The 57,440-nt window shown below is 59.8% G+C and carries 56 protein-coding genes (2 of these 56 running past the window's edge); 27 read left to right on the top strand and 29 right to left on the bottom strand.

The features are described 5' to 3' along the window. The 8 genes from NANH_RS0114610 to NANH_RS26260 all read left to right on the top strand — a co-directional run. Positions 1–440 carry the 3' portion of a MotE family protein gene (locus NANH_RS0114610; protein WP_027262718.1) on the top strand. The gene continues 166 nt to the left of window position 1, outside the view, so 440 of the gene's 606 nt are visible here — the last part of the coding sequence; its start codon lies off the left edge, out of view; its stop codon occupies positions 438–440. Between the two features lie 76 nt (positions 441–516). Continuing rightward, positions 517–1,386, top strand: a complete 870-nt coding sequence (gene motA / locus NANH_RS0114605) for a flagellar motor stator protein MotA (protein ID WP_027262717.1) — start codon at positions 517–519, stop codon at positions 1,384–1,386. After that, positions 1,383–3,638, top strand: a complete 2,256-nt coding sequence (locus NANH_RS0114600; protein WP_027262716.1) for a hypothetical protein — start codon at positions 1,383–1,385, stop codon at positions 3,636–3,638. The genes motA and NANH_RS0114600 overlap by 4 nt, the downstream gene beginning before the upstream one ends. A 203-nt stretch (positions 3,639–3,841) precedes the next feature. Then, entirely contained in the window at positions 3,842–4,561 is a 720-nt protein-coding gene (locus NANH_RS0114595; RefSeq protein WP_245601458.1) for a transglycosylase SLT domain-containing protein, read from the top strand. 9 nt (positions 4,562–4,570) lie between these two features. Then, the gene (gene flhA / locus NANH_RS0114590) at positions 4,571–6,652 is read left to right on the top strand and encodes a flagellar biosynthesis protein FlhA (RefSeq protein WP_027262714.1); all 2,082 of its coding nucleotides are present in this window, start codon (positions 4,571–4,573) and stop codon (positions 6,650–6,652) included. Then, a complete protein-coding gene (locus NANH_RS0114585; protein WP_027262713.1) occupies positions 6,649–7,422 on the top strand; it encodes a flagellar biosynthetic protein FliR in 774 nt (257 codons plus the stop codon). The genes flhA and NANH_RS0114585 overlap by 4 nt, the downstream gene beginning before the upstream one ends. Next, positions 7,419–8,507 (top strand): EscU/YscU/HrcU family type III secretion system export apparatus switch protein, encoded by a 1,089-nt coding sequence (locus NANH_RS0114580; protein WP_027262712.1) that lies wholly within the window; start codon positions 7,419–7,421, stop codon positions 8,505–8,507. The genes NANH_RS0114585 and NANH_RS0114580 overlap by 4 nt, the downstream gene beginning before the upstream one ends. Further along, positions 8,507–8,917 carry a hypothetical protein gene (locus NANH_RS26260; RefSeq protein ID WP_051372427.1) on the top strand — a complete coding sequence of 137 codons (411 nt, stop codon included), beginning with the start codon at positions 8,507–8,509 and terminating at the stop codon, positions 8,915–8,917. The genes NANH_RS0114580 and NANH_RS26260 overlap by 1 nt, the downstream gene beginning before the upstream one ends. Before the next feature lie 572 nt (positions 8,918–9,489). Here the strand turns inward: NANH_RS26260 and NANH_RS0114570 are convergent. The 9 genes from NANH_RS0114570 to NANH_RS0114530 are packed head-to-tail and all read right to left on the bottom strand — an operon-like array spanning position 9,490 to position 14,024. Beyond that, entirely contained in the window at positions 9,490–9,972 is a 483-nt protein-coding gene (locus tag NANH_RS0114570) for a flagellar basal body-associated FliL family protein (protein ID WP_027262711.1), read from the bottom strand. A 9-nt stretch (positions 9,973–9,981) separates the two neighbouring features. Then, on the bottom strand, positions 9,982–10,722 hold the full coding sequence (flgH, locus tag NANH_RS0114565; protein ID WP_051372633.1) for a flagellar basal body L-ring protein FlgH: 741 nt from the start codon (positions 10,720–10,722) through the stop codon (positions 9,982–9,984). After that, positions 10,722–11,141: a flagellar basal body P-ring formation chaperone FlgA gene (flgA, locus tag NANH_RS0114560; protein WP_027262709.1), complete on the bottom strand. Its 420-nt coding sequence runs from the start codon at positions 11,139–11,141 to the stop codon at positions 10,722–10,724. The genes flgH and flgA overlap by 1 nt, the downstream gene beginning before the upstream one ends. Then, entirely contained in the window at positions 11,141–11,926 is a 786-nt protein-coding gene (gene flgG / locus NANH_RS0114555; RefSeq protein WP_027262708.1) for a flagellar basal-body rod protein FlgG, read from the bottom strand. The genes flgA and flgG overlap by 1 nt, the downstream gene beginning before the upstream one ends. A gap of 20 nt (positions 11,927–11,946) precedes the next feature. Next, positions 11,947–12,660: a flagellar hook-basal body complex protein gene (locus NANH_RS0114550; RefSeq protein ID WP_027262707.1), complete on the bottom strand. Its 714-nt coding sequence runs from the start codon at positions 12,658–12,660 to the stop codon at positions 11,947–11,949. After that, positions 12,660–12,932 carry a flagellar biosynthetic protein FliQ gene (locus tag NANH_RS0114545; RefSeq protein ID WP_027262706.1) on the bottom strand — a complete coding sequence of 91 codons (273 nt, stop codon included), beginning with the start codon at positions 12,930–12,932 and terminating at the stop codon, positions 12,660–12,662. The genes NANH_RS0114550 and NANH_RS0114545 overlap by 1 nt, the downstream gene beginning before the upstream one ends. Before the next feature lie 2 nt (positions 12,933–12,934). Further along, complete coding sequence (gene fliE / locus NANH_RS0114540) at positions 12,935–13,225, bottom strand: flagellar hook-basal body complex protein FliE (RefSeq protein ID WP_027262705.1); 291 nt, start codon at positions 13,223–13,225, stop codon at positions 12,935–12,937. A 12-nt stretch (positions 13,226–13,237) separates the two neighbouring features. Beyond that, the gene (flgC, locus tag NANH_RS0114535) at positions 13,238–13,627 is read right to left on the bottom strand and encodes a flagellar basal body rod protein FlgC (RefSeq protein WP_027262704.1); all 390 of its coding nucleotides are present in this window, start codon (positions 13,625–13,627) and stop codon (positions 13,238–13,240) included. Positions 13,628–13,637: 10 nt separating this feature from the next. Further along, complete coding sequence (locus tag NANH_RS0114530) at positions 13,638–14,024, bottom strand: FlgB family protein (RefSeq protein WP_027262703.1); 387 nt, start codon at positions 14,022–14,024, stop codon at positions 13,638–13,640. 88 nt (positions 14,025–14,112) lie between these two features. On the opposite strand from NANH_RS0114530, the gene NANH_RS0114525 reads away from it, so the two are divergent. Next, positions 14,113–15,456 (top strand): FliI/YscN family ATPase, encoded by a 1,344-nt coding sequence (locus tag NANH_RS0114525; protein WP_036049873.1) that lies wholly within the window; start codon positions 14,113–14,115, stop codon positions 15,454–15,456. A 7-nt stretch (positions 15,457–15,463) separates the two neighbouring features. Here NANH_RS0114525 and NANH_RS0114520 read toward each other — a convergent pair whose 3' ends face one another. Further along, entirely contained in the window at positions 15,464–17,194 is a 1,731-nt protein-coding gene (locus NANH_RS0114520) for an acyl-CoA dehydrogenase (RefSeq protein ID WP_027262701.1), read from the bottom strand. 155 nt (positions 17,195–17,349) lie between these two features. Between NANH_RS0114520 and NANH_RS0114515 the strand changes: the two genes are divergently transcribed. The 7 genes from NANH_RS0114515 (at position 17,350) to NANH_RS0114485 (ending at position 22,116) form a co-directional block, all read left to right on the top strand. Beyond that, positions 17,350–17,964 carry a ribonuclease D gene (locus NANH_RS0114515; protein ID WP_027262700.1) on the top strand — a complete coding sequence of 205 codons (615 nt, stop codon included), beginning with the start codon at positions 17,350–17,352 and terminating at the stop codon, positions 17,962–17,964. Then, positions 17,961–18,923 (top strand): KpsF/GutQ family sugar-phosphate isomerase, encoded by a 963-nt coding sequence (locus tag NANH_RS0114510; RefSeq protein WP_027262699.1) that lies wholly within the window; start codon positions 17,961–17,963, stop codon positions 18,921–18,923. Before NANH_RS0114515 ends, NANH_RS0114510 begins: the two co-directional genes overlap by 4 nt. A 14-nt stretch (positions 18,924–18,937) precedes the next feature. Further along, positions 18,938–19,537 (top strand): LptA/OstA family protein, encoded by a 600-nt coding sequence (locus NANH_RS0114505; protein ID WP_027262698.1) that lies wholly within the window; start codon positions 18,938–18,940, stop codon positions 19,535–19,537. 3 nt (positions 19,538–19,540) lie between these two features. Beyond that, entirely contained in the window at positions 19,541–20,035 is a 495-nt protein-coding gene (locus NANH_RS0114500; protein WP_074920612.1) for an LptA/OstA family protein, read from the top strand. Then, positions 20,032–20,790, top strand: a complete 759-nt coding sequence (gene lptB / locus NANH_RS0114495; RefSeq protein ID WP_027262696.1) for an LPS export ABC transporter ATP-binding protein — start codon at positions 20,032–20,034, stop codon at positions 20,788–20,790. The genes NANH_RS0114500 and lptB overlap by 4 nt, the downstream gene beginning before the upstream one ends. A 244-nt stretch (positions 20,791–21,034) precedes the next feature. Beyond that, a complete protein-coding gene (hpf, locus tag NANH_RS0114490) occupies positions 21,035–21,598 on the top strand; it encodes a ribosome hibernation-promoting factor, HPF/YfiA family (protein ID WP_027262695.1) in 564 nt (187 codons plus the stop codon). A 53-nt stretch (positions 21,599–21,651) separates the two neighbouring features. Further along, positions 21,652–22,116, top strand: coding sequence for a PTS sugar transporter subunit IIA (locus tag NANH_RS0114485; RefSeq protein WP_027262694.1), 465 nt, complete (start codon positions 21,652–21,654; stop codon positions 22,114–22,116). A gap of 116 nt (positions 22,117–22,232) precedes the next feature. Here NANH_RS0114485 and NANH_RS0114480 read toward each other — a convergent pair whose 3' ends face one another. The 8 genes from NANH_RS0114480 to cysQ form a co-directional block, all read right to left on the bottom strand. After that, a complete protein-coding gene (locus NANH_RS0114480) occupies positions 22,233–23,666 on the bottom strand; it encodes a sulfotransferase family 2 domain-containing protein (protein WP_027262693.1) in 1,434 nt (477 codons plus the stop codon). Between the two features lie 6 nt (positions 23,667–23,672). After that, positions 23,673–25,370 (bottom strand): DUF5927 domain-containing protein, encoded by a 1,698-nt coding sequence (locus NANH_RS0114475; RefSeq protein WP_027262692.1) that lies wholly within the window; start codon positions 25,368–25,370, stop codon positions 23,673–23,675. After that, entirely contained in the window at positions 25,367–26,353 is a 987-nt protein-coding gene (locus tag NANH_RS0114470) for a glycosyltransferase family 2 protein (RefSeq protein ID WP_027262691.1), read from the bottom strand. The genes NANH_RS0114475 and NANH_RS0114470 overlap by 4 nt, the downstream gene beginning before the upstream one ends. Positions 26,354–26,559: 206 nt before the next feature. Further along, positions 26,560–27,597, bottom strand: a complete 1,038-nt coding sequence (locus NANH_RS0114465) for a glycosyltransferase family 2 protein (RefSeq protein ID WP_036050813.1) — start codon at positions 27,595–27,597, stop codon at positions 26,560–26,562. Between the two features lie 7 nt (positions 27,598–27,604). Further along, positions 27,605–28,588 carry a UDP-glucose 4-epimerase GalE gene (gene galE, locus NANH_RS0114460; RefSeq protein ID WP_027262689.1) on the bottom strand — a complete coding sequence of 328 codons (984 nt, stop codon included), beginning with the start codon at positions 28,586–28,588 and terminating at the stop codon, positions 27,605–27,607. Positions 28,589–28,607: 19 nt separating this feature from the next. Further along, the gene (galU, locus tag NANH_RS0114455) at positions 28,608–29,501 is read right to left on the bottom strand and encodes a UTP--glucose-1-phosphate uridylyltransferase GalU (RefSeq protein WP_027262688.1); all 894 of its coding nucleotides are present in this window, start codon (positions 29,499–29,501) and stop codon (positions 28,608–28,610) included. A gap of 322 nt (positions 29,502–29,823) precedes the next feature. Further along, a complete protein-coding gene (locus NANH_RS0114450) occupies positions 29,824–30,624 on the bottom strand; it encodes a 3-deoxy-manno-octulosonate cytidylyltransferase (protein ID WP_027262687.1) in 801 nt (266 codons plus the stop codon). Next, positions 30,624–31,421 carry a 3'(2'),5'-bisphosphate nucleotidase CysQ gene (gene cysQ, locus NANH_RS0114445; protein WP_027262686.1) on the bottom strand — a complete coding sequence of 266 codons (798 nt, stop codon included), beginning with the start codon at positions 31,419–31,421 and terminating at the stop codon, positions 30,624–30,626. The genes NANH_RS0114450 and cysQ overlap by 1 nt, the downstream gene beginning before the upstream one ends. Positions 31,422–31,541: 120 nt before the next feature. Here cysQ and NANH_RS0114440 point away from each other — a divergent pair, with 120 nt between their 5' ends. Continuing rightward, positions 31,542–32,363 carry an ABC transporter permease gene (locus tag NANH_RS0114440; RefSeq protein ID WP_027262685.1) on the top strand — a complete coding sequence of 274 codons (822 nt, stop codon included), beginning with the start codon at positions 31,542–31,544 and terminating at the stop codon, positions 32,361–32,363. Between the two features lie 39 nt (positions 32,364–32,402). Here NANH_RS0114440 and NANH_RS0114435 read toward each other — a convergent pair whose 3' ends face one another. Then, positions 32,403–33,005, bottom strand: a complete 603-nt coding sequence (locus NANH_RS0114435) for an alpha-ketoglutarate-dependent dioxygenase AlkB family protein (RefSeq protein ID WP_027262684.1) — start codon at positions 33,003–33,005, stop codon at positions 32,403–32,405. 215 nt (positions 33,006–33,220) lie between these two features. Here NANH_RS0114435 and dnaK point away from each other — a divergent pair, with 215 nt between their 5' ends. The 3 genes from dnaK to radC all read left to right on the top strand — a co-directional run bounded on the left by dnaK (position 33,221) and on the right by radC (position 37,370). Then, the gene (gene dnaK / locus NANH_RS0114430; protein ID WP_027262683.1) at positions 33,221–35,134 is read left to right on the top strand and encodes a molecular chaperone DnaK; all 1,914 of its coding nucleotides are present in this window, start codon (positions 33,221–33,223) and stop codon (positions 35,132–35,134) included. A gap of 76 nt (positions 35,135–35,210) precedes the next feature. Further along, positions 35,211–36,362, top strand: coding sequence for a molecular chaperone DnaJ (dnaJ, locus tag NANH_RS0114425; protein WP_027262682.1), 1,152 nt, complete (start codon positions 35,211–35,213; stop codon positions 36,360–36,362). A 243-nt stretch (positions 36,363–36,605) separates the two neighbouring features. After that, complete coding sequence (gene radC / locus NANH_RS0114420) at positions 36,606–37,370, top strand: RadC family protein (RefSeq protein ID WP_027262681.1); 765 nt, start codon at positions 36,606–36,608, stop codon at positions 37,368–37,370. Here the strand turns inward: radC and NANH_RS0114415 are convergent. Further along, positions 37,367–38,920 (bottom strand): phosphate ABC transporter substrate-binding/OmpA family protein, encoded by a 1,554-nt coding sequence (locus tag NANH_RS0114415; RefSeq protein ID WP_027262680.1) that lies wholly within the window; start codon positions 38,918–38,920, stop codon positions 37,367–37,369. The genes radC and NANH_RS0114415 overlap by 4 nt on opposite strands. A 124-nt stretch (positions 38,921–39,044) precedes the next feature. Continuing rightward, positions 39,045–41,750, bottom strand: coding sequence for a preprotein translocase subunit SecA (secA, locus tag NANH_RS0114410; RefSeq protein WP_027262679.1), 2,706 nt, complete (start codon positions 41,748–41,750; stop codon positions 39,045–39,047). 172 nt (positions 41,751–41,922) lie between these two features. Between secA and NANH_RS0114405 the strand changes: the two genes are divergently transcribed. From NANH_RS0114405 to NANH_RS0114395, 3 genes are read left to right on the top strand one after another with little or no spacing between them, the layout of a single operon-like run. Then, positions 41,923–42,774, top strand: a complete 852-nt coding sequence (locus NANH_RS0114405) for a peptidylprolyl isomerase (RefSeq protein ID WP_027262678.1) — start codon at positions 41,923–41,925, stop codon at positions 42,772–42,774. 3 nt (positions 42,775–42,777) lie between these two features. Next, positions 42,778–44,004: a bifunctional glutamate N-acetyltransferase/amino-acid acetyltransferase ArgJ gene (gene argJ / locus NANH_RS0114400; RefSeq protein WP_027262677.1), complete on the top strand. Its 1,227-nt coding sequence runs from the start codon at positions 42,778–42,780 to the stop codon at positions 44,002–44,004. Between the two features lie 22 nt (positions 44,005–44,026). Beyond that, complete coding sequence (locus NANH_RS0114395) at positions 44,027–44,425, top strand: (deoxy)nucleoside triphosphate pyrophosphohydrolase (RefSeq protein WP_027262676.1); 399 nt, start codon at positions 44,027–44,029, stop codon at positions 44,423–44,425. A gap of 72 nt (positions 44,426–44,497) precedes the next feature. On the opposite strand, the gene infB is transcribed toward NANH_RS0114395, so the two are convergent. From infB to pip, 6 genes are all read right to left on the bottom strand, one after another. Next, the gene (infB, locus tag NANH_RS0114390) at positions 44,498–46,981 is read right to left on the bottom strand and encodes a translation initiation factor IF-2 (protein WP_027262675.1); all 2,484 of its coding nucleotides are present in this window, start codon (positions 46,979–46,981) and stop codon (positions 44,498–44,500) included. 8 nt (positions 46,982–46,989) lie between these two features. After that, positions 46,990–47,610: an RNA-binding protein gene (locus tag NANH_RS0114385; protein ID WP_027262674.1), complete on the bottom strand. Its 621-nt coding sequence runs from the start codon at positions 47,608–47,610 to the stop codon at positions 46,990–46,992. 22 nt (positions 47,611–47,632) lie between these two features. Then, on the bottom strand, positions 47,633–49,264 hold the full coding sequence (gene nusA, locus NANH_RS0114380; RefSeq protein ID WP_027262673.1) for a transcription termination factor NusA: 1,632 nt from the start codon (positions 49,262–49,264) through the stop codon (positions 47,633–47,635). After that, positions 49,264–49,851, bottom strand: a complete 588-nt coding sequence (rimP, locus tag NANH_RS0114375; RefSeq protein WP_036050810.1) for a ribosome maturation factor RimP — start codon at positions 49,849–49,851, stop codon at positions 49,264–49,266. Before rimP ends, nusA begins: the two co-directional genes overlap by 1 nt. Positions 49,852–50,005: 154 nt before the next feature. Then, positions 50,006–50,857, bottom strand: a complete 852-nt coding sequence (locus NANH_RS0114370; protein WP_027262671.1) for an ABC transporter substrate-binding protein — start codon at positions 50,855–50,857, stop codon at positions 50,006–50,008. 1 nt (position 50,858) lies between these two features. Continuing rightward, positions 50,859–51,836 (bottom strand): prolyl aminopeptidase, encoded by a 978-nt coding sequence (gene pip / locus NANH_RS0114365; protein WP_027262670.1) that lies wholly within the window; start codon positions 51,834–51,836, stop codon positions 50,859–50,861. A 49-nt stretch (positions 51,837–51,885) separates the two neighbouring features. Between pip and ubiG the strand changes: the two genes are divergently transcribed. After that, entirely contained in the window at positions 51,886–52,632 is a 747-nt protein-coding gene (gene ubiG, locus NANH_RS0114360; RefSeq protein WP_027262669.1) for a bifunctional 2-polyprenyl-6-hydroxyphenol methylase/3-demethylubiquinol 3-O-methyltransferase UbiG, read from the top strand. Positions 52,633–52,682: 50 nt separating this feature from the next. Here ubiG and NANH_RS0114355 read toward each other — a convergent pair whose 3' ends face one another. Together NANH_RS0114355 and NANH_RS0114350 are read right to left on the bottom strand one after the other, a co-directional pair. Next, entirely contained in the window at positions 52,683–54,077 is a 1,395-nt protein-coding gene (locus tag NANH_RS0114355; RefSeq protein WP_027262668.1) for an aspartate aminotransferase family protein, read from the bottom strand. Positions 54,078–54,139: 62 nt separating this feature from the next. Continuing rightward, complete coding sequence (locus NANH_RS0114350) at positions 54,140–54,865, bottom strand: GntR family transcriptional regulator (protein ID WP_051372630.1); 726 nt, start codon at positions 54,863–54,865, stop codon at positions 54,140–54,142. 101 nt (positions 54,866–54,966) lie between these two features. Here NANH_RS0114350 and NANH_RS0114345 point away from each other — a divergent pair, with 101 nt between their 5' ends. From NANH_RS0114345 to NANH_RS0114335, 3 genes are all read left to right on the top strand, one after another. Continuing rightward, positions 54,967–56,052 carry a polyamine ABC transporter substrate-binding protein gene (locus NANH_RS0114345; RefSeq protein ID WP_027262666.1) on the top strand — a complete coding sequence of 362 codons (1,086 nt, stop codon included), beginning with the start codon at positions 54,967–54,969 and terminating at the stop codon, positions 56,050–56,052. A gap of 65 nt (positions 56,053–56,117) precedes the next feature. Continuing rightward, positions 56,118–57,245, top strand: coding sequence for an ABC transporter ATP-binding protein (locus NANH_RS0114340; RefSeq protein WP_027262665.1), 1,128 nt, complete (start codon positions 56,118–56,120; stop codon positions 57,243–57,245). Continuing rightward, a protein-coding gene (locus tag NANH_RS0114335) for an ABC transporter permease subunit (RefSeq protein WP_027262664.1) crosses the window boundary here: on the top strand, positions 57,245–57,440 show its start. Its footprint extends 686 nt past the window's final position; only the first 196 of its 882 coding nucleotides appear in the window; its start codon is at positions 57,245–57,247; the stop codon falls past the right edge of the window. The genes NANH_RS0114340 and NANH_RS0114335 overlap by 1 nt, the downstream gene beginning before the upstream one ends.

Raw genomic sequence — 57,440 nt, 5'->3', positions numbered from 1 at the left:
CACAGCCCGATGCCTCGATCGCGCCCGCTCCAGCCGAACTTCAGGCTCTGCTTACTGCTTTCCAGCAAAGAGAGGCCATCCTGAAGTCCCGCGAACAACAAATCGAGGACAGGATGAAAGCCCTTGAAATCGCTGAGCAAGCGATCAACGAGCGGCTCGCCGCTCTTCAGGGTGCAGAACAGCGATTGTCGGCCACGCTTTCGCTTGCCGACAGCGCGTCCGAAGACGACCTTTCGACACTGACCGACGTGTACGAGAAAATGAAACCCAAACAATCGGCGGCCCTGTTTGAGGAAATGGATCCACAGTTTGCGGCCGGCTTTTTGGCACGCATGCGACCCGATGCAGCGGCCGGAATCATGGCGGGCCTCAGCCCGATGGCCGCCTATTCGATCAGCGTCGTGCTGGCCGGACGAAATGCAACTGTCCCTACCGACTGAATCCGCCAACAGACTCAATGTTTGTTAAGGCGAACGCGCCAGACTGCCACAAACTCAAATTACACGGAGTCGGAGAATGATCGGTATAATCGGCATTGTCACAATATTCGGGATGGTGTTCGGGGGCTATTTGCTGGCCGGCGGCAAGATGGCCATTATCCTGAAAACCTTGCCGTTTGAAATGATCATGATTGGCGGCGCCGCAACTGGCGCGTTCCTGATCAGCAACGACATGGCGGCGATCAAACACACTGCCAAGGATATCGGAAAGGTTTTCAAGGGACCTAAATGGAAACCCGAAGACTATCGCGACCTTCTGTGTTTATTGTTTGCCCTGATACGAATCGCGCGCCAAAATCCCGTCGAGGCCGAGCAGCACATTGAAGACCCCGACACATCGTCACTGTTTTCCAAATATCCAAAAATTCAAAGCGACCAGGAAGCAGTCAATCTGATCTGCGATACCATGCGCTCAGCTGCAATGAACTATGACGATCCGCACCAGGTCGAAGAAGTTCTGGACAAGCGAATGGATGTCACGCTCCATCATGCCCTGCACTCCAGCCATGCATTGCAAACCGTGGCGGACGGACTTCCGGCGCTGGGTATCGTTGCAGCCGTTCTGGGCGTAATCAAGACGATGGGATCGATCGACCAACCCCCCGAAGTTCTCGGAAAACTCATTGGTGGCGCCTTGGTGGGGACTTTTCTCGGGGTTTTCCTCGCCTACGGTTTGGTGGGACCCTTTGCCGCCAAAGTCAAAGCAGTTGTTGAAGAGGACAGCCATTTCTATCTGCTGATACGCGAAGTATTGATCGCAAACCTTCACAATCACGCAGCGGCCATCTGCATTGAGGTCGGGCGCCAGAATACTCCGCTACATTATCGTCCCAAATTTTCTGAGCTTGAAGAGGCTCTGAAGGCTGTCAAACAGGACGCCGCATGAAGATTGCATTTTCCATTTTCATGCTTCTGGCCGTGCAAGCAACGATGGCGACCTCTCAATCAATCTCTGTGCGTTCAGGAGAACACGATACCTTTACCCGCCTGGTGATGCGTGTCCCGTCCTCTGTGAAATGGTCGATTGAGCAGATTGGTCGAGAAGCGTCGGTACGTCTTTCCATGCCAGACGCCAAATTCAACACACGTCAGGTTTTCCAGCGCATCCGCAGAACGCGGCTCGCCGACCTGAGCCAACCAGAAAATGAAGGCGGTGTTTTAAATCTTGAGCTGGCGTGCGATTGCAGTGTGGTTGGCTTTAACCACTCTAGCACAATGCTGGTTGTGGACATTAAAGACGAAACCAAGGCCAATGCAGAGCCAAAAGCACGGTCGTTTCAGCTGGGCGAGTATATATATCAATTCGGCACTTCGCCAAGTTTTCAGGGTTTCCAGGGCCTGAAACTGCCCGTCACCATTGGGAAACCCAACTTAGTAGACCCGTCAGCCAAAACAGACATGCAAGTAGCCAGGCCCGAAAAGCGCCGGACCATCAAACCCGGAGTGAACATTTCAGAGCAGCGACTTCTGGAACAGATCGGGCGCGCCGCCGATCAAGGCTTGCTTGCCCCACTACAACCCGTGCCCCCGGTGCCTGAAAGAAAGAAATCAGAAACTGATCCTACGCCGTTACAAACCCAACCCGTTCCGGATCGCCCATCCGTCAATATCGCTGCCGTAACGGTAATTGACCGAGACATGTCCCGCGTCTCGGATGCGTTGACACGAATGGAACAAAACCGAGAATGCCTGCCTTCAGGTCTGTTCGCACTCCAGGACTGGGGCGGGGACGAAGAGTTCTCGATCCGGATCGGCAAGCTGCGAACCGATCTTTACAAGGAATTTGATCGCCTCGACCCGGTAACTGCGGCAAATCTTGCAAAGACCTATCTGCACTATGGCTTTGGCGCCGAGGCGCGTGAGGCAGTTCTTCTGGCACCGGACAAAATAGAGAACGCCGAAGTGATGTTGGCTCTGGCCGATGTTCTGGACAACCACAAAAGACTGACGAACCTGCCTTTTTCCGGGCAACAGAATTGTGACAATGATGCCGCCATGTGGGCCGTCCTGTCGCGTCCAGATCTGGCCTGGGACGCTAATACAGAGGCAGTTGCGCAGACCTTTGCGCGTTTACCCCTGCACTTGAGGACTCATCTGGGCCCTCGGCTAAGTCGTATTTTTGCTGCTGTGGACGAATTGGAATTGGCCGCAACACTGCTGCGTAAAATCAATCTTGCCGAAGACGAGCCCGGACCTGATCAGGAATTTGCGACTGCGGCAATTCAAAAATCACGGGGCGAGGCAGAAATCGCTGCAGAAAAAATGACCGAGGTTCTCGAAACCGATTCAGAATTTTCTCCCCAAGCCCTGGTGGAACTTGTGGATACTCATTGGCGCAAACGCATGCCGATTCCTGCGGATCTGCCTCTTTTGGCTGCAGCCTATGCGGCCGAATACCGCAAAACTGACCTAGGACCGGATTTGCGGCGGTCCCATTCCATTGCGCTCGGCCTGTCGAACGCCTTTGACCCCGCATTTGAGGCCTACGCCGATTTGACGAGGCGCGACGGTCCAACAAGCGCAAGGCAGGCATTGCCACCATTGCTGTACCTTCTCGTCGAAAACGCTGACGATGTAACCTTTCTAAAACATGGGTTGTCTCTGGCCAGCGACCCCGCAACCGATATTCCCACCGACCTTGAGGATAAAATGGCACGTCGAATGCTGGACCTTGGTTTTGCCGAACCGGCCATGTCGCTGCTGTCCGCGTCAGGTGCCCAACCTGCACGCCCCGAGAGAAAATTGATGCGAGCTGAAGCCGCACTCGCGATGAGCCTGCCCCATCGAGCCCTCGTGGAACTGCTCAGCGTGGCGGGACCCGAGGCGGCGCGCCTCCGGGCCGAGGCGATGGCACGGAATGGCGATCATCAACTTGCCGGACAAGTTCTTATGGAGGCGGACATGGCTGGCGATGCAACGCGCGGATTCTGGTTGGGCGAAGACTGGGGCACCATCAGTGAAAACCAGGATTCGCTCTATGGAAAAATGGCCAACGTATCTCTGCAGCTAAGAGACGAATCCCCAGGGACTCTACCCGAGACTCCCTTGGCCGAGGCGCGTGCTCTCCTGGATGACAGTCAAATCACCCGAGCGCGGATTGATGAACTGCTCAATTACACTGGCAAAGAAATAGAATAGTGGATCGGGGGCCTACCGTTTGCCTGAACATCAGGGATCCAAAATTTCTCGATACCCGCCAGCCTGATAACCGAATCTCAACCGGCCACGCCTAACGTCGCTGAAACCTAGAAACAGGGTTTGGAACCGGCAGAATGCCTTACAGATCGAACACCTATCCTCGGGCCAACCGGCGCTCCAAGAGTGCCACGTTCAGCACCCTGTTGACGATTCTTTTCATTGCATCCCATTTTGCCTTCGGCGGCATTCCGGCGTCCGCCTCGATGGACGGGGGCACCATGTCGCACCTGTGCGATCGTGCAGCCCGGGCGGCGGCACAGGCCCGCGACGTTCCTTACGATGTTTTACGCGCGATTTCGCGGGCTGAAACCGGACGTGGGGGCAAGGGTGGATTGCGCCCGTGGCCCTGGACCGTGAACATGGAAGGTACCGGTAAGTGGTTCAATTCCGAAGATGAGGCGCGGGCCTATGTGTTCAAACACTTCAAACGCGGCGCACGAAGCTTTGATGTCGGTTGTTTCCAAGTCAACTACAAGTGGCACGGGACCGCTTTTCGATCGATAGACGAAATGTTCGATCCGATGTTGAATGCGGATTACGCCGCGCGCTTCCTGCGCGGCCTCTACGATGAATTCGGTGACTGGTCAGCGGCGGCGGGTGCATACCATTCACGCACCCCAACTTACGCCCGATCCTACTCCGCCCGATTTGACAAAATCCGCGGCTTGATGAGTGGCGACAGTGACATTGCTGTTTTGCCCTCCAAAGCGGCCGGCCAAGCAAATGATCGCCCGGGCGGCGGAATCCTTGCATTCCGTACACCTTCACCGTTGCTGAGGCAGGGTTCAAAGCGGCTGGGTTCGCTGGTTCCGGTTCAGCCGAGGGACAGCGGCACGTCAACAGCCTTTGTCCTGCTGAACTGAGGAAGCGAAATGCCGAGACTCACCATTCGAGAGATCTTCAGTCCAACCGTCCTGCTGGCGCTCGCACTCATGGCGGTCATTGTCATGATGATCTTACCGATGCCTTCGTGGGTGCTGGACATGGGGTTGGCTGCATCATTTGGCCTCGCGATCCTGATTTTCACAGTCACCCTGTTCATCGAGCGCCCACTGGATTTCTCCGCCTTTCCAACAATCCTTCTAGCGTCCTTGATGTTGCGCCTGTCACTGAACGTTTCCTCGACAAAACTAATCATCGGGCAGGGCCACACAGGCCCAAACGCGGCTGGCGATGTCATCGAGGGCTTCGCCCAATTCGTTATGGGCGGTAGTGTTTTTCTAGGCTTGGTAGTTTTTGGCGTTCTTCTGATCGTGAATTTCATGGTAATCACGAAGGGCGCTGCACGCATGGCGGAAGTCGGGGCCCGGTTCGCTTTGGACGGGATGCCCGGCAAACAGATGGCGATCGACAGCGACATGTCGGCAGGTGCCATAGATCACACTCAGGCCAAGGAACGCCGCGAGACGGAACAACAGGAAACCACGTTCTTTGGCTCGCTGGACGGAGCGTCAAAATTCGTAAAAGGTGACGCAGTCGCTGGATTGCTGATCACCCTTCTCAACCTCATCGTGGGGCTGGTGATGGGGGTTGTCGTCCACGAGATGCCTCTCAGTGCAGCCTTTGAAACCTATGCCATCCTCACCGTAGGCGACGGTCTGGTGACACAGATTCCCGCCGTCATCATCTCGATCGCGTCGGCCCTGCTGCTGGCGCGTGGCGGAACCCGCGGCGCAACCGATCTGGCCCTGTTGGATCAACTGGGCAAGTATCCGGCCGCCCTGGCCACGGTGGCGGTGCTGATGGCGATGTTCGGCCTGGTGCCCGGATTACCGCTGCTGCCTTTCATGCTGGGTGGCGCAGTGTTGGGATCCGCCGCATATATGATGAAGAAGCGCAGCGTTGCTACTGCCGATATCCCGGACGCGGAACAGACCAACATTCCCGTTCGCAAGGCGTTGGGAGACGTTCTGGATCTCGATGATGTGCACCTGGAATTTGCACCCGATCTGGTCAGCATGATCCTGGACCCCGGCACGGGCCTAGATGCCAGAATCGCCAACATGCGGACCCATGTGGCAACGGTGTTCGGATTGATCCTGCCCGATATCCGTCTGACGGACCAACCGGAATTGCAGACAGGAACCTATATTATCCGCGTTCAGGGAGTCGAGCAGGTCCGCGGTACGCTGCACCCGGACCTCGTGCTGGCACTGATGCCCGAAAACCAAGAGTCGCTGCCATCCGGAACCGATGTTACGGAACCGGTCTATGGCGCGCCTGCCCGTTGGATCACCCCCCGAGATCAGGAATCCGCTGCCCTTGTCGGTGCGACGATCGTCACACCTCCGGAAATCCTGGCGACGCATCTTCTGGAGATGATCAAGCAGAATTTCGCGCGCCTTCTGACGTTAAAATCGCTGCGCAGGCTGCTGTCGGAAATGACCCAGCTGTCGGACCCCGGCAGAGCCGAAGCCAACCGCAAACTTCTGGATGAGCTGATTCCCGACAAGGTGCCGATCGACACGCTGCACAGCGTTCTGCGTCTGCTTCTGGAAGAACGGGTCTCGATCCGCAACATGCCGCTGATACTTGAATCGATCGCCGAAGCCCGTTTGACGACGACACAACCCGAAAGCATATGCGAACATGTGCGCCAGCGCATGGGGTTCCAACTTATTTCAGAGTTGAAACGCCAGGACGGCAGCATCCCGCTGGTCCAGCTGGCACCGGAATGGGAAGACACATTCGCGACCTATCAGATCGAAACCAAACAAGGCGGCTTTGACATCGCTTTGCCGCCAGATCTGTTCAACCGGCTCGCGGATGGCGTCTCGGAAAGACTGAACCAAACGGCTCAACAAGGACTGTACCCCGCTGTCGTCACCTCGACCCGACGCCGCCGCTTTCTACGCACCATCCTGCGGGCGCGGGGCATTCCGAATCCAGTATTATCCTTCGAAGAAATCGGCCTCGAGGCGCGACCGGCGCTGGTAGGGATGGTCGCGGCATGATTGCCCTGCCACAGGATGTCCTGTCGCTGCTGTCGGCCGGTCTGTGGCATGGCATCACTGTATTCTTGCGCGTTTCCGCGCTGGTTTCGGTCATGCCCGCATTTGGTGAGCGGGCTGTTCCGATGCGGGTAAAGCTGGGCGTGGCCATTGCCTTCAGTCTTATCATCCTGCCTGCGGTTCCCACCCTCGCGCCTCCCACGTCTCCGCTGGCATTTTCGACATTTGCCATCACCGAAGTGATCGTCGGACTGGCCTTGGGGATTGGTATCCGGCTGTTTGTTCTGGCCCTTCAGACAGCCGGATCGATGGCTGCACAATCGACTTCTCTGTCCCAGATCCTTGGCGGAGCGGCGGTCGAACCGATTCCGGCGATGGGATATGTTCTGGTCGTGGGCGGTCTGGCGTTGGCAGTCATGGCCGGCTTGCATGTCCGCGCGGCCGAATTGATGATCTATTCCTATCAGGTATTTCCAGCCGGTGGCTTTCCGTCCGGGCGAGAGCTATCAAGCTGGGGCGTTGGACGCGTTGCCAGTGCCTTTTCTTTGGCCTTTCTGCTCGCGGCACCTTTTGTCGTAACATCCGTTCTCTACAACCTCACTCTGGGCGTCATCAATCGGGCAATGCCCCAACTGATGGTCGCCTTTGTCGGTGCGCCGGTCATAACCTTGGGCGGCATGGTTCTGTTGTTCCTCTGCGCGCCCTACATTCTAACGGTCTGGACCGACGCGATGATGTCCTTTCTGCAAGATCCCATGGCACCGCCAAGATGAGTGAGGGCGCACAGGACGAATCTGAAAAGTCCCATGAGGCGACACCTCAAAAGCTTCTGAAAGCCCGAGAAAAGGGTGAAGTTGCCAAATCCACAGACCTTTCAGTTGCGGCATCCTATGGCGGATTGCTGCTGGCGGCCCTGGCAGCCGGAGCCGAATCCGTGCGCCAGCTGGGAACGACCCTCACGGTGTTACTGGACCAACCCGAATCCCTGTCGGATCTAATCTTGACCGGTCCCGCCAGCGCGCCGGTCGGAGCGTTGTTGAATGCCGTGGCCAGATCGCTTGCTCCATGGTTCGTTATTCCAGCGCTGGCGGTGTTGCTCTCCATTCTGGCGCAGCGCGCCTTTGTCGTGGCCCCGTCAAAGATCCAGCCAAAGCTGTCGCGGATCTCTCTGATTTCCAACGCCAAGAACAAGTTCGGGCGCTCTGGCTTGTTCGAATTTGCCAAGAGCTTTGTCAAACTGCTGCTCTATTCGATCTGCCTGGGGCTGTTCCTGAAAATTCGCCTCCCCGATGTTGTTGCCCTGATCGGATCCAGCCCGATGCTGGTAGCGTCGCAACTGGCCCGGATGTGCATCGAGTTTCTCTTTCTTGTATTGCTGATCGCCACTGTGATTGGCGGAATTGACGCCGTTTGGCAGCACAAGGAACATCTGCGCAAAAACATGATGTCCCGCAAGGAGGTCACCGACGAGTCCAAGGAGGCCGAGGGCGATCCCCATTTCAAACAGAAGCGCCGCCAGCGGGGGCAAGAGATTGCGATGAACCAGATGATGGCCGAAGTTCCAAATGCCGATGTCATTGTTGTCAACCCGACACACTACGCAGTCGCGTTGAAATGGAGCCGCACGCCCGGCGCGGCGCCGATCTGCGTCGCCAAGGGCGTCGACGAAATCGCCGCCTCGATCCGAAATGCCGCCAACCTGGCCGGCGTCCCGATCCACCACGACCCCCCAACAGCACGAGCCCTGCACGCCACGGTCGAGCTGGGTCAGGAAATTCTGGAAGAACAATATCTCGCGGTGGCGGCCGCAATACGGTTTGCGGAACGCATGCGCAAACGCGCCAAAGGACAAGTCTGATGAAACTGGACAAGCTGGACCAAATGACCAAGGTCACCGAAGTCCTCTATCTGAACGAACTCGGAAAGGTGCAGGAAATCCTGGCCGAAGAGGCGCGGCTGCGCGGAGAACTGGCCCGATTGCAGGACCAGTCACAAGAAGCGCAACGTCAGTTATCCGATGATCTTCCGATGCGCTCGCTTGGTGCCGATCTGCTGTGGCAGGGCTGGTTGAACCGAACCCAGCGGCAACTCAACATCGAATTATCGCAGGTAATGGCAAAGAAGCTCGTAGCGATCGGAACAGTGCGTAAAGCCTTTGGCCGCCAAAACGCTGTGCAGTGCATGTATGATCGGTCTCAGGCAGGTTTGAAAACCCGGGAACGGGAACGGGCACTGGAGGCGTTGCTCACCGGTTCTCTTATGCCGTGAAACAAAATGGACCGCATCCGCGATCTGACCCCAGCACTGTGAAACGCCGGATTGGATGGAATTGCCCTAAGCTTGGACGCCGTTTGATTTCTACTGTATAATGGCCTGCGCTCTGCTGAGAGCGCCGATGGTGCCAGTACAATGGCGACCGGATCGGTGGTGACACGGGTCCGGCAGTTCTCCTGAGCAGGTTGCCATAGGCCGAAAGATTTATGACCGACCGGGAATCGATGCAAATTGGCCGGGAACGCATTTAAATTATTTCGTATCTTTCCCTGTCTTCCAAAGCAATAATCTCAAGAAAATCCAAGCCGTTTGGCGGATCTGCCGATGCCAGCGCCGGTTGCGGCCCAAAGCACGAAAAATGCCAAGTCAAACCTATGCGCAAGGTCAAACCGGTGGGTATGGGATAGCGGGGTCGCTGGCAATCATTTGATGGTAACTATGGTGTTTCACAATCCCAAAAGCCGTTTACCATGTGGAGTTCCCCCGGTTTCGTGGACGGTTACGGGCTTAGAGATTCCAGCCCCTCAGCGGCGATTTCACAAACGGCCGAGATGCCTGTGCGGACATCAATTGTCTTGACGGGCGATGTCCGTGATCAGCACATCGATAGCATATTCACCTAGATTCTTTTGGGCGACCTCCCTAAGAGAGCGACGCAAAACGTCAAGCGTGTCCGGCTTGATAAACGCTCCGTCAAACCCCCCAATATTGGAATGGTCAAACAGCACCCGCAGAAAGGAATCGCGCAGCTTTGGTTCGCGCTCACGGACCCGGTCATTCATTCCCGCCTCGACTTCAATGCTCAGGGAGACAACGACCAGCGACGCGACCCGTTCGTTTCGAATGATCGGAACGACGAACTGATTGTTCAGCTTGACGAACTCGCTGCTCGCGACATCCACAGGCTCGGCTCGATCCTCCGCGATCTTTTCCACCTGTGGCGCATCTTGGGTCTTGGAGTCGTCGGACGGCGCCATGAACATCCCGGCCCCGACACCCGCGCCGATACCCAAAAGCAGAAAGACGAGCGGAATGAGTTTTGACAACATCAAATATCCTCAGAACGGCAATACGGTGTCGAGTATTTGCTGCCCATAGCGTGGCTGCTGCACATCCGTGATCTGTCCACGCCCGCCATAGGAAACACGCGCCGATGCGATTTTGTCATAGGTGACCTCGTTCTGGCGCGAGATGTCCTCAGGACGCACGTAACCCGTAACCAACAATTCGCGCAGTTCGAAATTGACCCGCAACTCCTGCGAGCCCGAGATTGCGAGCACCCCGTTTGGCAGGACATCAACAATGGTGACCGCCACGCGCAGGGTAAGCTTTTCATTGCGCTTGACCGATCCTTTCCCAGAACTGGAACTTTTCGACCCCAGATCGACCGCATCCGCCATCGATGCTCCGGCAGGAAGCTTGTCGTCGATCCGTTGTGGCAATCCGAAGAATTCAGGCAGCTCCATGCTTTCCGAACCGCTGCGTGATCTGGCGGTGTCGTTGGATATTTCAGCCTCTTCATCGATTTCGATAACAACCGTCAGGATATCGCCCTTGGTCATCGCACGGCGATCGCCCAGCAGTGACTGGCGCGTACCGCTCCACAACGAGGATTGGTCGACAGTACGCTGCGGTTGGGTCTGCATCGGCAGACCCGGCATCAACATTGCCACATGTTCCGACGTCTCGGTGTTCGAGCTGAACGTCGGCGGTTTGCCCAAGTGGTCCAACCGACCACACGCCGAAAGGGCGAGCGTCCCGGCCAATGACAGGGTGATTGTGGAACGGATGTATTTCATCATCTTACCTCGATGGAGCCGTCACTTAGAATGCGGCCGCTGATTGTTGTACGCGAGGACATGTTCATGGCGCGAATGGTTTCGCCAACCGCACCGCGGCCAAGGGAACGACCTTCGGTCACAATGCGCAATCCGCCCTGGATAAACACCAGAGAAATCAAGTCATTGCGACTGACAATGGCGGGCGGGCCGACATCTCCGGGTCGAACCGGGCGGCCAGGATACAGCGCCACCCGGGCCTCAAATCCAATCAGATCGCGCGCGTCCGAAAGAGCCCCGGTGTCGTCGGACTCCTTCGTAGCCAGGTCCTCTGCCGCAATGATTTCCTTGGCACGTATGGTTCGGATCGGTACCAGGATATCAGCATACAACTCGGTCGTGGCGGCCAGGATCAAGGCAATGGTCAGCAAACGTTTCATCAGCGCACCTGCGTCGTGGCGCTCATCATTTGATCGACGGCCGAAATCACCTTGGCGTTCATTTCATAGCCACGCTGCGCTTCGATCAGTTCGGTGACCTCACGTACAGCATCAACCGAACTGGCCTCCAGATATCCCTGTCGCAAGGTTCCCAGCCCATCCTCACCCGGTGTGGCGACCAGAGCCGGACCAGACGCTTCGGTTTCCACGAACAGGTTGCTGCCGATCGCCTCCAGACCCTTTGCATTGGTGAAATCCGCCAGCGTGAACTCCCCCAGCAACTGACCTTCTGCGGTATCGTCGAAATAGGCCCAGACTTCACCCGCCGAATTGATTGAAATGCTGCGTGCATCTGTGGGGATGACAATTTCGGGTTCAACCGCATGGCCGTCCGAGGTCACAATCAACCCTTCGGCAGAGCGCTTTAGGCTACCGTCGCGAGTGTAGGCCGACTGGCCCGATGGCAACGTCAGTTCCAGATAGCCCTTGCCCTCGATGGCGACATCCAGATCGTTGCCGGTTTCGCCCAGTGCACCCTGCGCGAGATTGACCGTGACCGAACTCGGGCGAACACCCAGGCCCAGCTGAACACCGGTCGGCAATACCGTACCGTCCGAAGCGCTGACCGTGCCTGCGCGACTAACCTGCTGATAATGCAGATCCGAAAACTCGGCCCGCCGGGCGTTATACCCGGTCGTGTTCATGTTCGCCAGGTTGTTGGAAATCGTCTCGACGCGCATTTGCTGCGCACTCATCCCGGTGGCTGCTATCTTCAGGGCACGCATAGGATTCTCCTTTGCTCAGGTCACTTGATCAGGGTTTTGACTGCGTTGCGGATGCGCTGGTCTTCGGTTTCCAGAAAACTCTGGCCCATTTCATAGGCCCGCTGAATTTCGATCATGCGCGACACCTGCAGAATTGGATTCACGTTCGATCCCTCGACAAATCCCTGAAGGACCGTGGCGTTCTCGGCCGGATCGACGCCTGCGTCGGCACGGAACATCACCCCGTCCTCGCGCACCATGCCTAGCGGGTCTATGGGTTGGAAAAGACCGATCTGGCCCAACAACTGCCCGTCGGCGCTGAGAGTGCCATCTGCCGCGACACTGATACCCGCAACGCCAGGCGGTACAAAAACAGGCGCGCCGCCGGCATCCAGCACTCGCTGTCCGTTCATGGTGACCAGATCGCCATCCGCATTCGAGGAAAAACTCCCGGCGCGGGTCAGGCGCTCGCCTGCCTCCGTTTCGACCATAAAGAATCCGTCGCCTTCAATGGCGAAATCGAATGTGCCGTTGGTCTGGGTCAGCGCCCCTTGCGCCATCGACGTGTTACGCACCCGTGCCTGACTCATCGACAGCGAGGACTGGTCCGGGGCGGATTCGACAAACTCCGAAAAAATCAACCCTTCCTGCCGATAGCCGGTCGTGGCCGCATTGGCGATATTATTGGCAACGATACGCATTTCGCGCATCAAACCGGATTGGCGGGACAGGGTAACATAGCTGGCTGCGTCCATTACGAACCTCCAACAATCAAGGGGATGATATGGCCATCAAAGAACGACACCAGCGATTGGGTCATAAAGCCCATGGACAACCAGAACACGATGACGATGGCTGCCAATTTCGGCACAAATGTCAGTGTCATTTCCTGGATCGACGTCAAGGCCTGAAACAGGCCGATCACCAGGCCGGTCACCAGCGCCACAGTCAGGATCGGGATCGATATGCTCACCGCAACCCACAGACCCTGGCGCATAGTATCGAAAAAGACACCCTCGTTCAGCATAGTCAGACCGGCATCCGCAGGATTTCCTGATAGGCTTCGACGACCTTGTTTCGGACCGTGATCGCGGTTTCCACGGCCAGTTCGGTCTGTGCCAGCGCCTGCACCAGCGCATGGGGGTCGGCATCGCCGGTCATCGCCGCCATCGCGGTTTCCTCGCCGCGCTGCAACGTGGCGGCAAAATCCTGAAAGGCGGTCTTGATCTGCGCCCCAGCGCCCCCGGATTCGGGGTCTGGCTGGGTCGCGGGTTTGGCCGCACCATAGTTTTGAACGGCAGAGAGTGAGCGAACATCCATTCTGGATCTCCTTTATTTTCGCAACAAATCCATCAGGCCGGCAGACATCTGCCGGGACTGGTCGAACATTTTCAGATTGGCCTCATAGCTGCGCTGAGCTTCTCGGGCGTCAGCGATTTCGATCATCAGATCGACGTTGGAGCCGTCAAAATGACCCGTATCATCGGCCAGCGGATGGGATGGATCGTACACCCTGTCCAAATCCGTCTGATCCAGCTGAACCCGGCCCACGGTGACCGCATCGGTATCGGACAGTCCGCGCGTGGCTTCGAATGACACGGTCTTGCGCCGATACCCCGGTGTGTCCGCGTTCGAGATATTCTCCGACACATGGCGCAAACGCGTGGCCTGAGCCTTGAGGGCGCTGGCGGAAACCGAAAGGGCCTTTGAAAATTCGCTCATCTCCCTATCCCTAACCTCGGCCCAGGCTGGTACGCAGAATCGACAGCGAAGATTTATAGATCGCCAGCGCGCGGTCATGCTGGCGTTTGATTTCGACTCCTTTCAGCAACTCGAGCTCGACCGAGACGGAATTTCCGTTAGGGTCGGTCTGTTCCTCCGACGTAAAAGTCTGCCAAGCGCCGCCCGACACGGCCGCACCGCCAAGGTGCCCGGCGCGGCTGGCCCGCATTCCGGCAGAAGCGTCGCCTTGGAACACCTCGGCAAAGGGTTTGATATCGCGCGCCTTGTAATCCGGCGTGTCGGCGTTCGCGACGTTCTGCGCGACAATCGCCTGGCGTTGTCCGGCATGTGTTGCCATCGCGTGCGCAGTCTTAAAGACGTTCAATCCTTGGAACATCGGGGCTTCTCCCTCGATCAATTTCAACCAAGGCTTAACCCCGATTCCTTTAGAAAGGGTTGTCAGGGAACCAAAGGAGATCAGGGCCGTGAACGTCGATCTGAAAATTCTGGGCAGCGAAATTGCCGATGCCCGGTTGGTGCGGCCGATGGGACGTGTCGCAAGTGTGCGGGGCGGATCGGTGCAGATTTCCGGCCTCGCCGATGACGCCCATATCGGCGATCATCTCGTGCTCAAACGCAAATCCGGCACTCCGTTGGCGGGTGAGGTTCTGCAGATCGAACAAGGCACTATACATATGTTGCCGGATTCCGCCCCCGACGGGGTTGCGATCGGCGACCGGGCAATTCTACACCGAACTCGCCGATTTGCACCGGGCGATCACTGGATCGGGCGGGTGGTGGACCCGTTCGGTGCGGCGCTGGATGGTAAACCGTTGTTGCGCGGTCCCGACGCCAAGGATCTGATGGCATCGCCACCGCCGGCCGTCGAACGCCAGCCGCTCGGCGAAAGGGTAGGTACCGGGCTGTCGGTGCTGAACACCATGCTGCCCATCGTGCAGGGTCAGCGCATTGGGCTGTTTGCAGGCTCGGGTGTCGGAAAATCCAGCCTGTTGGCGCAGCTTGCCCGCAACATGATGGCCGATGTCGTGGTGATCGCATTGATCGGCGAGCGGGGTCGCGAGGTGAACGATTTTGTCGACCGGGTCCTTGGCCCGCAGGGCATGCAACGCGCGGTGGTTGTGGCCGCAACCTCGGATCAATCGGCGCTAACCCGGCGGCGATGTGCCTGGGCGGCGATGACCGTGGCCGAATTTTTCCGCGACCAGGGGCTAAACGTTCTGTTTCTCGCCGATTCGGTGACCCGCTTTGCCGAAGCGCATCGTGAAATCGCCGTGGCTGGCGGCGAGGCACCCGCCCTGCGCGGCTTTCCCCCCTCGGTCACGCCCCTGATCACCGCACTTTGCGAGCGCGCAGGCCCCGGATGCGCGGGGCACGGGCATATCACAGCCGTCTTCAGCGTTCTGGTGGCCGGGTCGGACATGGACGAACCCATCGCCGATATTCTGCGCGGAGTACTGGACGGACATATCGTGCTCAGCCGCGACATCGCGGAACGGGGACGATTCCCTGCCGTGGATGTCAGCAAATCGGTCTCGCGCAGCCTGCCCGACGCCGCCAGCGATGCCGAGAACGCGATGATCTCGGAGGTACGCAGGTTGCTGGGCGCCTATGAACAATCCGAGGTGATGATCAAGGCCGGCCTCTATACCGAAGGTGCCGACCCGGTTGTCGATCAGGCCATCCGCGCTTGGCCCGACCTCGACGCCTTTTTTGCCAGACCGGAACCGGACAGCATCCGCAACAGCTTTGACAATCTGGGCCTGATTCTGCGCCGATCTGCTGGAACGTCAGACCGACGCAGGCGTTAGGCGCGGCTTAAAACCAGTCGGCCTGCATGTCGAATGCGGTCTGATCGTTGCCCAGCAACGTCGCGGACCATCCCTCCGTGCGCGGCAACTCCCGGGCAAAGTAATACCGTGCCGCCTGATGTTTGCCGCGCAGAAAATCGCTGTCGCCATCCCGCGCGGTGCATTTTTGCGCCGCTTGCGTGATGCGCAGCCACATCCATCCCATGATCACATGGCCAAAACAATCCAGGTACAATGTCGCATTGGCCAGCCCGCGATCCGGCGCCGCCCCAACCTGTGCAGCCAAATGCCTGGTGACCTGCTCCAGCCGAGTCAGCGCCTGTTCCAGCGGAGCGTCAAATTCGCCACCTTCCGCAATATCCATTCGGATCCGATCCGCCAGCGCGCCAAACCCGGCGCCGCCGTCGATCAGCACTTTGCGGCCCAGCAGATCCATCCCTTGAATCCCATGTGTCCCCTCGTGGATCGGATTCAGCCGGTTGTCGCGGTAATACCGTTCCACCGGATAATCCCGCGTGTACCCGGCCCCTCCCAACACCTGAATCGCGTGTTTATTGGCTTCCAGACAGAATTCCGAAGGCCAGGATTTGGCCACCGGCGTCAGCAGGCCCAGCAACGCTTTCGCTTTCACATCCCCGGCCCGCTCGCGATCCACCAGCGTCGCACACATAATCGCCAGCGCCAGCGCCGGTTCAACCGCAGCTTTCTGCGCCAGAAGCAACCGGCGCACATCGGCATGATCGATGATCGCCACCTGTTTGGCCGTCGGATCCTTGGCCGTCGGCGCGCGCCCCTGCGGGCGGTCCCGCGCATAGGCCAGCGATGCCTGATACCCGGCCTGCCCCAGCGCCGTGGCCCCCATGCCGACCCCGATCCGGGCTTCGTTCATCATCTGGAACATATAGGACAGCCCGTTGTGCGGCTCGCCCAGCAGTTCTCCGATACATCCGCCCGCCTCGCCGAAATTCAACGCGCAATTGGTGGTGGCGCGATAACCCATCTTATGGTTCAGCCCGGCCAGCGTCACATCATTGGTTGCACCATCGTCGCGCAGCCTGGGCACAATGAACAACGAAATCCCCTTGACGCCGGGCGGCCCGCCCGGGATCTTGGCCAACACCAGATGCACGATGTTTTCGCTCAGCTCGTGCGCACCGGCCGAGATCCACATCTTGCGACCGATGATCTGATATCGCCCATCCTCCATCGGCTCGGCACGGGTGGCGATGTCAGACAGCGACGATCCTGCCTGCGGCTCGCTCAGGCACATGGTGCCAAAAAACCGCCCCTCGACCATGGGCTCCAGATAGGTCCGCTTCTGCCTATCGGTGCCGAAACTCTGAATCAGCCGCCCCGCGCCCACCGTCAGCATGCCATATCCCGAAAGCGACACGTTCGAGGCCGCCAATACAAACGCCGCCGCCTGATGCACGGTTTCCGGCAGGCCCATGCCGCCATGTTCCGGCTGAAATCCGGCACCAATGAACCCGGCCCGCACAAAGGCGTCCACCGCAGGTTTCACCACATCGGGCAGCACCGCCCGACCGTCGACAAACTGCGGTTCGTTTTCATCTATCTCGCGTCCGATAGGCAGGAAGAAGTCGCTGCCAATCTGATCCGCCGTATCGAGAATGCCGTTGACCGCGTCCCGGTCCAGATCGCTGCCGGCAATCAGATCGCCCAGCCCGGCGACGTCCCACAGCTGAAACTGCAAATCCTCACGATCATAGGCGCGCATGGCATCCCTCCCCGGTTTGTCAACGCCACTTTAACCGCCATCTTTGAACGGACGCCAGTTGTTGCCGCCCGTGACCCTGCGGCAGTTGAGTTTGCACGCCAAAGCGCCTATCTCGACCTGAACCCACTCGCCCCATGCAGACAGAGGATGCCCCCTTGGCCAATCACCTTTACCAAAACGACCTGCCTGACGGGCTGGATCTGGGACCGGTCGTCGCCATCGACTGTGAAACCATGGGGCTGAACCCGCACCGTGACCGGCTGTGCGTGATTCAGATGTCCGGCGGCGACGGCAATGCGCATATCGTGCAGGTCGCCATCGGTCAGACCGAGGCCCCGAACCTCTGCGCGATGCTGGAAGATCCCGATGTGCTGAAACTGTTCCACTTTGGCCGGTTCGACATCGCTGCGATGTACAACGCCTTTGGTGCCCTCGCGGCGCCGGTCTATTGCACCAAGATCGCGTCCCGGCTGATCCGCACCTATACCGACCGGCACGGGCTGAAAAACCTGACCCAGGAGCTGATCGGCGTCGACATCAGCAAGCAGCAACAGATGAGCGACTGGGGCGCATCCGAACTGACGGCGGCACAGCTCGACTATGCCGCGTCCGATGTTCTGTACCTGCACCGCCTGCGCGAGGAACTGGACAAACGGCTGACCCGCGAGGGCCGCAGCGACATGGCCCGTGCCTGTTTCGACTTTCTGCCCACGCGCGCCCGGCTGGATCTGGCCGGCTGGCCCGAAATCGACATATTTGCGCACTCATGACCAGTACATTCCAAACCACCGGCCGCCGGGTCATCCGCACCGAAGCCGAGGCGCTGACCCAGCTTGAAAACAGCCTGAACAGCGAATTCGACCGCGCAATCGAACTGTTGCTGGCCGCCAAGGGCCGGGTCATCATCAGTGGAATGGGCAAGTCGGGCCATATCGCACGCAAGATCGCCGCGACCTTTGCCAGCACCGGCACCCCGGCGCATTTCGTCCATCCGGCCGAGGCCAGCCACGGCGATCTGGGCATGATGGCTCAGGGCGACGTGGCATTGGTGCTGTCCAATTCCGGCGAAACCCCGGAACTGGCGGATGTCGTCGCCTATACCCGCCGCTTCGGCATTCCGTTGATCGGTGTCGCCAGCCGCCCCGACTCGACCCTGCTCAAACAGTCCGATGTCGCGCTGGTTCTGCCCCAGGCAGCCGAGGCCTGCGGCACCGGCATCGTGCCGACCAGTTCGACCACCATGACCCTGGCGCTGGGCGATGCGCTGGCGGTCGCGCTGATGGAGCACCGCGCCTTTACCCCCGAACATTTCCGCGATTTCCACCCCGGCGGCAAGCTGGGCGCGCGACTGTCCAAGGTACGTGACCTGATGCATACCGGTTCGGCGTTGCCGCTGGTGCCGCAATCCGCACCCATGAGCGACACGCTGATTGAAATCAGCCAGAAGGGATTTGGCGTGGCCGGAGTCTGCAAGCCCGACGGGTCGCTGGCCGGAATCATCACCGACGGCGATTTGCGGCGCAAGATGGACGGGTTGCTGTCACATACCGCTGACGAGGTAATGACCGCCGGGCCGACCACCATCGGCCCAGACGCGCTGGCCGAAGAGGCGGTCGCGATCATGAACCAGCGCAAGATCACCTGCCTGTTCGTGCTGGACCCGGACGGCGCGGGGCAGCCTTTGGGACTCTTGCATATCCATGACTGCCTGCGCGTCGGTCTGGGCTGAACCGGAGCGCGGCGATGGACCCATATTCCCGCGCAGTGGCCTTTTTCAAGGTGCTGCTGCCATTGGCCGCGCTGGCGATTCTGGCGACGCTGTTTCTACTGTCGCGCAGCCAGGACATCAGCACCACCATTCCGTTTGCCGAGACCGACCTGACCAACCGGATGCGGGACCAACAGGTCACCAAACCGTTCTTTTCCGGCACCACCGCCAAGGGCGAAGAAATCATCGTCACTGCGGATGCCGCTCAGCCCGGCGGAGCGGGCAGGCCCGGCAGCGCCAGCAACCTGACGGCCCGGATCAAACTCGCCGATGGGCGCCAGATCCATTTGAAATCCGACAGCGGCACGCTCAATCCGCTCATGGACACCGCAACCTTCGACGGCAATGTGCGCCTCAACACCACCACGGGGCTGGTGGTGCTGACCGATACCCTGAATGCCGCGCTCAGCGGGATCGAGGTCGAGAGCCCCGGAACGGTCACCGCCACCGGGCCGATTGGCGATCTGACCGCAGGAAAGATGCAAATCACTGCAAAAAGCGGGGATGGTGACCTGCACATGCTTTTCAAGAATGGCGTTAAGCTGATATACGATCCGAAACAGTCCGAAAGATAATAAGTGAACCGTATTAGCGCCCTTGCCCTGTGCCTTCTGCTTGCCCCCGGCGTGGCAGCGGCGCAGGCGACAGGCACCAAGGTGGCCTTTGGCGCGATCAAGGCCGACCCGACTCTTCCGGTCGAAGTCACGGCAGACACGCTGGATGTCAACCAATCCGACGGCTCGGCTGAATTCAAAGGCAATGTTCTGGTGGGGCAGGGCGAAATGCGCCTGTCTGCAAAACGGGTGCTGGTGATCTACAATCAGGACAACAGCGGTGTCGAACGGCTCGAGGCTGTCGGCGACGTGGTCCTGGTCAACGGGCCCGACGCAGCCCAGGCCGAACGCGCCGATTACAGCATCGGCAGCGGTGTGATCGTGATGACGGGCGATGTGCTGCTGACCCAGGGTCCAAACGCGCTGACCTCTGACAAGATGACGGTGAACCTGACTACCGGCACCGCCAATATGGCTGGCCGGGTCAAGACCATCCTGCAGGCGGACGACAACGAATGAATACGCCCGACCTGACCGTCACCACCGGATCATCCGGCCTGCGCATGGAACATCTGCGCAAGTCCTTTCGCAAGAAAGTGGTGATTCGCGATGTCACCATGTCGGTCGAGCGCGGCCAGGTCGCCGCCCTGCTGGGGCCGAACGGGTCGGGCAAGACCACGACATTCTATGCCATCGCCGGGCTGGTTTTTCCCGAAGCCGGCAGCGTCACCATCGACGGGCAGCCGGTAACCACGCTGCCGATGTATCGCCGCGCGCGGCTTGGAATCGGCTATCTGCCGCAGGAAATGTCGATATTCCGGGGCCTGAGCGTCGAAGACAATATCTCTGCGGTTCTCGACATCACCCACCGCGATCACCACAAACGCCGCGAACGGCTCGAAGAGCTGCTGTCGGATTTCTCGATCGAACATCTGCGCCGCGCTCCGGCCCTTGCCCTGTCGGGCGGCGAACGCCGCCGGGTGGAAATCGCCCGCTGCCTGGCCGCGGACCCGAAATATCTGCTGTTGGACGAACCCTTTGCCGGGGTCGATCCGATTTCGGTTGGCGATATCCGCCATCTGGTGGCCGACCTGAAAAAGCGCGGCATCGGGGTGCTGATCACCGATCACAACGTGCGCGAAACACTGGAAATCGTCGACCGCGCCTATATCCTGCACGATGGCCAGGTGCTGATGTCCGGAACTCCGGCCGAAGTGGTGGAAAACGAAAACGTGCGCCGCGTCTATCTGGGCGAGAACTTCCGCATTTCCTGAGCCGACATGCCGCCCACACATCCGGAATCAAAAAAATGACGTTGCTTTGCATTGACAGTTGCCCTGACTGTCGCCTCAAATGGGGTCATGGCACATGCACCGTCTGATGCAGTCTCGGATCGACCCTTCGGCGTAGGCCAGGACCATACGCAACATCGGGCATTGCCAATTTTCCTCATCCGACGTTGACCCCACGCGGACTAGACCCGCCAAGGCGCCGGGTGACACAAGTGAAGGAGAACATATGCGTTACCAAATCAGCGGAAAACAGATCGACATCGGCGAGGCCCTGCAAACACATGTCCAAACCGAACTGAACGCTGTTGTTCAAAAATACGCGGAGCGTCCGACTGACGCCAACGTGATCTTTTCCCGCTCGGCCAGCGAATATGTCTGCGAGGCAACCATTCATCTGTCCACAGGCCTGAACGCAACCGCCAGGGCGCATGCGCATGAAATCTATGCCGCGTTCGAGAACTGTGCCGAAAAGATGGAAAAGCAACTGCGCCGCTACAAGCGCAGGTTGAAAGATCATCACAAAGACCGCGCGGAACCGGTTGAACTCTTCGGAGCGTCCTCGTATATCCTCGCCTCGGAAGAACAGGCCGAGGATGCCGAGCCTGCCTCGCTGCAACCCATCATCGTCGCCGAGATGGAAACACAGATACCTTCGTTGTCTGTGGGCGAAGCGGTGATGCAAATGGAGCTGGCGGGCGCACCTGTCCTGGTTTTTCGCAACGAAGGCAAGAATGGGGTGAACGTGGTGTACCGCCGCGACGATGGCAACATCGGATGGATCGACCCCTGATCGCCGCAGATTGATCCTGTGCATCGTCAGGTGCCCCAGAGGAGAGAGCGAAGATGGAGCTATCCAGAATCCTCAAGCCCGCAGCGGTAAAGGTGTTCGCGGCCGCGTCCAGCAAAAAGCGCCTGTTTCAGGAGCTGGGCGATGTCGCACACAGCACCTATGGGCTGGACGCTTCCGCCACTGTCGAGGCCCTGCTTGAACGCGAAAGCCTGGGACCGACGGGCGTCGGGCATGGTGTCGCCCTGCCCCATGCCCGTCTCGACGGGCTCGAGCGCGTGGTCGGTGTGTTCATCATGCTTGAGAAACCCATCGACTTTGGCTCGGTGGACCGTCAGCCGGTGGATATCGCCTTTGCGCTGTTTGCCCCCGAGGACGCCGGAGTCGAGCATCTCAAGGCTCTGGCCCTGGTCTCGCGCACCCTGCGCGAGCCCGCACTGTGTTCGAAACTGCGCGCCAATCCCGAACCGACAACCCTGTATGCGCTCCTAACCGAAGCACAATCGACTCAGGCCGCCTGAGCCACTTGCGGCCCTAAAGCGTTTCGGCTTTGGCCCGGAGCGTCAAACATCGCAATTCACGTTCGAGCCAACGGCGTGTGGAAGCGACAAGTGCGTCAGCTTCAGGTCAAAACGCGTCAGGCTGCCCGCCACGGGCCGAATCCGAACATCATGTAATCGCGCTGATAGACATCCGCCACCAGCGCTTCGAGCGCCTGATCATGGATATCGCTCAGGGCAAATGGCGTATCCTGCGGCGTTTCGGGAACGGGTGGCGCCACGTCCCGCCCCACCAGGCGCGCCAAAACCTGTACCATCTCGGGTAGTTCCTCCTCGCGCAGAACAAAGTCAGGCTGCGCAAAACCGGAGAATCCGGCCAATGCGGACGATTGCGTCGCCCAGGCCGCATTCAACCGAATCGCGGTCTGCCCGGATATGCTGGCTCGCGCGAACTCCAGAAAGGCCTCGAACGCGGCGCGGTGCTGCTGCACAGTGTATCCGGTGCCCACATCGCCTTTCGGAATCTTCAGCCTGAACCGGCTCCGCAGGGTTTCACGGATCTGGGAAAATTCGACCTTTTCAGTGCTCAGGATACAGGAACAGAACACCGCATGCGCCCGCGCCAAAGGGTGGCGCAATACGGTAAAGCTGCGGTGGTTGGGGTGTTTGCGCTTCCATTGGCGCAGCCGTTTCTGGTTCATGCCCGTCGTCAGATCCGCCACCGACCCGCCATCCAGCGCGGCCAGCCAACGCGCAATCGCGGCTTCTGGTCCGCCGCGCACCGGCATGTACAACAGCGGCGTCTGCGCCGCTGCCACTTGAAAAGGTATCGCCGCCCCGCGCCGGGGTTCAAAGCTGGGCGTGCGTGTCAGGTTGAACCGGTCCAACCCGCCCAGCGCCGCGGCCATCTCTTCCGGGTTCGACACCTTATCCCCGATGGCACCCGGATTCTGCCGCTTCAGCGACGTGTCCAATCGCTCAAGCCGATCGACCGCGCCCAGCCAACGGGCCAGCCCGTTCATCACGGCGACATCCTGCAGGTCTTCGTATGCGACATAAAAGCCCGTCTGCCCGCTACGCTGCAAACGGTTCAGAAGCGTGACCTGAAACGCCTGCAAGTCCTGCACATGCCGGGAAAATTCAATCGGGTCGAACGCGACCCTTGCATCCTTGCGGCGCTTGACATTGGTCAGCTTCCATTGCCCCGTGGCCCTGGCGATGTTCCACGACACATAGCTGTCGAGCGGGTTTCTGGTCAGGACGATCTTGCCGCAGCGCGGATCGTTCAGCACCCGGTCCAGCACCCGCGGGTCATGATCGTGAAAGTACCGAAATCCGCCAAGCGTGCCGGGCACATCCCGAATCGCCGCGATCAGTTTTTCAGGCGCTGCGTCGCGTTCTTCGCGGGTGATGCCCAGGATTTCGGCCCGGTTGGGATAGCCGATGAAATGCGGATTGAACGCTTCTCCAAAACAGGCCACATCGCCCAGCGCATTCAGGTTGGATTCAAGAAAATTCGACCCGGTGCGCATCTCGGCGAACAGTACGAAATAATCGAAAGGCCCGGACATCCCCGCCTACCGCACCAGATAGGGTTTGCGAACCGCTGTCGGAGGATTGACCGGCACCGTCTTGGTCGGGAAATCGCCCATCAGATGCGGATGCATTCCCTGGTTCTTGAGGTTTTGCAGAAATTGGCCGAATCCCGCCAGATCATTCATTGTCGGCGCCTCCGCCAGCCCTTTCCGACGTTCGGGACAGATCTCATCGGTGATCTGCTGCAGATGCTCCATCGGCGCCTCGATGAATTCGGCCAGCGTCCAGATGCGAACCCTGGCTTTGGTTTCAGCGGCCCGCAAGAGCGCAAGATGTCTGCGCTCGATCTTCTGCAGGCGCGCGGCCTCTTTGCGAAGATCGGCAAAATTTCGGTTGGACCGAAACAACGGCACCGCCCAGGCACCTGAAATGACCGAAATCTGTGCATTCGGATCCCGCGCCATCAGGCCGGCGATCCCCTGATTGTCAGCAGGGCCGAACTGGAAACATTGCCGCTCGCCGCGGGTATTCCAGATCAGATTGGTCAGAAAGGATTGCGGCGCGTAATCGCGCTGCATCGCCCCTGCACACAGCCCGCCGGTAAACACCGCCTCGCGCCCTGAAAATGCCGCACCTTCCGGCGCAAACAGATGCCCATGCACCCGGGCCTTGGTTCCCTTGGCCAGCCAGCGTTCGAAATCGGCAAACAGATCCACAAAACCCTGAAACACCGAATATGGGCCTGCGGTCACGCCATGCTCGCGCCCCGGACGCGGCATCCGGCTGTGCATGTACAGGCCCGGTCGCCCGCGCGTGCGCCGCTCGGCAGCTCTAGCAAAAACGCGGTCGATCTTGCCCGGCATCGGTTCGGCCGGTGTCATCGCGCCCGCCCTGCCGGTCAGGAACGCCTCGTACAACCGGCCTGCGCCGGGCCAGATCTTGCGCGCCACGAAACAGTCCGACCGCCGCAGCAATTGCAGGTGATCGTCATAGAACACATGCGGCTTGCCCTGATGATCGAACTTGGACAGGGTCAGAGACCGGCTTTCAATATTGCTGGAATAGCGCCGCGCCAGAGTCTGGTAATAGCTTTCATCCGGAATCCAAACGCGTCGAAAGTAACGCTCATACCGGCTGCGTTCCGGGTCCTGCAGGATCGCCGACAGGGTCTGGCGGGTCAGACACCACCACTGGCTGCCCATATGCGGCACCAACTCTTCGGGAATCCGCCGCCGCACCCGAAGGCGGCGTTGCAGCTGAACATAACGGTCAAACAGGCGGCGGTTCTTCTTCCACGAAAAAGGAAACCGCAAGGTGAACCGTTCGATGTCCAGCCCGCCCACCGTCCACGAAACATCCGATGTCGTTGCGCTCTCAATAAAATCGGTGCGCGGACGTGCAGCCAGATACGCGACCAGCTCCCGTACCGGACGCAGCGGCAGACAGGACCCCGAGGCCAGATAGACGTGATGCACGCCGGCAAAGCTGTCCAACATCATCGCCGAAGCCGACTGCGAGGCCGCAACAATTCCCCAGGTGCCCCACTCACAGCGATGCCGTTCGCAGAACCGCACCAGCGGATCGTCGGCAAGCGTATCGTGAAAAGCCTGAAATTGTGCGCGCGGCACATTGCTGTCCACATGCAGCACCACCGGGCAACCGCCCGCGGTCCAGTGCCGCGCCACCTGCTCGGCGCGTTCCAGATCGCGATGCACCAGCATGGCAATTCCGACGCTCATGCCCAGTTCCCTTTAGAGATCAGCCCCAGATCCTCAAGCTGATGCCAGTTGCGGTATTTTTCGCTCCATTTGCACCACAGATCGGGATGCGCTTTCAGTCGGCTGGCATAGGCCTGATACTCTGAAGATTCGGCATAATGCGCGTTGCGCTCCAGCTCTTCGGTCGCCTTTTGCGCAAATGTATCCAGAAACTTGGCATGCAGCAGCACACCGCTGGCCTTCTCCCCGCCCCAGTCTTCAAAGACATGGTTCAGCCCGCGCGGCAGCAGCGCATGGGTCGAGCTGACATAGGCATACCGCCAGTGCCATTTCACCAGCGGAATCTTGTTCAAAGCCGGGGCTTTTTCCGGGCTGTCGGCAAAGAACATCCGACCGCGCGGACCACCCTGAATCCACAAATTGCCATAAACCGGGTTCTTCTTCAGCGTATAGTTGCCGCTGTCGAACCACGCGGCGATTTCGAACGGATCCTGCCCGGTTGCATAGGGATGTTCGTCGAGGCGCCCCCTGGGATACATATCCAGCAGCATGGCACTGAAACTGCGAAGCGCGGAATCGTCCAGCCAGTCGGTCAAGGCCCGGATCGGTCGGGTATCACAGAACGGATAGACCAGAAATTCATCCGGATCGACCATCAGCGTCCAGTGGCCGTTGCCATATCTGCGCAGCAATCCGTTCTGCCAATCCACGCCAAAGGTCGCGCCCGCATAGCTGCCATCGGTTTGCCACAACGACACATCCGTCTGCTGGGCCAGAAAATCGCCGGTGCCATCGTCGCTGCCATTGTCCACGAACAGAAAGTGATCGACGCCCAGATCGCGATAGTAATTCAGGAAATAGGGTAGTCGGATATGCTCGTTCCGCACCGTGCTGAACAACAGAACATCACCGGGTCGGATCCGTCCGGTGCGGTCTTGCACTGCCTGCAGCTCTCTGGATTTCCACGCGGCACGCAACAGACGGCGCCGCCGCCGCACCCGCATCTGATAAGACTCCCAAAGGCTCAACTCGCACTAACCCCGCCAGATAAGGCCACATAGAAAATTGTACGCCGCTGTATTTTGGTGCGGCTGTCAAAGCACCCGCAACCGTGATGCACAAAATGGCACCCGCCCCTTGTACAAAGCATAAAATTTAGAAAGCGTTACAAGGCAAGGGGGAATTGTTACCGGGTTCTGGCCTGTTGCCTTTACCACGCGCCGGTTTTCATCAGCCCCAACGCCACCAGTTGTCGCCAATCCCGCAACCGCTGCGCGCCCGGATGCCAAAGGTCGGGGTCATTCGCCAGCTTGTCGTAATAGTCGTCAAACCGGGGCGGGTTGTGGAAGTGCTGTTGGCGCTGCTTTTCAATCACGGCCCTGTCGACGGCCTCGGGCAGAAACTTGCTGTGCAACAGCACACCCGAAGGCTGCGTCCCCCCAGGCCCGTCATAGGTCTGGTTCAGCTGCGGCGGCAGCAGCGCATGGCTGGAATTGACATAGGCGTACCGCCGGTTCCACCGCACCAGAGGCAACTTGTTCAGGGTCGGTGCGCGCTGCGGCTGATCGGCAAAGAATACCCGCTCCCGCGTGCCGCCCTGCAGCCACAGATTGCCCATCGGGCGTTGCCGCTGGGCGCGGTACGGACCCGGATCGAACCAGTTCAGGCTCTCGACCGGGTTTTGCCCCGGCACATGGGTCGCAGCCCCCAGCCGCCCCTTGGGAAACAGGTCCAGCATTATCGCGCCAAAACTATCCTGCCCCTGCGCCTGCAGCCAATCTGTCAGCGCTCCCAACCCGCGACTGTCATGATGCGCATAGATCAACAGCTCGTCCGCATCGGTCATCAGGCACCAATGATCGTGGGCGTATCGCATCTGCAACCATGTCAGCCAGTCCAGCCCGAACCGCGCATCGCGATAACTGTGCGGCGTGTGCCACACCGAAACATCCGGCTGCGCGGCCAGCAACTCAGCGCTGCCATCGTCGCTGTCATTGTCCACGATCAGGAAGTGCCCGACGCCAATACGGCGGTAGTGCGACAGGAAAAATAGCAAGCGGCCGATCTCGTTGCGCATCACCGACACCGCCAGAATATCGCCCGGCCCAATCCGATCGGTCCGGTCCGTCACCGCACGCAGCTGATGGCGGCCGCGCCAGGACCGCCACAACAGCCGCCGCCGTTTCCACCGCATCCGGTAGGCCTCCCAGGCGGTCAGCGACGGCATCGCGGCGGCGGGCTGTGGCATCATCCCGTCAGCTTTCGTAATGCCCCGACTGATGCCAGCGCCAGGCATCAGCGATCATCCGGCCCAGCGTCGAACGCGACGGCGACCAGCCCAGTTCGCGTTCTGCCCGGACCGAACCCGATACCAGCTTTGTACAATCCCCGCCCCGGCGCGGCCCGATCACAAAGGGCACCTCGCGATTGGTTACGCTGCGGGACTGGTCGATCACCTCGCGCACCGAAAACCCGCTGCCGGTGCCCAGGTTGAACACCCGACTGCCCTTGCCATCCCGCAGCCATTTCAACCCCAGAACATGCGCGTCCACCAGATCGCAGACATGCACATAATCGCGGATGCAGGTGCCGTCGGGCGTGTCGTAATCGGTGCCGAACACCGTCAGCGCATCGCGCTTGCCGTCGATTGCATCCAGCATCAGCGGCACCAGATGGGTTTCCGGGCGGTGGAATTCGCCCACTTCGCCCTCGGGGTCGGCGCCGGCCACGTTGAAATAGCGAAAGATCACGCTGCGCAACCCATATGCCGCCTCGAAATCGCGCAGAATATCCTCGATCGCCCGTTTGCTGGCACCATAGGCATTCAGCGGCATCTGCGGCGTGTCTTCGTCCAGCACCACGTTGTCATGCTCGCCATAGGTGGCGCAGGTCGATGAAAACACAAAGTCCAGGCAGCCCGCCGCCACCGCCGCCTCGATCAGGGTCAGGGATCCTTCGACGTTGTTGCGCCAATAGCGGCCCGGCTCCGCCATCGCCTCGCCGACCTGGCTGAGGGCGGCAAAATGCACCACCGCGACCGGCCGGTATTGCGCGAATACCTGATCCTGCCGGGCCCGATCCAGCAGGTCGCCGCGCTCGAACGGACCAAATTTGACCGCATCCTGCCAGCCCGTCACCAGATTGTCGTAGGTCACCGGCACATAGCCGGCGGATTTCAACGCTTTGCAGGCGTGCGAGCCGATATAGCCCGCGCCGCCGGTCACCAGTACATACTTCACACTTGGTCTCCGTGGGCCGTTACTCGGCAGCCTTGTCAAGCTGAATCACTTCGCGCAGATAGCGCGACAGGTCGTCGCGCAGATCGTCGCGCGCCAGGGCAAAGGCGACGGTCGCCTGCAGAAAGCCCGCCTTGGAGCCACAGTCAAATCGCTGACCGCGAAACCGGAATCCAAACACCGTGTTCTCGGTGCCGATATCCTGCGCGATGGCATCGGTCAGCTGAATTTCTCCACCCGCGCCCTGCTTCATCTGATTCAGGTTCCTCAGAACCGATGGGCTCAGGATATACCGCCCGATCACCGCCAGATTCGACGGCGCCTTATCCGCTTCGGGCTTTTCGACCATGCCCTTGACCGACACGATCGACCCCATGTCTTCCCGCACGTCCAGCACGCCATAGGCACCGGCCTTTTCCGGCGGAACCTCCATCGCGGCAACCATATTGCCACCGGTTTCCTCATAGGCCTCGACCATCTGCTGCAAACAGGGTTTCTCGGCGGCAATCACGTCATCGGGCAGAATGACCGCAAAGGGTTCGTTGGCGATCAGGCGGCGCGCGCACCAGACCGCGTGGCCCAGCCCCAACGCCTTGTGCTGGCGGATATATGCAATCGCGCCGCTTTCCATGTTGGTGGCTTTCAGCACCTCCAGCAGCTCGGTCTTGCCCTTGCGGCGCAGTTCCTGCTCCAGCATCAGCGAGTGGTCAAAATAATCCTCCAGCGCACCCTTGCCCTTGGAGGTGACAAAGATGAATTCCTTGATCCCCGCCGCGCGCGCCTCGTCGATGGCGTATTGCACAAGCGGCCGGTCGACCAGGGTCATGATTTCCTTGGGAACGGATTTGGTCGCCGGCAGGAACCGCGTTCCCATTCCCGCAACCGGAAAAATCGCCTTCGTTACTTTTTTACCCATGGGTCTTCCTTGACTGTTTTCGAACGGGGCCGGAATACCGTCCTGTACTGCTACACGCATTTGGTTTGCGCTTCATTGATACCCGCACCGGTTACCGGCAATTGATAGTCGGATTTGACAAAAGTCTCGCACCGCGCCCGAATCGCCTAGCACGAAAGCCTGCAAAATGCACGTTTCGGTTGATTGCCGCATTGGCGGTCCCTTTGTTCGCATTGGTGGCCATGCAAAGCCGCGCCATCCCGCCCACCATCATAGATCCACCGGGGTTTGCGAACAACCGCGACAGAAACGACAGGCAGTTTGCTGCCATCCTGCCGGGTGGCTATTCCAACCCCATCTGGCGCATCATGGTCTCCAGTTTCGGCACGTCTTCGGGATTGTTCAACTCCCAGAATTGCCGCCCCTTCGCGTCCACCTCGACACACAGCACCTTGCGTCCGTTTTCCATGAATCGCAGCTGCTCAAGCCCTTCCAACCGCTCCAGCGGGCCTGTCGGCCAGCCGGAATAGGCCGCCAGCGCATCCGGACGATAGGCATAGACGCCGACATGGTGAAACACCGGCGTCTCCGCAGCATCGGCATAAGTCTGCGCGGTATAGGGGATCACTTCTTTCGAGAAATACATCGCGCCGTGATCGGCGGCAAAAACCGCCGTAGTGCCCCCGACCCGCCCGGCGCGCCGGTCGGCCAGAAACCCGTTCAACGCCGCCCCATCACACCGCAGCACCGGAGTGGCCACCCCGGCCTCCGGTGCCGCCCGCAGCCCGGCCACCAGATCCTCGACGAACCAGTGCGGAGTCAGCGGCGCATCCCCCTGCAGGTTCACCACGATCTCATACCTTCCGCCCAGCGCCGCATGCGCCTCGGCGCAGCGCTCGGTGCCATTGGCGCAGTCGGGCGAGGTCATCACCACCTCGGCGCCAAACGCTTCGCAGGCCACGCGGATCCGGTCGTCATCGGTGGCCACAACCACGCGGTCCACCCCCGACACGGCCTGCGCCGCTCGCCAAGAGCGTTCGACCAGGCTGCGTTTGTGCCCCGTCGCGCCGGTCAGCGGCACCAACGGCTTGCCGGGATAGCGGGTCGAGGCATAGCGGGCGGGGATCGCAACCAGAACCGACATCACGCCTCCTTCAGATCGACGCCCGGCGCATGGGCGATAAAGAACGGGTTGGCATATCCCGCCTTGCCATAGACCAGCGGGCTGTGATCGTCGAACCGCACCACCTGCCCGCCCGCACCGGCCAGAACCGCATGGCCGGCCGCCGTGTCCCACTCCATCGTGCGCCCGACGCGGGGGTACAGATCGGCCTCGCCGGTGGCCACCAGACAGAATTTCAGCGACGATCCGGCGCTTTTCATGTCCTTGACGTTATACTTGCTGATATAGTCGTCCGTCGCCTGATCGCGATGCGACTTGCTGGCCACCACCATCAATGCGCCATTGTCCGCGTCCGAGACATGTATGGCACGGGTCGGCCCGGCCTGATCCAGGTTCAGATCCCCGGTCTCCTCGACCGACTGCCCGTCGGCCAGCGTATAAAACATCCGCTGCTTGGCCGGGGCATAGACCACACCGCGCGTCGGTACGCCCTTTTCCACCAGTGCGATGTTCACGGTAAACTCGCCGCGCCGATGAATGAATTCCTTGGTGCCATCCAGCGGATCGACAATCAGGAACGTGTCGCTCCGTGTACTGTGGCTGTCCGCCTGTTCCTCGGTCACCAACATCACATCGGGAAACGCCGCGCGCAGCCCGGCCGAGATGATCGCGTCCGCCGCCTCGTCCGCCGCCGTCACCGGGCTGTCATCGGACTTGACCTTGACGTCAAAATCTTCGGACTGGTAAATCTCCATGATCTTCTCTCCGGCCTCAATGGCGAGGCGGCGGATCACGGGTATCAGACTGTCATGGGTCAAGCAAAGGCTCCGATGCAGGTTTGGTTCGTTGATTAGTGGCTTTTGCCCTCTTATGCTCAGTTGGCAACGGATCAGCAAGATTTCCCTGCCATGCTCTGCGTGTCACAGGGTCAGGACAAGATGTTTCAATACGCACAACGACGCACCAGGCTGGCAAGTGCCGCGCAGATTCTCGAACTGATCTTTCATTCGAGCGTGCGCAGCGTGCGCAAGAAACACAATAACGCCCTCGTCGCCATCGGGCTGAACATGCTGCAGGTGGTGGTGTTCGTGCTGGCGTTCTATTTCATGTTCATCATTCTGGGCCTGCGCAGTTCGGCAGTGCGCGGCGATTTCCTGCTTTACGTGATGTCCGGCATTTTCCTGTTCATGTGCCACACCAAGGCAGTAGGCGCCGTCGCCGGGGCCGAAGGGCCGAATTCGGCAATGATGCAACATGCCCCGATGAACACGTTTATCGCCATTTCGGCTGCCGCCCTGTCTTCGCTTTATGTACAGGTGCTGTCGATGTTCGTGATCCTCTACATCTACCATGTCGCCTTCACCCCGGTTCATATCGAAGATCCCGCCGCCGCATTCGGCATGCTGCTGCTGGCCTGGTTCACCGGCTGCGGGGTCGGGCTGATCTTTCTGGTGCTCAAACCCTGGTTTCCAACCGCCGTGGGCGTCATGACCACGATCTATCAACGCGCCAACATGATTGCGTCGGGTAAGATGTTTCTCGCCAACACCCTGCCCGCTTTCATGCTGGCGATGTTCGACTGGAACCCGCTGTTTCACGCCATCGACCAGGCGCGCGGCTTTGTCTTCATCAACTACAACCCGCATTACAGCAACTGGCACTACGCCCTGTGGGTCGGGGTGGTGTTGCTCATGCTGGGCCTGATGGGCGAGTTCTATACCCGCCGCCACGCCTCCCTCAGCTGGGGCGCACGACGCTGACCGGATCCGGCCGCACGCCCGCGGCGTTGTGGCCCCGGGTCACGTCACCACCCGCAGCGTCAGATTGATCCGTCCGCCACGTGGCAGCAACCGGGACGATCCGAACCGGATCCGGTCGACCCCGTGATAGATCAGCCGCGCGTCTCCCCCCATCGCCACCACATCCCCCGACGTCAGCCAGATCGATTCGGTCCGCCCCCCGCGTGTCGTGCTGCCAATGCGAAACAGCCCGTCATCCCCCAGCGACACCGATACCACCGGCCAGGTGAAATCGGCCTCGTCGCGATCCTGATGCAACCCCATCCGCGCGCCTTCGCCATACCAGTTGATCAGGCAACATTCCGGTCTGCGCGCAAGCCCGGTGACCTCGTCCCAGATCCGAAGGATGGCATCTGGTATCGGCGGCCAGCGCACCCCGCTCGGATGCTGCAGCGCATAGCGATACCCGGTCCGGTCCGAGATCCAGCCAAACGCACCGGCTGAGGTCATCCGCACCGTCATCGGCCGCCCATACGGCGTGTCCGGGCTGAACAGCGGTGCCGCCGCAACCACCCCGCGCACCGCCGCAACCACATCGGCTTGACGCCCGGGATCCAGCCACCCTTTAAAGATCGCGACGCCGCGCAAATCCAGCCGTGTCATCCGCCGCCACCCACCTTTGAGAAAAAACCCGTCGATTATCCGCGCAAATTCCTGAAATCCTGACCTCAACGATGGTTGCAGGCCGGTTTCGCGCTCCCTATATACGCCCAGACGCCGGTTGCATCAAAGCAGCATCCGGCACCGCAATCGGGGTCGGGATGCCATAACGGGTTCAGGCCTCGGGTCATCGCCTTGAACGACAAAAGGGATCAAAAATGAGCAAAGTAATCGGAATCGACCTGGGTACCACCAACAGCTGCGTCGCCATCATGGACGGCAGCCAGCCGCGCGTGATCGAAAACGCCGAAGGGGCCCGCACCACACCGTCCATCGTCGCGTTTACCGATGACGAGCGTCTGGTCGGCCAACCTGCCAAGCGTCAGGCCGTCACCAACCCGGACAACACCATTTTCGGCGTCAAGCGCCTGATCGGTCGCCGCAACGACGACAAGGATCTGGCCAAGGACAAGAAAAACCTGCCCTTCGCCGTGATCGATGGCGGCAATGGCGACGCGTGGGTTCAGGCCAAGGGCGAGAAATACAGCCCCAGCCAAATCTCCGCCTTCATCCTGGGCAAGATGAAAGAAACCGCCGAAAGCTATCTCGGTGAAGAGGTCACGCAGGCGGTCATCACCGTCCCGGCCTATTTCAACGACGCCCAGCGTCAGGCCACCAAAGACGCCGGCAAGATCGCCGGTCTCGAAGTGCTGCGCATCATCAACGAACCGACCGCAGCCGCTCTGGCCTATGGTCTGGACAAGGAAAACACCCACACCATCGCGGTTTATGACCTGGGCGGCGGCACGTTCGACGTGACCATCCTTGAAATCGACGACGGATTGTTCGAGGTCAAATCGACCAATGGCGACACCTTCCTGGGTGGCGAAGACTTTGACATGCGCATCGTCAACTATCTGGCGGGCGAGTTCAAAAAGGAAAACGGCGTCGACCTGACCAAGGACAAGATGGCTCTGCAGCGGCTGAAAGAGGCTGCCGAAAAAGCCAAGATCGAACTGTCCAGCGCCAACCAGACCGAAATCAACCAGCCGTTCATCTCGATGGACCCCAAGGGTGGCCAGCCGCTGCACATGGTCATGAAACTGACCCGCTCCAAACTCGAGCAGCTGGTCGGCGATCTGATCAAGGCCTCGCTGAAACCCTGTCAGGCCGCGCTCAAGGACGCCGGCATGTCCGCCAACGAGATCGACGAGATCGTTCTGGTCGGCGGTATGACCCGGATGCCCAAAGTGGTCGAAGAAGTGACCAAGTTCTTTGGCAAAGAGCCGCACAAGGGCGTGAACCCCGACGAAGTCGTCGCCATGGGCGCCGCCATTCAGGCCGGTGTTCTTCAGGGCGACGTCAAAGACGTGGTTCTGCTGGACGTGACGCCGCTGTCCTTGGGTATCGAAACCCTGGGCGGTGTGTTCACCCGTCTGATCGACCGCAACACCACGATCCCGACCAAAAAGTCGCAGATTTTTTCGACCGCCGAAGACAACCAGAACGCCGTGACCATCCGGGTGTTCCAGGGCGAGCGTGAAATGGCAGCCGACAACAAGATCCTGGGCCAGTTCAACCTGGAAAACATCCCCCCGGCCCCGCGCGGCATGCCGCAGATCGAGGTGACGTTCGACATCGACGCCAACGGCATCGTGTCGGTCGGCGCGCTCGACAAGGGCACCGGCAAGGAACAAAAGATCACCATCCAGGCTTCGGGTGGTCTGTCGGATGAAGATATCGAAAAAATGGTCAAGGACGCCGAAGAGAACGCCGAAGCGGACAAGGAACGCCGCGAGCTGATCGAGGCCAGAAACCAGGCAGAAAGCCTCATCCACTCGACCGAGAAATCGGTGGAAGAGCATTCCGACAAGGTCGACCCGACCACCGTCGAGGCGATCGAACTGGCCATTGCCGCGCTCAAGGACGAGCTGGAAACCGACAAGGTCGACAAGATCAAGTCCGGCATCCAGAACGTCACCGAAGCGGCGATGAAGCTGGGCGAAGCGATCTACAAGGCGAGCCAGGAGTCCGAGGACGAGCCCGCCGCCGCTGATTCTGCTTCGGCCGGCGGGGACGATGACATCGTCGACGCCGAGTTCGAAGACCTGGACGATGACAAGCGTGCGTAACGCGCGAATCTGAACGCGGACGGGCCGGCCCGATCACCGGGTCGGCCCTCTGACGTTCAGGCAGGAGGACATTAAGATGTCAAAACGTGATTTCTATGACGTGCTTGGCCTGTCCAAAGGCGCATCCCCCGACGAAATCAAAAAAGCATACCGCACCAAGGCCAAGGAACTGCATCCGGATCGCAACGCCGACAATCCAGCGGCCGAATCCCAGTTCAAAGAGGCCAACGAGGCCTATGAGGTACTCAAGGACGCGGACAAGAAAGCTGCGTATGACCGCTTTGGCCATGCCGCATTCGAAGGCGGCATGGGCGGCGGCGGCGGAGCGCGCCCCGGTCACGGCCATGGCGGCGGCGATTTCTCATCCGCCTTTTCCGATGTGTTCGACGACCTGTTCGGCGATTTCATGGGCGGACAGCAACGCGGCGGCGGTCGGCGCGCGGCGCGCGGATCGGATCTGCGCTACAACCTGCGCATCTCGATGGAAGAGGCGTTTGCCGGTCTGCAAAAAACCATCAATGTGCCCACCGCAGTGGCCTGTTCGTCCTGCGACGGCACCGGGGCCGAAGGCGGTGCCGAGCCGACCACCTGCCCGACCTGTTCCGGCATGGGCAAGGTGCGTGCGCAACAGGGGTTCTTTACCGTCGAACGCACCTGCCCGACCTGTTCGGGTCTGGGCCAGATCATCAAGAACCCGTGCAATTCCTGTCACGGTCAGGGCCGGGTCGAAAAAGACCGCGCGCTGAACGTCAACATCCCTCCGGGGGTCGAAACCGGCACCCGCATCCGTTTGGCCGGCGAAGGCGAAGCAGGCATGCGCGGCGGACCTCCGGGCGACCTCTACATCTTTGTCGAGGTCCAGGCCCACGAGCTGTTCGAACGCGACGGCACCAACCTCTATTGCCGGGTTCCGGTCAGCATGGCCAAGGCCGCGCTGGGCGGCGACATCGAAGTGCCCACGATTGACGGTGGCCGGGGCCGGGTCAAGATCCCCTCCGGCAGCCAGTCGGGTCGCCAGATGCGCCTGCGCGGCAAGGGCATGCCCGCCCTGCGCGGCGGTGGCATCGGCGACATGTTCATCGAACTGGCCGTGGAAACCCCGGTCAACCTGACCAGCCGCCAAAAGGAACTGCTGCGCGAATTCGCAGACCTGAGCGAAGACAACAACCCCGAATCCAAGACCTTCTTCTCGTCGGTCAAATCCTTCTGGGACAGCATGAAGGGGTGAGCGGGTCTCCCGAAAGTCGTCCAGTGGACGACTTTCGCCGGCGAACGGGCGTAGCCCCACAAAACCAGAGCGGCAATCGCCGCTGCCTGACGCTCCAAAAGGCACCGCCCGCCCGGGCTGGTGCTTTTTTGCTGTCCTGCTTGGCGTATGCACGCAGTATGTACGCGTGCCATACCGACAATTTGGCGCTCGGGGCAGCCCCCGTTAACCGAATATTCACCGCGTTTGCCGCATCGTTTTTGCATGAGCAACGGACACTCCTTTCGCGAGGCGCCCCAATCGCTGTTTGACAGCGACGAAGCGCCGATCATGCCCCAGCCCGGCGGCGGCAAGCCGCCTTCCTACATCGCCGATCACCGGCAACGTCTGCGCGAACGGTTTATGGCGGGCGGGGCTGCGGCGATGCCGGATTACGAACTGCTGGAACTGGTCCTGTTCCGCGCCATCCCCCGCCGCGACGTCAAACCTCTGGCCCGCCACCTGCTTGAAGCTTTTGGCGATTTCAACCGGGTGCTGACTGCCCCGCGCGAACGGCTGGCCCAGATCAAAGGCGTGGGCGATGCGGTGATCACCGATCTCAAGGTTGTCGAGGCCGCGGCCCATCGCATGGCCCGCTCCAGAGTGTTGCAAAAGCACGTTATCTCCAGTTGGGATGCGATCCTGGACTATTGCCACACCACCATGGCCCATCGCGAAACCGAACAATTTCGGGTCCTGTATCTGGACCGCAAGAACACCCTGATCGCCGACGAGGAACAGGCCAAGGGCACCGTCGATCATGTCCCGGTTTACCCGCGCGAAGTCGCAAAACGGGCGCTGGAACTGAACGCCAGCGCGTTGATTTTGGTGCACAATCACCCCTCTGGCGATCCAACGCCGTCACAGGCCGATATCGATATGACCGCCCAGGTACAGGCCGCCTGTACCGCCCTTGGGCTGGTGCTGCATGACCACCTGATTATCGGCAAATCGCGCGAACTCAGCTTTCGCGCCGAGAGGTATCTCTAGCGCACCCAGACCTCGACCCGCCGGTTGATCTTCCGTCCCCAGGCGCTGTCATCGCAAGCCATCGGCAACGCCTCTCCAAAGGCCGCAATCTCGATCTGCAGCGTGTCCGGATCCACGGTTTCCGCCGCCCGCAACACTGCTTCCCGCACCGCCTTGGCCCTTGATTCTGCTATTCTTTTATTGCCATCCGCAGGCCCCTCACCATCGCTGAACCCGACCAGGACAAGCTGCTTGGCGTCATAATCTCCGGCCTCAAGCGCACGCGCCAACTGCAGTACATTATCGCGCGATTGCGCATCCGGCCGCGACGAGCCTGCCTCGAACCGAAACGATGTCGTCAGCCGCGCCATAGGCTCTAACAAGGCCACCATCCGCTGCAATTCCAACAACGTCACTTCGCCGCCCGCCGACCTGATCGCATTGGCGAACCGATGGCCCTGCATCGCAACCGAAATCTGTTCCGGCAACTGATCCACCAACCCCGCCCGCCGGATCACGATCTGCGCCGCCGGGCTGCGGGAATAAGCCAGAAACTCGCGCGCTACATGCGGCAAGCGCCGGGCGGGAAGGTAGAGAAACATCGGTGCGGTCAAGGGATAATCCTCGGTTTTGATGCTGCGGCGACTGGCCGTCAAAGCCGATCCACAAGACCCGTCCAATTTCAGCGCCCGTGTGACACCCAGTCCTGAATAGCTCGTAAGACCCAAAGCCAACGGATCCCGACCGACCGCCTTGACCAATGCGTCGTTGCGCGTATGGCGTACGGGATCTGACATCAAATCCAGCCCCTGCGGTCGCAAAATTCGATCCTCGGCAGCCTGGGTCAGCCCCGATCCATCCTGCGGCAAATGTACGGATATCGGCGCATCCGGCCCGCCCAATTCGGACCAGTTGTCGATTTGACCCGCCAACACTTTGGCCAGTTCCAGGGGCGAAATCTGGCGTAGCGGATTTTCCGGCGCCACAACCGGGACGATCGCATCCAGCGCCAGGACCCGGCCCCGCTCGCTAAGGTCTCCCATGCTGGCAATTCTTGCAAGTCGGCGTTCCCGGGGGCGTATTTCGCGCAGCGCCATCACGATATCGGCCTCATTGGCCAAAAGATCGGCAAAACCTTCGTCGGTGCTGGTGGCATGAAAGGTAAATTGCGCCACCATCCGCTTCTGGTGGAGGTCAAACAGATCATAGCGAAACCGCGCGCTGCTTTCCACATGGCGCTCAGCCCGAAACCCGCCGTGCAGAGCAAAACCTTCGATCAGGGCGGGCAACAACACGTCTGCCATTGTGGACTCGCCCGAAAACCCCACTTCGGCCACGTAGTCGGACAGGTTTGGGCAACCGGGGCCATCGCATAGAACGCCGGATCCATCCAAGGTCAATTCACCGAACCGGGTGTCGATGCGATAGAATTCACCATCGAAACCCAGCAGATTTCCGCTCACTTCGACCGCGCCATCGGGCGACGTCAGGGTCACATCCTGCGCCAGAACCGGCTGTTGCGCGTTCCAAAGAAAGAAGCCAGCAAAAAACGCCGCGCGAAACCTAGCCATCTCTTGTCCTGCTCAACCCGTCTGATCCAGGCGCGATCATTGGGTCAGACAGCAGAATGTTCAACAGCGGAAAGGCCCGTCGGTTGAATGAGCTCAGGGACTTAGAACGGCACAGACACCGCTGCTATTGCAATCGCCCGTGGCAATGCTTGAATTTGTTGCCGCTGCCGCAGGGGCATTTCTCGTTGCGCCCCGGATTTCCCCAGGTTTCAGGGTCGTCCTCGACAAAGCCCGCGCGCGCCTGGCCTTCCGTTTTGACCGGCTCTCCAGAGGCAGGCTTCGGTACGGACGCCTGGGCTTGCTGATGCTGGGCTGCAATCTGTGCCATCATCTGTTGCTGTTCTTCCTGCGTCAGCGGGCGAAGCTGCGCCAGTTGCTGGGTGACTGTTTCGCGCAATCCATCCAGCAGGCCCTCGAACAATTGGAATGCCTCGGTTTTGTATTCGTTCAACGGATCGCGCTGTGCATAGCCCCGGAATCCGACGACCGAGCGCAGATGTTCCAGCGTCAACAGATGCTCGCGCCACTTGGAGTCGATGGCCTGCAACAGCACCTGTTTTTCGATATTGCGCATGTTTTCCGGTCCGAACGCCACCGCCTTCTTGGCCATCATCTCGTCGGTGGCCTTGACCAGACGCTCGCGGATCGCCTCGTCATCGACACCTTCTTCCGCGGCCCATTCCATAACTGGCACGTCGACACCCAGCTTTTCGATGACCTGCGCATACAGACCTTCGGTATCCCACTGATCGGCATAGGATTTTGGCGGCATGTAGGTATCGATCAAATCGTCTATCACCTGCGCGCGCATATCGCCGGCAATTTCCGACAGGTCTTCGGCCCCCATGATCTCGCGGCGTTGGCTAAAGATCACCTTGCGCTGTTCGTTCATCACGTCATCGAATTTCAACACGTTCTTGCGCATGTCGAAATTGCGGCCCTCAACCTTGGCCTGGGCACGTTCAAGCGACTTGTTCACCCAGGGATGAACGATCGCCTCGCCTTCCTTCAGCCCCAGGGTCTTGAGCACCTTGTCCAGCCGATCAGAACCGAAAATGCGCATCAGGTCGTCTTCGAGGCTGAGATAGAACGCCGTGCGTCCCGGGTCACCCTGACGCCCCGAACGCCCCCGCAGCTGATTGTCGATGCGGCGGCTTTCGTGACGCTCCGAAGCCATGACATACAGACCGCCAGCGTCGATCACCTTTTGCTTTTCTTCGGCGTGCTTTGCCTCTTCGGCTGTGCGCAGTTCGACCGGATCGGCATCGGGGTTCTCGGCCATGGCCGCCAGGACCTTCATTTCGACGTTGCCACCCAACTGAATGTCGGTGCCGCGTCCGGCCATGTTTGTGGCAATCGTAACCGCCCCCAGACGGCCGGCATCCGCGACGATCTCGGCCTCTTTCTCGTGCTGACGCGCATTCAGAACGTTATGTATCACCCCGGCCTGGGTCAGCAGCTGGCTCAGCATTTCCGACTTTTCGATCGAGGTCGTACCGACCAGCACCGGCTGGCCCTTGGCATTGGCCTCCTTGATCTGTTCGATCATCGCCTCGTATTTCTCGCGCGCGGTGCGATAGACCTGATCGTCCTCGTCGATGCGGGCGATCTCGCGGTTGGTGGGGATTTCGACGACACCCAGGCCATAGATCTCGTGGAACTCCTCGGCCTCGGTCACAGCGGTACCGGTCATGCCGCACAATCCGTCATACAGGCGAAAGTAATTCTGGAACGTCACGCTGGCCAAGGTGACGTTTTCAGGCTGAATCTTCTCGCCTTCCTTAGCTTCGATAGCCTGATGCAACCCTTCGGACAAGCGGCGCCCGGCCATCATCCGACCGGTGAATTCATCGATCAGAACCACTTCGCCGTCACGCACGATATAGTCCTTGTCCTTTTGGAACAATTTATGCGCGCGCAGGCCCTGGTTCACATGGTGCACGATGGTTGTGCTTTCCGGATCGTACAGCGATTGCTCGGGATCCAGCAGACCACGGGCTTGCAACTGCTGTTCCAGGTACTCGTTGCCATCGTCGGTAAACGTGACGTTCCGGGTCTTTTCATCAATGGTAAAGTGGTCTTCGGTCAGCGCAGGGATCACCGCGTCGATCTTTTGATACAACTCCGAGCGATCCTCGGCAGGCCCCGAAATGATCAGCGGCGTGCGCGCCTCGTCGATCAGGATGCTGTCAACCTCGTCCACGATGGCAAAGTTGTGATACTTCTGGCAAACTTCGGCCAGATCCGACTTCAGGTTATCGCGCAGATAGTCGAACCCGAATTCGTTGTTGGTGCCATAGGTGACATCGCTGCCATAGGCTGCGGGTTTTTCCGCCTGGTTCATCCCCGGATAAATCACGCCGGTGGTCATCCCCAGCGCGGCAAAGACCTTGCCCATCCATTCGCTGTCACGCCGCGCCAGATAGTCGTTCACTGTGACCACGTGCACACCCTTGCCGGTCAGCGCATTCAAATAGGCCGGAAAGGTGGCGACCAGCGTCTTGCCTTCGCCAGTCTTCATTTCAGCGATATTCCCCTGATGCAGGAAAACCCCGCCCATCAGCTGCACGTCAAAGGCGCGCAGGCCCAAGGCGCGCCTTGCGGCTTCGCGGCAATTGGCAAAGGCCTCGGGCAACAGATCATCCAGACTGGTTCCGTCCAGCGCGCGTTTGCGCAGATCCTCGGTTTTTTCCTTAAGCCCGTCATCGCTGAGCTTCTCGAATTCCGGCTCAAGCGCGTTGATCTGATCAATCAGCGGACGCGTCGCCTTGATCTTGCGGTCGTTCGGTGTGCCGAACACCTTTTTGGCGATAGTTCCGAATCCCAGCATGATCTCTCCAGCCGATCTGACTTTTCCTGTTTGGTGCAGGCTTGCCCGCCCTGCCTGCAACCCATAGATACGGGGAAGACGACGGTGCTGCATAGGCCACAAGGCGATGTAAGGGCCGCGTGAAACAGTGTCAACGCCGCGCCCCGTCGCGACCCCCGAATAGGAAGATTCCATGCCCAAACACCTCACTTTTCTATCTGTAGTGGCGCTGTCCGCCGCATTAGGTCTACCTGTTTTTGCCGCAGACGCCCCCACTGCGGATACCGTTGTCGCGCGGATCAATGACCAGGAGATCACGATAGGCCACATGATTGTCGCCCGGGCGACGCTGCCTCAGCAGTATCAGCAGATGCCGGCCGATATGCTGTATAATGCCATTCTCGAGCAGTTGATCCAGCAGAGCGCGCTGGTGCAGTCGCGCACCGGGGATGTACCGCAACAGGTGACAATTGCCCTGGAAAACGAGCGTCGCTCGCTGTTGGCAGCAGATGCGATTGAAACCTTCATGCAGGGTGTTGGCAGCGAGGAAGAGATCCGCGCAGCCTATGAAGCAAAATACGCCGATGGCTTTGGCGAAACCGAATACGACGCGTCGCATATCCTGGTCGAAACCCAGGAGGAAGCAGCCGCGATCAAGGCCGATCTGGATGGCGGCGCGGATTTTGCCGAAACGGCCAAGATCAAATCCACCGGACCCTCTGGACCCAACGGCGGCGCTTTGGGATGGTTCGGCGAGGGCGCGATGGTGCCCGAATTCCAAGAGGCCGTTGTTGCACTGCAGCCCGGACAGATCTCGGATCCGGTCCAGACCAAATTCGGCTGGCATATCATCAAGCTGAACGATTCGCGCAACAAGGCCGCGCCAGAGTTCGCCGACGTGCGCGACGAACTTCTGGCAAAGCTGCGCCAGGACGCGGTCGAATCCCAAATCGAGGATCTGACCCGCAAGGCGACCGTCGAACGCCCGACCATCGACGGCCTGCAGCCTGACATCCTGCAAAACTTCGAGCTGCTGGGAAACTGATCCATGGCAAAAATCACCGTGCGGTCACCGCTGGCTCCGGCTGGCTTTCCCGATCTGCCCTTGGTCAGGGGCGTGCGCTTCGCGTCTGCCGCCGCCGGTGTACGATACAGCGGGCGTACCGATGTCATGTTGGCGGTTCTGGACGCGGGCACATCGGTGGCCGGCGTTTTCACCCGCTCTGCCACCCGGTCGGCTCCGGTTCTCGACTGCCAATCGAAACTGGGTGGCGTGTGTAGCGACAGCGCCGCGATTCTGGTGAATTCCGGTAACTCCAACGCGTTCACCGGGCATTTTGGCCAAACATCCGTCCAGGAAATCACCAATGCGGTTGCCCGGATCACCAACGTTCCGGTGGGCAGGGTGTTTACCGCATCGACTGGCGTCATCGGCGAACCGCTGCCGCACGACAAGATCATACGGAAGTTGACCGAATTGAACGATGCGCTGGACCTGGGCGGGATCGAAGACGCTGCGCGCGCCATCATGACCACGGATACCTTTGCCAAAGGGTCCGGAGCGACGTTGGACATCGACGGCCAGCCCGTGACCATTGCCGGAATCGCCAAGGGTTCGGGCATGATCGCGCCGGATATGGCAACCATGCTGGTATATATCTTTACAGATGCCCATGTGGCGCAGGACCGGCTGCAGCTGCTGCTGTCGGAATTGACCGACAAGACGTTCAACTGCATCACGGTAGACAGCGACACCTCGACCAGCGACAGCCTGATGTTGTGCGCCACCGGAGCGTCCGGCGTCGACGCCACCGACCACTCCGAATTTCGCCAAGCCCTTGGTAATGTGATGTTGGATCTGGCGCATCAGGTGGTGCGGGACGGCGAAGGAGCCAGCAAGTTCGTGGAAATCCGAATCACCGGCGCAGCCAGCGATGCGGACGCCAAAATTCACGGCATGGCCATCGCCAACTCACCGCTCGTTAAAACCGCTATTGCCGGCGAAGATCCGAACTGGGGCCGTGTCGTCATGGCAATCGGCAAGTCCGGCGCAGCCGCCGATCGCGACCGGCTGAGCATTCGCTTCGGTGACGTCCTTGTGGCCGAAAACGGTTGGGTCAGCCCGGACTACCGGGAAGAAGCGGCAGCCGCCCATATGAAAGGCCAGGACCTGTCCATTTCAGTCGATCTGGGCCTGAGCGATGGGCAGGCAACAGTCTGGACCTGCGATTTGACACACGGGTACATCGACATCAACGCGGACTACCGGTCTTGACCGTGAATGGCGGGATGTGCCGATGAAAACCGTGTTGGTGTCTGCGGTTGCGCTGATCGATGTAGACGGACGGGTTTTGCTGGCGCAACGCCCCAAAGGCAAGTCGATGGCGGGTCTATGGGAATTTCCCGGCGGCAAGGTCGAGCCGGGAGAAACGCCCGAAGTGGCGTTGATCCGCGAGTTGAACGAAGAGCTGGCCATCGACACATGGGCGTCTTGCCTGGCGCCATTGACCTTTGCCAGCCACGGCTATGACGATTTTCATCTATTGATGCCGCTGTTTGCCTGTCGCAAGTGGCAGGGAATCGTGCGCGCCAACGAAGGCCAGGAATTGGCCTGGGTCCGACCTCAGGATCTCAGATCATATCCAATGCCTCCGGCAGACATCCCGCTGATCCCGATCCTGCGCGACTGGCTCTAGCCATTCACTTCGCGCAAACACAAAGGGCACGCCCGTTATGGACGTGCCCCGATGCTCTTGCGACGGCACTGATCAGGTCAGCGTGCGGGTCACTTCTTCGCGTTCGAAGATTTCGATGACATCCTTGGGTCGGACGTCGTCGTAGTTCTCGAATGCCATGCCGCATTCCTGACCGGATTGTACTTCGGCGACTTCATCCTTGAAGCGTTTCAGCGTTTTCAACGTGCCCTCGTGAATTACGACGTTGTCGCGCAGCAGACGAACACCTGCGGACCGGCGTGCAATCCCTTCGGTAACCAGACACCCGGCGACTTTGCCGACGCCAGTGACCTTGAACACTTCTTTGATCTCGGCATATCCGATGAACTTCTCGCGGATTTCGGCGCTGAGCAAACCGCTTGCGGCCGCCTTCACATCATCCACAAGATCGTAGATCACCGAATAGTACCGGATCTCGACACCTTTCTGGTTCGCGGTGTTTCGCGCGCTGGCATTGGCCCGGACGTTAAAGCCCATGATCGGGGCGTTGCTGGCCTCGGCCAGGCCGACATCGGTTTCGGTAATAGCACCGACACCCGAGTGCAGCACACGTACACGAACCTCGTCGTTGCCGATCTTCTCCATCGCCTGAACGATTGCTTCAGCCGAACCCTGGACATCCGCCTTGAGCAGAATTGGCAGTTCGCTGACGGTCTCGTCGGCTTTGGCGTTTGCCATCAACTGCTCCAGCGTCGTCGCTGCCCCGGCAGCGGCGCGTTTGTCCTTGGCCGCATTGGCCCGGTACTCGGCGATTTCACGCGCCTGCGCTTCGGTCTCGGTAACGTTCAGAACATCGCCCGCTTCGGGTGTGCCATTCAGGCCAAGAACCTCGACGGGAACCGACGGACCCGCCTCTTTGACGCGCTCGCCCTTGTCGTTCTCCATCGCGCGAACCTTGCCCCACTGTTCGCCGACGACAAAGATGTCGCCCTGACGCAATGTGCCGGTCTCTACAAGAACGGTGGCGACCGGGCCGCGGCCAATATCCAGCTTTGCCTCGATCACCGCACCCTGCGCCGCGCGATCCGGGTTCGCTTTCAGTTCAAGCAATTCGGATTGCAGCGAGATGGCTTCCAACAGTTCGTCCAGACCGGTGCCATTGATCGCCGAAACCTCGACATCCTGCACTTCGCCAGACATTTTCTCTACGATGACTTCGTGCTGCAACAGATCGGTGCGCACCTTGTCAGGATTGGCATCCGGACGGTCGATCTTGTTGATCGCCACAATCATCGGCACTCCGGCTGCCTTGGCGTGGTTGATCGCCTCGATGGTCTGCGGCATCACCGCGTCATCGGCAGCCACCACCAGCACCACGATATCCGTCACCTGTGCACCGCGAGAGCGCATCGAGGTAAAGGCCGCGTGGCCCGGCGTATCCAGGAAGGTCAGCAACTGACCGTCTTCGGTTTTCACCTGATAGGCGCCGATGTGCTGGGTGATGCCGCCGGCCTCGCCAGAAACCACTTTGGCGTTGCGGATTGCATCCAACAGAGAGGTCTTGCCGTGATCGACATGGCCCATGACGGTAATGACCGGCGGGCGGGGTTGAAGATCCTTGCTGTCTTCCTCGACCTTGGTGATCACGTCCTCGACGTCGGCATCGGAAACCCGGACCACATTGTGGCCAAACTCCTCGATGATCAGTTCTGCGGTATCTGCATCGATGGTCTGATTCTGGGTGACCATCATGCCCATCTGCATCAACGACTTGACCACCGCTCCGACGCGTTCGGCCATGCGGTTTGCCAGTTCCGACACCACAATCGCCTCGGGCAGATTGACGTTGCGCACAATTTTTTCACGCTCGACGTTGCCACCCATTGCCTTTTGGCGGGCGCGTTCCTGCTTGCGTTTCATGGCGGCCATCGACCGATGTCGACCACCTTCTCCGCCGCGCAGAGCCTGGTTCAACGTCAGTTTGCCCGAGCGGCGACCGTCGTCATCGCGACCCTTGTTGCGCGCAGGGCGCTGATCGCGGTCTTGATCGGTCTTGCGCGGTGTCGCGGCTGCAGGTTTCGCAGGGGCCCGGTTCACAGGGCTGGCGGCTCCCGGCTCGGGAGCGGACGCGGCACGCTTGGCTGCGGCCTCGGCTTCTTCGCGCTGGCGCTTCTCTTCTTCGGCCTTGGCCTTGAGAGCCTCTTCGCGTTCTTTTTCCTCACGCTCCTTGGCTTCAATCTCGGCCCGGCGGCGCTCGCGATCGGCGGCGCGCTCCTGCTCTTCGGCCGCACGCTGAGCGGCCTCTTCGACCTCACGCGCCTTCGCGGCCTGCACAGCCCGAAGACGGCGATCCATTTCCGCGTCAGAAATTCCTGCAGGCCGCCTTGAAGGATCGCCCCCCGCGGCGGACTTGGCGCCTCCCGCTTTGCCGGCACCCGGCTTGGGAACCACAACGCGCTTGCGTTTGGTTTCAACCACGACATTCTTCGTCCGCCCGTGGCTGAAACTTTGTTTCACGTTCCCCGGACGGGAACCCCCACGCAGACCCAAGGTCTTTTTGCCGTCAGTATCGCTCATAAAGCTTTTTATCCTTCCAAGCGGCCCTTGCCGCTTTCCGTTCCACGTACGCCCTGCAATCGCTGGGCCTCATTTACAACACGTTTGCTGAGTCCACCAGAGGCGAGCGCCGCATGTATCACAGTTTGGCGGCCAAAGGCCATTCCCAGTTCATCAGAGGTAAGCCAGCCGATATAATGCCCAAAGTGAGGCGTACTCAGTTTCGATTTTCCCCGCCCCGAACCGTCCACGGCCTGGATCAGAACCAGAGCTTCTTCCTTGGACAGCCAATCCTTGACCTTTTCATATCCGGCAACCGCATCGCCCGACTTGCGCGCCAGGCTGATCAGATCGACGGTGCGCCGCACCAATTGCCTTTCGACCTCGCCCACCAGATCTTCGGGCAGCTGTACCGGCTGCTTGAAGCCGCGCGCAAACAGCTTTTTCGCCACCGCCCGCTCCAGTGCGGCCCGGTCAGCGGCCACATAGACCCCGCGACCCGGCAGCTTCTCCAGAATATCCGGCACAACCCGCCCGTCAGGATCGGTTACGAACCGGACCAGGCCAAACTTTGGCTGCACCTCGCCCGTGGCAATGCACTTACGGTCTGGACCGTCGGATCGGTCTTTGGAGACGCCACCACGACTCATGCGGAACCCCTGAGGCCTGAGATCAGGCCTCAGCCTCCATGGTTTCTTCGCCATCGTCTTCGGCGAGCTCTTCTTCGCCATCGTCAGTCTCGAGATCGGCGGGATCAACCCAACCCAGCAGAATGCGCGCCGTCATGACCAGATTTTGGGCCTCTTCCAGCGTCACTTCAAACGGCTCGAGCAGCCCGTCGTCCTTGACCCGCTGGCCTTCTACCGTGGTCCAACCGCCAGCCAGCTCCCAATCGGCGCAAGTCGCAAAGTCTTCCAGGGTCTTGACCCCGTCCTTGGCCAACGCCTCGATCATCTGGGGTGTCAAGCCCTCGAATCCAACCAGACTGTCCTCGACACCCAGTGCGCGGGCATTTTCCAGCGCGGCCTTGGCTTGCGCCTCCAACACGTCACGGGCACGTGCCTGCAGTTCCTGCGCAGTGCTGTCGTCGACGCCATCAATGACCAGCAGTTCGTCCATCTCGACATAGGCGACTTCTTCCAGGCTGGTGAACCCTTCGGAAACCAGCAACTGGGCAAAGAACTCGTCCAGATCCAGCGTGTCCATGAACAGTTGCGTGCGCTGCTCGAATTCCTTTTGGCGACGCTTGCTTTCCTCTTCCTCGGTCATGATGTCGATATCCAGACCGGTCAGCTGGCTGGCCAACCGAACGTTCTGGCCGCGACGCCCGATCGCCAGGCTCAGCTGTTCCTCGGGTACCACGACTTCGATCCGCTCGGCTTCTTCATCCAGAACCACCTTGCTGACCTCGGCGGGTTGCAATGCATTCACCAGGAAGGTCGGCTGATCGTCGTTCCACGGGATGATGTCGATCTTTTCCCCCTGCAGCTCGTTCACGACGGCCTGCACACGGCTACCGCGCATACCGACGCAGGCACCGACCGGATCGATGCTGTTGTCATAGGAAATCACGGCGATCTTGGCGCGGCTGCCCGGATCACGGGCAACGGCCTTGATTTCAATGATGCCGTCATAGATTTCCGGCACCTCCATCTTGAACAGTTCGGCCATGAATTCCGGTGCCGTGCGGCTCAGGAAAATCTGGGGACCGCGCGGTTCGCGGCGTACATCCTTGATGTAGCAGCGGATACGGTCGTTGGGACGATAGCTTTCACGGCCGATCTTTTCGTTGCGGCGCAGGATCGCCTCTCCGGCACCGACGTCGACGATGACGTTGCCGTATTCCTCACGCTTGACCATGCCATTGATAATGGTTCCGGCGCGATCCTTGAATTCTTCGTACTGACGATCCCGCTCGGCTTCGCGCACGCGCTGCAGGATCACCTGCTTGGCGGATTGCGCCGCAATGCGGCCCATCTCGACCGGGGGCACTTCCTCGACAAACATGTCGCCAATGGCAGGATCTGCCATATATTGTTTGGCTTGCTCAACGGTGAACTCGGCCTGATAGTTTTCCAGATCTTCGTCGTCGACCACGGTGCGCACGCGAGTAAAGGTCGCTTTTCCGGTCTTGCGGTCGATGGACACCCGGATATCCATTTCCGCGCCATAGCGGCTCTTGGCGGCACGAGCGAGGCTTTCCTCCATCGCCTCGACCACCAGACCGGGGTCGATCATCTTTTCGCGGGCCACAGCCTCGGCTGTCTGCAACAGCTCCAGCTGGTTTGCGGATGTGATTGCCATCAGGTGTTCTCCTCTTCAGACGTGTCGGTCTGGATCTCGTCGAATTCGTCTTCGTTCAGCGCGCCCGCAGCTTTGCGCTGGCGCAGCATTTCCTTGATCAGGTCGTCGGTCAGCACCAGCTTGGCGTCGCTCAGCCAGTCAAACTTGAGCCCGATCGTCACAACTTCGCCGTCCTGGTCGATGTTGATCAAAACCTCGTCACCTTCAATCCCGGCAAGTTCGCCCTTGAAGCGACGACGCCCGTCGATCAACTCGTTCGTTTCCAGCTTGGCTTCATAGCCTTCGAATACGTCAAAGTCCTTGAGCCGGGTCAGGGGCCGATCAATTCCCGGACTGGACACTTCCAGCGTGTAGGTGTCCAGGATCGGATCCTCGACATCCAGCGTTGCACTGACAGCGTTGGAAATGGCGGCGCAATCGTCCACTTCGATACCGCCCTGAGCCTTGTCAGCCATGATTTGCAGGGTCGTCGATTTGCCCGACATCAGACGTACCCGCACCAGTTCGAACCCCATATCCTGAAGGACGGGGGTAATGATTTCGGCCAGTCGGCGGTCTATCGCTGCTTTTGCTATCAGGTCGTTCATCTTGTCTTTCTTGCCGGAGCGCGAGCACAAAAAAACGGGCTCGCGGCCCGTCATCGTATTCCGGTGGAGCTTCGGGCCCAGAGCCCGATGCGCCGCTGTTAAAGGCCATATACGCTCGCCGGCCAAAATCTGCAAGGGGCGATTTCCGCCTGAATTACACGGCCAGCCACCAGCGTTCCGCCAGCCGCGCGTCATCCAGGGGACCATGTGTGCCGATCGCCCGCGGCATGCCGATGGTTTTCTGCGCTGCAAACACCATGTCGCTGACCGATGGATGAAAGATCAGATCGTCCCGATCCCGCAAATCATCCGGTCTGGGCACCACCGCAACGTCAACAAACCCATCACGCAACGCCTCGGCCCGAACGGCGGCATCAGGTATCACCAGCGCTTCGATGCTGTCCAGCCAACCGGCGCGCCCGGCTTTGTAGTGGTGCGCCACCTTTCGACCCAGATAGTGACGGCCCGACTGCAGCCGCTCTGTACGATAGCATCCGGTACCGACGGCCTGATCCAGTGGCAGATCCACCTGCCCGTCGGGACAAATGATCAGATCCGGGCCTGCAAACAGGAACGGCAGGCCCGGATTGCCCTGTTTCAATTCCAACACGATCCGATGCGCCCCATCGACCCAGACGGTATCAAAGGATAGCCGCCCAAGCTCTTTGTGCGTATTCAGCGACGCGATCACATCCCGCACGGTCAGGGGCCGCCCATCATGAAATGTCACATCGGGGCGCAATTCGATACGCCAAGTCCGCGCATGGGTGTCAGCCCCCCATTTTGTCGCCAATTCGCCCTGCAGCGATCCATTGGCAGCCACTTCGGTCAGAGTGTCGAAAACGGCCCCGCGAACCAACCGATTCAGGCTGTCATCCTCGCGCGGCAAGGCCAGCCGCAGTCGTCCACCGGGACGCGGTGCCGCATCCAGTGACACGCCGGAGGCCGCCAGCAATGCCGCGGCGGCACCTGACGAGAACAGTGCACGACGATCCAGGCGTTTCACCTTATCCCTCCGCTTCGGCAATCTGGTCCATCACCCGCACCAGTTCAAGGCTGATGCCCGGTTCCGACAGGGCGTGACCCGCGTTACGGATCATCTTCAGTTCGGCGGCAGGCCACCGGGTGGCCAGACGCCAGGCCGAGGTCGGCGGGCAGATCATGTCATAGCGCCCCTGTACGATGATGCCCGGGATATGAGAGATCCGGTGCATGTTTTCGATGATCTGATCATCATTGTCCAAAAAGCCGTGGTTGATGAAATAGTGATTCTCGAGCCGGGCAAAGGCGCGCGCATATTCGCCCGGCCCTTCTCCCGATACGCCACTTGAATGAATCGAGGCCAGCGCATTTTCCCATGCCGACCAGGCGCGGCCAAAACGGATCTCCAGCGACAGGTCACCTGAAAACAGCCGCCGATGATAGGCCCCAATCAAATCGTCACGCTCGTCCACGGGCACCAGCGACACGAACCGCTCCCAGGTCTCGGGCCAGAACTTGCCGGCCCCTCCGCCATAGAACCAGTCCAGCTCGGCCCGGGTCATCAAAAAGACGCCGCGCAAGATCAGGTGGCGCACCCGATCCGGATGACTTTGCGCATAGATTAACGCCAGCGTAGCGCCCCAACTGCCGCCGAACACAAGCCATCTGTCGATATCCAGTTCGGTGCGAATCAGTTCGATATCGTCAACCAGATGCCAGGTGGTATTATCCTTGACCGAGGCATGCGGCCGAGACCGCCCACATCCGCGCTGATCGAACAGGACGACGCGATAAACCTCGGGATCGAAATAGCGCCTCATGGCGGGGCTGCACCCACCGCCCGGACCCCCATGCAGCACTACGACGGGGATACCATCGGGATTGCCGCATTGCTCGACATAGATCTTGTGACCCTGGCCAACACTTATCATCCGCTGATCGAAAGGATCGATTGGCGGGTGCAGATATTGAACTGCGCGCTTTTGGTCCGAGTGTTTGTCCATGAATGTCCTATATAGAAGCTGTCAGTATGAAAATCACATGGAGACAGGAATGCAAGCGCCACGAGACACGGTGGATCCCGCCGAAATCGCCAAATTCGAGGCGATGGCCGCCGAATGGTGGGATCCGGCAGGAAAATTCAAACCGTTGCACATGCTCAACCCCTGTCGTCTGGACTATATTACGGCACAAATAGCAGGCGAGTTCGACCGTGACCTAACGGCGCAACAGCCATTTTCCGGTCTGCGCCTGCTGGATATCGGCTGTGGCGGCGGGTTGCTGTCCGAACCGATGGCGCGTCTGGGCGCAGAGGTGGTCGGAGCCGACGCAGCGGCAGGCAACATCCCGGTGGCACAGGTGCATGCCGCGCAATCCGGACTGGCCATCGACTATCGCCACACCACCGCCGAAGCACTGGCCGAGGCGGGTGAACAATTCGATGTGATTCTGAACATGGAGGTCGTCGAACACGTTGCCGATCCCCTGGCCTATCTTACCGCCTGCCAGACCCTGTTAAGGCCGGGCGGGTTGCACATTTGTTCGACCATCAACCGCAATCCGAAATCCTATATGGTTGCCATTGTCGGAGCCGAGGTGGTGATGCGATGGCTGCCGCGCGGCACACATGAGTGGTCCAAGTTCATCACTCCGGACGAGTTGTACGAGCTGCTGTCCCGCGCCCGACTGACGCCGGTCGATCGGAAGGGTTTCGTCTTTAACCCGGCGACCTGGAGCTGGAGCCTGTCGGTGCGCGACCTGAGCGTGAACTATGTTACCGCCAGCACCAAGGCGGCCTGACCCGCGTATGCCCCGCACGGGTTGGGACGGCAGAGCCGCCCCGCTGCCATTCAGGCGGCCTTGAACAAGCCCTGTTTCTGGATCTCGGCATAGGTTTCGTCCAGCGCCCTGGTTGCGCGCGCAACCAAAGTGTCGATTTCCTCGGGCCGGATCACCAGCGGCGGCGAAATAATCATCCGGTCCCCAACGTGGCGCATGATCAGGTTGTTGGCGAAACACCGCTCGCGGCAGATATATCCGACCGCACCTGCGTCACCGGCAAAGGCGGCGCGGCTGTCCTTGTCAGGGGTCAGGGCGATGGTCCCCATCAACCCGATGCTGCGTGCTTCGCCCACCAGCGGATGATCGGCCAGGCCTTTCCACGCTTTCTCAAGATAGGGCGCGGCGATGTTGCGCACATGGCCTATGATGTCTTCCTCTTCCAGAATACGCAGGTTCTCCAGCGCCACGGCTGCGGCAACCGGGTGGCCGGAATAGGTATAGCCGTGGTTGAATTCGCCGGACCCGATGACATCCGCGATCTCATCGCTGACAATCGAGCCGCCAATCGGCGCATAGCCCGAGCTGAGGCCCTTGGCGATGGTCATGATATCGGGGCGGATATTCATGGTCTGACTGCCAAACCAGTTTCCGGTGCGCCCGAATCCGCAGATCACCTCGTCGGCAATCAACAGGATCTCGTATTTGTCACAGATGCGCTGAATTTCGGGCCAATAGGTTTGCGGCGCAATGACCACACCGCCGGCGCCCTGCACGGGCTCGGCAATAAATGCGGCAACACGGTCTTCGCCCAGCCGCTCAATGGCTTCTTCGAGCTCGCGTGCGCGGGCCAGGCCGAACTCTTCGGGGCTCAGATCGCCACCCTCGGCCCACCAATGCGGTTGATTGATATGGTGTATATCGGGGATCGGCAGGCCACCCTGTTCATGCATGTATGTCATGCCGCCCAAGCTGCCGCTGCCCACGGAAGAGCCGTGATAAGCATTCTTGCGGCTGATGATGATCGATTTTCCCGGCTTGCCTTTCATCGCCCAATAAGTGCGTACCATGCGGATATTGGTATCGTTCGCCTCGGACCCCGATCCGGCAAAAAACACGTGGTTCAGATCGCCCGGTGCCAGCTCGGCCAATTTGGCGGACAGCGCGATGGCCGGAACGTGAGTGGTCTGGAAAAATGTGTTGTAGAAAGGAAGTTCGCGCATCTGCCGTGCCGCCACCTGGGCCAACTCGTCGCGACCATAGCCGATGTTGACGCACCACAGCCCGGCCATCGCATCCAGAAAGCTGTTCCCCTCACTGTCGGTCAGGGTCACGCCCTGGGCACGGGTAATGACGCGCGCACCTTTTTCAGCCAGCTCGTTGCCCGCAGTAAACGGATGCATGTGATGCGCAGAGTCAAGCGCCTGCAATTCGGCGGTGGGCATGTGATTTGTAATGGCGGACATGGCAGCGGCTCCGGTTTAAGGTTCGCCTCAAAATATGATCAAATCTTTCTATGTCAATCGAATCAGTCGATCCGCGTCAGGGCGGCGGCGATTTGCTCCATTCCCTGTTCCAGATCCAGCACGATCGCCTGGCCCGCCGCCTCTGCGTCGCCGCTGCGCAGAGCGTTCAGCAGATCCTTGTGGCGGTCCGGCAGGCTTTGGGTGCCAAAGCGGCCGCAGACCACCCGCAGCGACGGTCCAAACTGCAACCACAACCGATCCGCGATCCCAGCCAGTACCGGTGCCTGGGCCTGGCTGTAAAACACATGATGAAACTGATAATTCTGCCTCAGATAATCGCCGACATCGCCCGTGGCTATGGCCGCATCCAGTGCAGCATCGATCTGTTGCAGCCGTTTGATCGTCGTGCGGTTCATTTGCTGTGTAGCGCGGCGGGCAAGTTCGTATTCAACTGTTTTTCTTAGGAAAGTTATCTGTTCAATACTCGAAGCATCCAACTGCGGAACGCTGACGCGGCGGTTGCCTTGAAACACCAGCGCCCCTTCCGAAATCAGCTTGCGTATCGCTTCGCGGACCGGGGTCATACCTGCATCCAGCGCCACCGTCAGCCCCTGGATCGTGACGGCCTGGCCAGGGGCGATTTCACCAAACAGAATCCGCCCGCGCAGCTGCTGATAGACCCTTTCGTGGGCCGGCATCTGGGCGGTGGTCTGATCGGCGGCAATAAGGTCGGTTCTTGGCACGGTCCGTGGCCTTGCGTTACTTGGCGGCAAGCTTGCTTGAGTCATCAACTCCTGCATGAGACCACATCCACGATTGCAAATGAAGACAAAACTTGATCAAATAAATTTAGCCGATACCAAAATCGGCACATCAACGGGAGTTACTCATGAAATTTTGCGCGCTGACACTCACAGCCGTTTTTGCACTGGGCGGCGCAGCTGTCTTTGCCAACGAAGTCAGGGTCTACAATTGGTCGGACTATATCGACGAAGACCTGCTGACCAAGTTCGAAGAAGAGACCGGCATTGACCTGATCTATGACGTGTTCGACAGCAATGAGGTTCTGGAAACCAAAATGCTGGCTGGTGGGTCGGGTTACGATGTGGTCGTACCGTCAGGGACATTTCTGCAGCGCCAGATTACGGCCGGCGCTTTCCAGAAACTGGATCCAGCCAAGTTGCCCAATCTGACCAATATGTGGAACGTGGTGTCCGAGCGCACGGAACAATACGATCCCGAAAATGCCTATTCCATAAACTATATGTGGGGCACGACGGGCATAGGGGTGAATGTCGGCAAAGTGACCGAACTGCTGGGCGAAGACGCCCCGATCAATTCTCTGGACCTGATTTTCAAACCCGAGAATATGGAAAAACTGGCCGCGTGCGGCGTGCATTTCCTGGATGCACCGGCCGAGATGATTCCGATGGCGCTGAAATACCTGGGCGAAGATCCCGACAGCCACGACAAGGACGTGATCGCGCGCGCCGAAGAAGCGTTCATGCCGATCCGCCCCTATATCCAGAAATTCCACAGCAGCGAATACGTCAACGCGCTGGCAAATGGCGATATCTGCGTTGCCGTGGGCTGGTCCGGCGATATCCTGCAGGCACGTGACCGCGCGATCGAGGCCGACAACGGCGTCGAGATCGCCTATCACGCCGCCACGGAAGGCGCGCAGATGTGGTTTGACCAGATGGCGATCCCGGTGGATGCGCCCAACCCGGACGCCGCGCATGTGTTCCTGAACTTCATCATGGACGCGCAGAACATGGCGACGGCTTCGAACTATGTCTATTATGCCAATGGCAACAAGGCGAGTCAGGAGTTCCTGGTCGAAGACGTCATCGGCGATCCGGCAATCTATCCGGACGAAGATACGTTGAATAATCTGTTCACCACCCGGCCCTATCCGGCCAAGGTTCAGCGCGTCGTGACCCGGCTGTGGACCAAGATCAAGTCCGGGACCTGAACAACACTGCACAAGGCGGGCCGAAGGGTCCGCCTTTTTGACGCGCACAGACTGGGAGACCGAACGTGCAAACAGCCGAATTCGCACCGTGGGAGGATCCACAGCAAAAGCCCCTGATCCGCTTTCAGAACGTGACCAAACGATTTGGCGAATTCACCGCCATCCACGACCTGTCCCTGGATATTTTTGAGCGGGAGTTTTTTGCCCTGCTGGGACCATCGGGATGTGGCAAGACCACGATGATGCGAATGCTGGGAGGGTTCGAAACCCCGACCGAAGGGCGGATCGAACTGGCCGGGCAGGACATCGGCCCGGTCCCGCCCAACAAGCGGGCAACGAATATGATGTTCCAGTCCTATGCGCTGTTTCCGCATCTGTCGGTCTGGGACAACATTGCCTTTGGGCTGCGCCGGGACAAGAAATCCAAGGAGCAGGTGGCCGCCCGCGTCGAAGAGATGTTGAAACTGACCCGGCTCGAGAAATTTTCCCGCCGCAAGCCGCACCAGATTTCCGGCGGTCAGCGCCAACGCGTCGCGCTCGCACGGTCGCTGGCAAAGGCCCCGAAACTGCTGTTACTGGATGAACCGCTGGGCGCGCTGGACAAGAAGCTGCGCCAGGATACCCAGTTCGAATTGATGGACATCCAGGAAACCACCGGCACCACGTTCGTCATCGTCACCCACGATCAGGAAGAGGCGATGACCGTTGCCAGCCGGGTTGCGGTGATGGACGAAGGGCGGTTGATGCAGGTCGCCACCCCGGCGCGAATCTATGAAACTCCCGAGAGCGTCTATGTCGCCGACTTTATCGGCGACGTGAACATCGTCCACGGCAAGGCGACGGCAAGCGGCAAGGAACAGTATCGCATCGACTGGTCCGACACCCTGCCCCCTCTGACTGCAACCTCGGCAAAACCGTTCTCGGACGGGCAGGACTGTCACCTGGCGATCCGGCCTGAAAAGGTGGCAATCTCGACCGAACGGCCCGAAGCGGCCGACAATGTGGTGCAGGGAACAGTGCATGACATCGCCTATCTGGGCAACCTGTCGACCTATCATGTCGCGCTGCCCGGCGGCACCATTATCAAGGCGCAAACCGCCAATACGCGCCGGATCTCGCGGCGTCACATCACATGGGAGGATCCGGTCTGGCTGTCGTGGACAGCAACCGCCGGCGTCCTGTTGGCAGAATAATGCGCCGATTTGTCCTGATCTCGGTTCCCTACCTGTGGCTGCTGCTGCTGTTTCTGATCCCGTTCATCATCGTCCTGAAAATCTCGTTGTCTGACACGGCTTTGTCGATCCCGCCCTATGCACCGGCGCTGGATTGGGCCGAGGGGATCGGCGCGTTTCTAGGTCAACTGGATTTTGAGAACTTTGTCTGGCTGA

The organism is Sedimentitalea nanhaiensis DSM 24252 (assembly GCF_000473225.1).
GTDB lineage: Bacteria > Pseudomonadota > Alphaproteobacteria > Rhodobacterales > Rhodobacteraceae > Sedimentitalea > Sedimentitalea nanhaiensis.
This window is presented reverse-complemented; position numbering and strand designations above follow the sequence as displayed.

Coding starts and splice junctions, on each gene's coding strand:
- motA (WP_027262717.1), top strand. CDS start 517: ATGATCGGTATAATCGGCATTGTCACAATATTCGGGATGGTGTTCGGG.
- NANH_RS0114600 (WP_027262716.1), top strand. CDS start 1,383: ATGAAGATTGCATTTTCCATTTTCATGCTTCTGGCCGTGCAAGCAACG.
- flhA (WP_027262714.1), top strand. CDS start 4,571: ATGCCGAGACTCACCATTCGAGAGATCTTCAGTCCAACCGTCCTGCTG.
- NANH_RS0114585 (WP_027262713.1), top strand. CDS start 6,649: ATGATTGCCCTGCCACAGGATGTCCTGTCGCTGCTGTCGGCCGGTCTG.
- NANH_RS0114580 (WP_027262712.1), top strand. CDS start 7,419: ATGAGTGAGGGCGCACAGGACGAATCTGAAAAGTCCCATGAGGCGACA.
- NANH_RS26260 (WP_051372427.1), top strand. CDS start 8,507: ATGAAACTGGACAAGCTGGACCAAATGACCAAGGTCACCGAAGTCCTC.
- NANH_RS0114570 (WP_027262711.1), bottom strand. CDS start 9,972: ATGTTGTCAAAACTCATTCCGCTCGTCTTTCTGCTTTTGGGTATCGGC.
- flgH (WP_051372633.1), bottom strand. CDS start 10,722: ATGAAATACATCCGTTCCACAATCACCCTGTCATTGGCCGGGACGCTC.
- flgA (WP_027262709.1), bottom strand. CDS start 11,141: ATGAAACGTTTGCTGACCATTGCCTTGATCCTGGCCGCCACGACCGAG.
- flgG (WP_027262708.1), bottom strand. CDS start 11,926: ATGCGTGCCCTGAAGATAGCAGCCACCGGGATGAGTGCGCAGCAAATG.
- NANH_RS0114550 (WP_027262707.1), bottom strand. CDS start 12,660: ATGGACGCAGCCAGCTATGTTACCCTGTCCCGCCAATCCGGTTTGATG.
- NANH_RS0114545 (WP_027262706.1), bottom strand. CDS start 12,932: ATGCTGAACGAGGGTGTCTTTTTCGATACTATGCGCCAGGGTCTGTGG.
- fliE (WP_027262705.1), bottom strand. CDS start 13,225: ATGGATGTTCGCTCACTCTCTGCCGTTCAAAACTATGGTGCGGCCAAA.
- flgC (WP_027262704.1), bottom strand. CDS start 13,627: ATGAGCGAATTTTCAAAGGCCCTTTCGGTTTCCGCCAGCGCCCTCAAG.
- NANH_RS0114530 (WP_027262703.1), bottom strand. CDS start 14,024: ATGTTCCAAGGATTGAACGTCTTTAAGACTGCGCACGCGATGGCAACA.
- NANH_RS0114520 (WP_027262701.1), bottom strand. CDS start 17,194: ATGCGCGCCTATGATCGTGAGGATTTGCAGTTTCAGCTGTGGGACGTC.
- NANH_RS0114510 (WP_027262699.1), top strand. CDS start 17,961: ATGACCAGTACATTCCAAACCACCGGCCGCCGGGTCATCCGCACCGAA.
- NANH_RS0114505 (WP_027262698.1), top strand. CDS start 18,938: ATGGACCCATATTCCCGCGCAGTGGCCTTTTTCAAGGTGCTGCTGCCA.
- lptB (WP_027262696.1), top strand. CDS start 20,032: ATGAATACGCCCGACCTGACCGTCACCACCGGATCATCCGGCCTGCGC.
- hpf (WP_027262695.1), top strand. CDS start 21,035: ATGCGTTACCAAATCAGCGGAAAACAGATCGACATCGGCGAGGCCCTG.
- NANH_RS0114485 (WP_027262694.1), top strand. CDS start 21,652: ATGGAGCTATCCAGAATCCTCAAGCCCGCAGCGGTAAAGGTGTTCGCG.
- NANH_RS0114480 (WP_027262693.1), bottom strand. CDS start 23,666: ATGTCCGGGCCTTTCGATTATTTCGTACTGTTCGCCGAGATGCGCACC.
- NANH_RS0114475 (WP_027262692.1), bottom strand. CDS start 25,370: ATGAGCGTCGGAATTGCCATGCTGGTGCATCGCGATCTGGAACGCGCC.
- NANH_RS0114470 (WP_027262691.1), bottom strand. CDS start 26,353: ATGCGGGTGCGGCGGCGGCGCCGTCTGTTGCGTGCCGCGTGGAAATCC.
- NANH_RS0114465 (WP_036050813.1), bottom strand. CDS start 27,597: ATGCCACAGCCCGCCGCCGCGATGCCGTCGCTGACCGCCTGGGAGGCC.
- galU (WP_027262688.1), bottom strand. CDS start 29,501: ATGGGTAAAAAAGTAACGAAGGCGATTTTTCCGGTTGCGGGAATGGGA.
- NANH_RS0114450 (WP_027262687.1), bottom strand. CDS start 30,624: ATGTCGGTTCTGGTTGCGATCCCCGCCCGCTATGCCTCGACCCGCTAT.
- NANH_RS0114440 (WP_027262685.1), top strand. CDS start 31,542: ATGTTTCAATACGCACAACGACGCACCAGGCTGGCAAGTGCCGCGCAG.
- NANH_RS0114435 (WP_027262684.1), bottom strand. CDS start 33,005: ATGACACGGCTGGATTTGCGCGGCGTCGCGATCTTTAAAGGGTGGCTG.
- dnaK (WP_027262683.1), top strand. CDS start 33,221: ATGAGCAAAGTAATCGGAATCGACCTGGGTACCACCAACAGCTGCGTC.
- dnaJ (WP_027262682.1), top strand. CDS start 35,211: ATGTCAAAACGTGATTTCTATGACGTGCTTGGCCTGTCCAAAGGCGCA.
- radC (WP_027262681.1), top strand. CDS start 36,606: ATGAGCAACGGACACTCCTTTCGCGAGGCGCCCCAATCGCTGTTTGAC.
- NANH_RS0114415 (WP_027262680.1), bottom strand. CDS start 38,920: ATGGCTAGGTTTCGCGCGGCGTTTTTTGCTGGCTTCTTTCTTTGGAAC.
- secA (WP_027262679.1), bottom strand. CDS start 41,750: ATGCTGGGATTCGGAACTATCGCCAAAAAGGTGTTCGGCACACCGAAC.
- NANH_RS0114405 (WP_027262678.1), top strand. CDS start 41,923: ATGCCCAAACACCTCACTTTTCTATCTGTAGTGGCGCTGTCCGCCGCA.
- argJ (WP_027262677.1), top strand. CDS start 42,778: ATGGCAAAAATCACCGTGCGGTCACCGCTGGCTCCGGCTGGCTTTCCC.
- NANH_RS0114395 (WP_027262676.1), top strand. CDS start 44,027: ATGAAAACCGTGTTGGTGTCTGCGGTTGCGCTGATCGATGTAGACGGA.
- infB (WP_027262675.1), bottom strand. CDS start 46,981: ATGAGCGATACTGACGGCAAAAAGACCTTGGGTCTGCGTGGGGGTTCC.
- NANH_RS0114385 (WP_027262674.1), bottom strand. CDS start 47,610: ATGAGTCGTGGTGGCGTCTCCAAAGACCGATCCGACGGTCCAGACCGT.
- nusA (WP_027262673.1), bottom strand. CDS start 49,264: ATGGCAATCACATCCGCAAACCAGCTGGAGCTGTTGCAGACAGCCGAG.
- rimP (WP_036050810.1), bottom strand. CDS start 49,851: ATGAACGACCTGATAGCAAAAGCAGCGATAGACCGCCGACTGGCCGAA.
- pip (WP_027262670.1), bottom strand. CDS start 51,836: ATGGACAAACACTCGGACCAAAAGCGCGCAGTTCAATATCTGCACCCG.
- ubiG (WP_027262669.1), top strand. CDS start 51,886: ATGCAAGCGCCACGAGACACGGTGGATCCCGCCGAAATCGCCAAATTC.
- NANH_RS0114355 (WP_027262668.1), bottom strand. CDS start 54,077: ATGTCCGCCATTACAAATCACATGCCCACCGCCGAATTGCAGGCGCTT.
- NANH_RS0114350 (WP_051372630.1), bottom strand. CDS start 54,865: ATGACTCAAGCAAGCTTGCCGCCAAGTAACGCAAGGCCACGGACCGTG.
- NANH_RS0114345 (WP_027262666.1), top strand. CDS start 54,967: ATGAAATTTTGCGCGCTGACACTCACAGCCGTTTTTGCACTGGGCGGC.